Origin of the sequence: Microbacterium canaveralium, from assembly GCF_047238045.1 — a bacterium.
GTDB lineage: Bacteria > Actinomycetota > Actinomycetes > Actinomycetales > Microbacteriaceae > Microbacterium.
Window position 1 is genome coordinate 2,661,281 of the sequence record NZ_JBDFMA010000003.1, and the last position, 55,105, is coordinate 2,716,385.

At 71.0% G+C, this 55,105-nt stretch carries 58 protein-coding genes (2 of these 58 cut by a window edge); 27 read left to right on the top strand and 31 right to left on the bottom strand.

Features of this window, described 5'->3' with window-relative positions; all coding sequences use genetic code 11:
- Both ABC271_RS13790 and ABC271_RS13795 read right to left on the bottom strand, forming a co-directional pair.
- On the bottom strand, positions 1-1,119 hold the 5' portion of the coding sequence (locus ABC271_RS13790) for an AMP-binding protein (RefSeq protein WP_412925406.1). The gene continues 33 nt to the left of window position 1, outside the view; 1,119 of the gene's 1,152 nt are visible here — the first part of the coding sequence; its start codon is at positions 1,117-1,119; its stop codon lies off the left edge, out of view.
- A gap of 28 nt (positions 1,120-1,147) precedes the next feature.
- Complete coding sequence (locus ABC271_RS13795) at positions 1,148-2,050, bottom strand: 1,4-dihydroxy-2-naphthoyl-CoA synthase (protein WP_412925407.1); 903 nt, start codon at positions 2,048-2,050, stop codon at positions 1,148-1,150.
- Between the two features lie 57 nt (positions 2,051-2,107).
- Here ABC271_RS13795 and ABC271_RS13800 point away from each other — a divergent pair, with 57 nt between their 5' ends.
- On the top strand, positions 2,108-2,287 hold the full coding sequence (locus ABC271_RS13800; RefSeq protein WP_412925408.1) for a hypothetical protein: 180 nt from the start codon (positions 2,108-2,110) through the stop codon (positions 2,285-2,287).
- Positions 2,288-2,323: 36 nt separating this feature from the next.
- On the opposite strand, the gene ABC271_RS13805 is transcribed toward ABC271_RS13800, so the two are convergent.
- Positions 2,324-3,121 (bottom strand): LLM class F420-dependent oxidoreductase, encoded by a 798-nt coding sequence (locus ABC271_RS13805; protein ID WP_412925409.1) that lies wholly within the window; start codon positions 3,119-3,121, stop codon positions 2,324-2,326.
- Between the two features lie 93 nt (positions 3,122-3,214).
- On the opposite strand from ABC271_RS13805, the gene ABC271_RS13810 reads away from it, so the two are divergent.
- Positions 3,215-3,394, top strand: coding sequence for a hypothetical protein (locus ABC271_RS13810; RefSeq protein WP_412925410.1), 180 nt, complete (start codon positions 3,215-3,217; stop codon positions 3,392-3,394).
- Between the two features lie 16 nt (positions 3,395-3,410).
- Positions 3,411-4,418, top strand: a complete 1,008-nt coding sequence (locus ABC271_RS13815) for an o-succinylbenzoate synthase (RefSeq protein ID WP_412925411.1) — start codon at positions 3,411-3,413, stop codon at positions 4,416-4,418.
- On the opposite strand, the gene ABC271_RS13820 is transcribed toward ABC271_RS13815, so the two are convergent.
- Positions 4,405-5,031 carry a TetR/AcrR family transcriptional regulator gene (locus ABC271_RS13820; protein WP_412925412.1) on the bottom strand — a complete coding sequence of 209 codons (627 nt, stop codon included), beginning with the start codon at positions 5,029-5,031 and terminating at the stop codon, positions 4,405-4,407. The two genes, ABC271_RS13815 and ABC271_RS13820, sit on opposite strands and share 14 nt — an antisense overlap.
- A gap of 122 nt (positions 5,032-5,153) precedes the next feature.
- Here ABC271_RS13820 and ABC271_RS13825 point away from each other — a divergent pair, with 122 nt between their 5' ends.
- Both ABC271_RS13825 and ABC271_RS13830 read left to right on the top strand, forming a co-directional pair.
- A complete protein-coding gene (locus ABC271_RS13825) occupies positions 5,154-7,955 on the top strand; it encodes an MMPL family transporter (RefSeq protein WP_412925413.1) in 2,802 nt (933 codons plus the stop codon).
- Positions 7,952-10,036 carry a YhgE/Pip domain-containing protein gene (locus tag ABC271_RS13830; RefSeq protein WP_412925414.1) on the top strand — a complete coding sequence of 695 codons (2,085 nt, stop codon included), beginning with the start codon at positions 7,952-7,954 and terminating at the stop codon, positions 10,034-10,036. The genes ABC271_RS13825 and ABC271_RS13830 overlap by 4 nt, the downstream gene beginning before the upstream one ends.
- 375 nt (positions 10,037-10,411) lie before the next feature.
- On the opposite strand, the gene ccsB is transcribed toward ABC271_RS13830, so the two are convergent.
- The 7 genes from ccsB to ABC271_RS13865 all read right to left on the bottom strand — a co-directional run bounded on the left by ccsB (position 10,412) and on the right by ABC271_RS13865 (position 16,469).
- Positions 10,412-11,431 carry a c-type cytochrome biogenesis protein CcsB gene (ccsB, locus tag ABC271_RS13835; RefSeq protein ID WP_412925415.1) on the bottom strand — a complete coding sequence of 340 codons (1,020 nt, stop codon included), beginning with the start codon at positions 11,429-11,431 and terminating at the stop codon, positions 10,412-10,414.
- Between the two features lie 4 nt (positions 11,432-11,435).
- Positions 11,436-13,202 (bottom strand): cytochrome c biogenesis protein ResB, encoded by a 1,767-nt coding sequence (resB, locus tag ABC271_RS13840; RefSeq protein ID WP_412925416.1) that lies wholly within the window; start codon positions 13,200-13,202, stop codon positions 11,436-11,438.
- 13 nt (positions 13,203-13,215) lie between these two features.
- Complete coding sequence (locus ABC271_RS13845; protein WP_412925417.1) at positions 13,216-13,965, bottom strand: cytochrome c biogenesis CcdA family protein; 750 nt, start codon at positions 13,963-13,965, stop codon at positions 13,216-13,218.
- Positions 13,962-14,555, bottom strand: a complete 594-nt coding sequence (locus ABC271_RS13850; protein WP_412925418.1) for a TlpA family protein disulfide reductase — start codon at positions 14,553-14,555, stop codon at positions 13,962-13,964. The genes ABC271_RS13845 and ABC271_RS13850 overlap by 4 nt, the downstream gene beginning before the upstream one ends.
- Positions 14,555-15,199, bottom strand: a complete 645-nt coding sequence (locus tag ABC271_RS13855) for a histidine phosphatase family protein (protein ID WP_412925419.1) — start codon at positions 15,197-15,199, stop codon at positions 14,555-14,557. The genes ABC271_RS13850 and ABC271_RS13855 overlap by 1 nt, the downstream gene beginning before the upstream one ends.
- Positions 15,200-15,286: 87 nt before the next feature.
- Positions 15,287-15,988, bottom strand: a complete 702-nt coding sequence (locus tag ABC271_RS13860; protein WP_412925420.1) for a DedA family protein — start codon at positions 15,986-15,988, stop codon at positions 15,287-15,289.
- An 88-nt stretch (positions 15,989-16,076) separates the two neighbouring features.
- The gene (locus ABC271_RS13865; RefSeq protein WP_412925421.1) at positions 16,077-16,469 is read right to left on the bottom strand and encodes a hypothetical protein; all 393 of its coding nucleotides are present in this window, start codon (positions 16,467-16,469) and stop codon (positions 16,077-16,079) included.
- Between the two features lie 68 nt (positions 16,470-16,537).
- On the opposite strand from ABC271_RS13865, the gene ABC271_RS13870 reads away from it, so the two are divergent.
- The 4 genes from ABC271_RS13870 to ABC271_RS13885 are packed head-to-tail and all read left to right on the top strand — an operon-like array spanning position 16,538 to position 21,195.
- The gene (locus ABC271_RS13870; RefSeq protein ID WP_412925422.1) at positions 16,538-17,293 is read left to right on the top strand and encodes a hypothetical protein; all 756 of its coding nucleotides are present in this window, start codon (positions 16,538-16,540) and stop codon (positions 17,291-17,293) included.
- Complete coding sequence (locus ABC271_RS13875) at positions 17,290-18,546, top strand: adenosylhomocysteinase (RefSeq protein ID WP_412925423.1); 1,257 nt, start codon at positions 17,290-17,292, stop codon at positions 18,544-18,546. The genes ABC271_RS13870 and ABC271_RS13875 overlap by 4 nt, the downstream gene beginning before the upstream one ends.
- Positions 18,543-19,835 carry an amidohydrolase family protein gene (locus tag ABC271_RS13880; RefSeq protein ID WP_412925424.1) on the top strand — a complete coding sequence of 431 codons (1,293 nt, stop codon included), beginning with the start codon at positions 18,543-18,545 and terminating at the stop codon, positions 19,833-19,835. The genes ABC271_RS13875 and ABC271_RS13880 overlap by 4 nt, the downstream gene beginning before the upstream one ends.
- Positions 19,828-21,195 carry an NtaA/DmoA family FMN-dependent monooxygenase gene (locus ABC271_RS13885; protein WP_412925425.1) on the top strand — a complete coding sequence of 456 codons (1,368 nt, stop codon included), beginning with the start codon at positions 19,828-19,830 and terminating at the stop codon, positions 21,193-21,195. Before ABC271_RS13880 ends, ABC271_RS13885 begins: the two co-directional genes overlap by 8 nt.
- 13 nt (positions 21,196-21,208) lie before the next feature.
- On the opposite strand, the gene ABC271_RS13890 is transcribed toward ABC271_RS13885, so the two are convergent.
- Positions 21,209-22,204, bottom strand: a complete 996-nt coding sequence (locus ABC271_RS13890) for a nucleoside hydrolase (protein ID WP_412925426.1) — start codon at positions 22,202-22,204, stop codon at positions 21,209-21,211.
- A gap of 180 nt (positions 22,205-22,384) precedes the next feature.
- Between ABC271_RS13890 and ABC271_RS13895 the strand changes: the two genes are divergently transcribed.
- The 5 genes from ABC271_RS13895 (at position 22,385) to ABC271_RS13915 (ending at position 27,953) form a co-directional block, all read left to right on the top strand.
- Complete coding sequence (locus ABC271_RS13895) at positions 22,385-23,623, top strand: sugar ABC transporter substrate-binding protein (RefSeq protein WP_412925427.1); 1,239 nt, start codon at positions 22,385-22,387, stop codon at positions 23,621-23,623.
- The gene (locus ABC271_RS13900) at positions 23,620-24,567 is read left to right on the top strand and encodes a carbohydrate ABC transporter permease (RefSeq protein WP_412925428.1); all 948 of its coding nucleotides are present in this window, start codon (positions 23,620-23,622) and stop codon (positions 24,565-24,567) included. The genes ABC271_RS13895 and ABC271_RS13900 overlap by 4 nt, the downstream gene beginning before the upstream one ends.
- The gene (locus ABC271_RS13905) at positions 24,564-25,445 is read left to right on the top strand and encodes a carbohydrate ABC transporter permease (protein WP_412925429.1); all 882 of its coding nucleotides are present in this window, start codon (positions 24,564-24,566) and stop codon (positions 25,443-25,445) included. Before ABC271_RS13900 ends, ABC271_RS13905 begins: the two co-directional genes overlap by 4 nt.
- Positions 25,446-25,487: 42 nt before the next feature.
- On the top strand, positions 25,488-26,828 hold the full coding sequence (aspS, locus tag ABC271_RS13910) for an aspartate--tRNA(Asn) ligase (protein ID WP_412925430.1): 1,341 nt from the start codon (positions 25,488-25,490) through the stop codon (positions 26,826-26,828).
- A gap of 72 nt (positions 26,829-26,900) precedes the next feature.
- A complete protein-coding gene (locus ABC271_RS13915; protein ID WP_412925431.1) occupies positions 26,901-27,953 on the top strand; it encodes an ABC transporter ATP-binding protein in 1,053 nt (350 codons plus the stop codon).
- 9 nt (positions 27,954-27,962) lie between these two features.
- Here ABC271_RS13915 and ABC271_RS13920 read toward each other — a convergent pair whose 3' ends face one another.
- The 6 genes from ABC271_RS13920 to ABC271_RS13945 all read right to left on the bottom strand — a co-directional run bounded on the left by ABC271_RS13920 (position 27,963) and on the right by ABC271_RS13945 (position 29,854).
- On the bottom strand, positions 27,963-28,265 hold the full coding sequence (locus ABC271_RS13920) for a Dabb family protein (protein WP_412925432.1): 303 nt from the start codon (positions 28,263-28,265) through the stop codon (positions 27,963-27,965).
- Positions 28,262-28,540 carry a glutaredoxin family protein gene (locus ABC271_RS13925; RefSeq protein ID WP_412925433.1) on the bottom strand — a complete coding sequence of 93 codons (279 nt, stop codon included), beginning with the start codon at positions 28,538-28,540 and terminating at the stop codon, positions 28,262-28,264. Before ABC271_RS13925 ends, ABC271_RS13920 begins: the two co-directional genes overlap by 4 nt.
- A gap of 28 nt (positions 28,541-28,568) precedes the next feature.
- Positions 28,569-28,862, bottom strand: coding sequence for a rhodanese-like domain-containing protein (locus ABC271_RS13930; RefSeq protein ID WP_412925434.1), 294 nt, complete (start codon positions 28,860-28,862; stop codon positions 28,569-28,571).
- 82 nt (positions 28,863-28,944) lie between these two features.
- Positions 28,945-29,043, bottom strand: a complete 99-nt coding sequence (locus tag ABC271_RS13935) for a 30S ribosomal protein bS22 (protein WP_003792170.1) — start codon at positions 29,041-29,043, stop codon at positions 28,945-28,947.
- 83 nt (positions 29,044-29,126) lie between these two features.
- Positions 29,127-29,318 carry a helix-turn-helix domain-containing protein gene (locus ABC271_RS13940; protein WP_412925435.1) on the bottom strand — a complete coding sequence of 64 codons (192 nt, stop codon included), beginning with the start codon at positions 29,316-29,318 and terminating at the stop codon, positions 29,127-29,129.
- A 140-nt stretch (positions 29,319-29,458) separates the two neighbouring features.
- Complete coding sequence (locus ABC271_RS13945) at positions 29,459-29,854, bottom strand: ArsR/SmtB family transcription factor (RefSeq protein ID WP_412925436.1); 396 nt, start codon at positions 29,852-29,854, stop codon at positions 29,459-29,461.
- Between the two features lie 95 nt (positions 29,855-29,949).
- On the opposite strand from ABC271_RS13945, the gene ABC271_RS13950 reads away from it, so the two are divergent.
- Together ABC271_RS13950 and ABC271_RS13955 are read left to right on the top strand one after the other, a co-directional pair.
- Positions 29,950-31,365 (top strand): TrkH family potassium uptake protein, encoded by a 1,416-nt coding sequence (locus ABC271_RS13950; RefSeq protein ID WP_412926171.1) that lies wholly within the window; start codon positions 29,950-29,952, stop codon positions 31,363-31,365.
- Complete coding sequence (locus ABC271_RS13955; RefSeq protein ID WP_022877902.1) at positions 31,358-32,029, top strand: potassium channel family protein; 672 nt, start codon at positions 31,358-31,360, stop codon at positions 32,027-32,029. The genes ABC271_RS13950 and ABC271_RS13955 overlap by 8 nt, the downstream gene beginning before the upstream one ends.
- A 96-nt stretch (positions 32,030-32,125) precedes the next feature.
- On the opposite strand, the gene ABC271_RS13960 is transcribed toward ABC271_RS13955, so the two are convergent.
- Complete coding sequence (locus ABC271_RS13960) at positions 32,126-32,413, bottom strand: DUF1905 domain-containing protein (protein ID WP_412925437.1); 288 nt, start codon at positions 32,411-32,413, stop codon at positions 32,126-32,128.
- Between the two features lies 1 nt (position 32,414).
- Positions 32,415-33,272, bottom strand: coding sequence for a pyrroline-5-carboxylate reductase (gene proC / locus ABC271_RS13965; protein WP_412925438.1), 858 nt, complete (start codon positions 33,270-33,272; stop codon positions 32,415-32,417).
- Positions 33,273-33,372: 100 nt separating this feature from the next.
- Here proC and ABC271_RS13970 point away from each other — a divergent pair, with 100 nt between their 5' ends.
- Positions 33,373-34,485, top strand: a complete 1,113-nt coding sequence (locus tag ABC271_RS13970) for an alpha/beta hydrolase (protein WP_412925439.1) — start codon at positions 33,373-33,375, stop codon at positions 34,483-34,485.
- Positions 34,486-34,494: 9 nt separating this feature from the next.
- A complete protein-coding gene (locus ABC271_RS13975) occupies positions 34,495-35,424 on the top strand; it encodes an LLM class F420-dependent oxidoreductase (RefSeq protein ID WP_412925440.1) in 930 nt (309 codons plus the stop codon).
- A 37-nt stretch (positions 35,425-35,461) separates the two neighbouring features.
- Here ABC271_RS13975 and tadA read toward each other — a convergent pair whose 3' ends face one another.
- Positions 35,462-35,896 carry a tRNA adenosine(34) deaminase TadA gene (gene tadA / locus ABC271_RS13980; protein WP_412926172.1) on the bottom strand — a complete coding sequence of 145 codons (435 nt, stop codon included), beginning with the start codon at positions 35,894-35,896 and terminating at the stop codon, positions 35,462-35,464.
- Between the two features lie 86 nt (positions 35,897-35,982).
- Between tadA and upp the strand changes: the two genes are divergently transcribed.
- A complete protein-coding gene (gene upp / locus ABC271_RS13985) occupies positions 35,983-36,615 on the top strand; it encodes a uracil phosphoribosyltransferase (RefSeq protein ID WP_412925441.1) in 633 nt (210 codons plus the stop codon).
- A gap of 22 nt (positions 36,616-36,637) precedes the next feature.
- On the opposite strand, the gene ABC271_RS13990 is transcribed toward upp, so the two are convergent.
- Entirely contained in the window at positions 36,638-40,174 is a 3,537-nt protein-coding gene (locus tag ABC271_RS13990) for a TM0106 family RecB-like putative nuclease (RefSeq protein WP_412925442.1), read from the bottom strand.
- 111 nt (positions 40,175-40,285) lie between these two features.
- Here ABC271_RS13990 and ABC271_RS13995 point away from each other — a divergent pair, with 111 nt between their 5' ends.
- On the top strand, positions 40,286-42,346 hold the full coding sequence (locus tag ABC271_RS13995; RefSeq protein ID WP_412925443.1) for an NAD(+) synthase: 2,061 nt from the start codon (positions 40,286-40,288) through the stop codon (positions 42,344-42,346).
- A gap of 143 nt (positions 42,347-42,489) precedes the next feature.
- On the opposite strand, the gene ABC271_RS14000 is transcribed toward ABC271_RS13995, so the two are convergent.
- Complete coding sequence (locus ABC271_RS14000) at positions 42,490-42,987, bottom strand: DUF427 domain-containing protein (RefSeq protein ID WP_412925444.1); 498 nt, start codon at positions 42,985-42,987, stop codon at positions 42,490-42,492.
- 103 nt (positions 42,988-43,090) lie between these two features.
- Between ABC271_RS14000 and ABC271_RS14005 the strand changes: the two genes are divergently transcribed.
- The 4 genes from ABC271_RS14005 (at position 43,091) to ABC271_RS14020 (ending at position 45,117) form a co-directional block, all read left to right on the top strand.
- Positions 43,091-43,288, top strand: a complete 198-nt coding sequence (locus tag ABC271_RS14005; protein ID WP_412925445.1) for a hypothetical protein — start codon at positions 43,091-43,093, stop codon at positions 43,286-43,288.
- Positions 43,285-43,434 (top strand): hypothetical protein, encoded by a 150-nt coding sequence (locus ABC271_RS14010; RefSeq protein ID WP_412925446.1) that lies wholly within the window; start codon positions 43,285-43,287, stop codon positions 43,432-43,434. Before ABC271_RS14005 ends, ABC271_RS14010 begins: the two co-directional genes overlap by 4 nt.
- A 73-nt stretch (positions 43,435-43,507) precedes the next feature.
- Positions 43,508-44,452, top strand: a complete 945-nt coding sequence (locus ABC271_RS14015; protein WP_412925447.1) for an aldo/keto reductase — start codon at positions 43,508-43,510, stop codon at positions 44,450-44,452.
- A 107-nt stretch (positions 44,453-44,559) separates the two neighbouring features.
- Positions 44,560-45,117 carry a phosphorylase family protein gene (locus ABC271_RS14020; protein WP_412925448.1) on the top strand — a complete coding sequence of 186 codons (558 nt, stop codon included), beginning with the start codon at positions 44,560-44,562 and terminating at the stop codon, positions 45,115-45,117.
- A gap of 26 nt (positions 45,118-45,143) precedes the next feature.
- Here the strand turns inward: ABC271_RS14020 and ABC271_RS14025 are convergent, their stop codons facing one another.
- From ABC271_RS14025 to ABC271_RS14055, 7 genes are all read right to left on the bottom strand, one after another.
- A complete protein-coding gene (locus ABC271_RS14025; RefSeq protein WP_412925449.1) occupies positions 45,144-46,631 on the bottom strand; it encodes an MFS transporter in 1,488 nt (495 codons plus the stop codon).
- 54 nt (positions 46,632-46,685) lie between these two features.
- Positions 46,686-46,868 (bottom strand): hypothetical protein, encoded by a 183-nt coding sequence (locus ABC271_RS14030; RefSeq protein WP_412925450.1) that lies wholly within the window; start codon positions 46,866-46,868, stop codon positions 46,686-46,688.
- Positions 46,869-46,877: 9 nt separating this feature from the next.
- Positions 46,878-49,934 (bottom strand): AAA family ATPase, encoded by a 3,057-nt coding sequence (locus ABC271_RS14035; RefSeq protein ID WP_412925451.1) that lies wholly within the window; start codon positions 49,932-49,934, stop codon positions 46,878-46,880.
- On the bottom strand, positions 49,931-51,085 hold the full coding sequence (locus ABC271_RS14040) for an exonuclease SbcCD subunit D (RefSeq protein ID WP_412925452.1): 1,155 nt from the start codon (positions 51,083-51,085) through the stop codon (positions 49,931-49,933). The genes ABC271_RS14035 and ABC271_RS14040 overlap by 4 nt, the downstream gene beginning before the upstream one ends.
- Positions 51,086-51,187: 102 nt before the next feature.
- Positions 51,188-51,505 carry a hypothetical protein gene (locus ABC271_RS14045; protein ID WP_412925453.1) on the bottom strand — a complete coding sequence of 106 codons (318 nt, stop codon included), beginning with the start codon at positions 51,503-51,505 and terminating at the stop codon, positions 51,188-51,190.
- Between the two features lie 2 nt (positions 51,506-51,507).
- The gene (locus ABC271_RS14050) at positions 51,508-51,717 is read right to left on the bottom strand and encodes a hypothetical protein (RefSeq protein ID WP_412925454.1); all 210 of its coding nucleotides are present in this window, start codon (positions 51,715-51,717) and stop codon (positions 51,508-51,510) included.
- Positions 51,718-51,808: 91 nt separating this feature from the next.
- A complete protein-coding gene (locus tag ABC271_RS14055) occupies positions 51,809-52,102 on the bottom strand; it encodes a GNAT family N-acetyltransferase (RefSeq protein WP_412925455.1) in 294 nt (97 codons plus the stop codon).
- Between the two features lie 428 nt (positions 52,103-52,530).
- Between ABC271_RS14055 and ABC271_RS14060 the strand changes: the two genes are divergently transcribed.
- From ABC271_RS14060 to ABC271_RS14070, 3 genes are read left to right on the top strand one after another with little or no spacing between them, the layout of a single operon-like run.
- A complete protein-coding gene (locus tag ABC271_RS14060; RefSeq protein ID WP_412925456.1) occupies positions 52,531-53,268 on the top strand; it encodes a winged helix-turn-helix domain-containing protein in 738 nt (245 codons plus the stop codon).
- Between the two features lie 55 nt (positions 53,269-53,323).
- Positions 53,324-54,307, top strand: coding sequence for a DNA-3-methyladenine glycosylase family protein (locus tag ABC271_RS14065; protein ID WP_412925457.1), 984 nt, complete (start codon positions 53,324-53,326; stop codon positions 54,305-54,307).
- A 52-nt stretch (positions 54,308-54,359) separates the two neighbouring features.
- Complete coding sequence (locus ABC271_RS14070; RefSeq protein ID WP_412925458.1) at positions 54,360-54,581, top strand: hypothetical protein; 222 nt, start codon at positions 54,360-54,362, stop codon at positions 54,579-54,581.
- A gap of 30 nt (positions 54,582-54,611) precedes the next feature.
- On the opposite strand, the gene ABC271_RS14075 is transcribed toward ABC271_RS14070, so the two are convergent.
- Positions 54,612-55,105, bottom strand: partial view of a GNAT family N-acetyltransferase gene (locus ABC271_RS14075; RefSeq protein ID WP_412925459.1) — the 3' portion only. The gene runs 478 nt beyond the window's last position; 494 of the gene's 972 nt are visible here — the last part of the coding sequence; its start codon lies beyond the right edge, outside the window; the stop codon is at positions 54,612-54,614.

Sequence of the window (55,105 nt, forward strand, 5' to 3'; positions counted from 1 at the left end):
GGCGGCGCGATCGGGCTTGCCGGATGCCAGGAGCGGAAGCGCCTCGAGGAAGACGAGGCGGGAGGGACGCGCCACGGGACCGACCGCCGTGGCGACCGCTGCGCGGACGCGATCCAGCGTCTCCCGCTCGTCCATGCCCGCGGCCTCGGGCGCGACGACGACGGACCCTTCGCCCCAGCGAGCGTCCGCCACGGGGATGACCACGGCGGACTCCAGGCCCGGAAGCCCGCGCACCGCGGCCTCGACGCGGTCCAGCGAGACGTTGACGCCTCCCGAGACGATCACGTTGTCGAGCCGCCCGGTGATCCGCAGCACTCCGTCGGCGAGGTCGCCACCGTCACCGGTGCGGTACCACCGGGTTCCCGCGGCATCCGAGGGAAAGACCTCGGCCGTGCGGTCCGGGTCACCGAGGTAGCCGTCGGCGAGCGTGGGCCCGGAGATGCGCACTTCGCCCGCCACGATCGCGAGGTCCACCCCGTCCAGCGCGACTCCGTCGTACACGCAGCCGCCGCTGGTCTCGGTGGAGCCGTACGTGCGCACGATTCGCGCTCCCGCTGCCTCGGCACGCTCGCGGAGGGCGACGGGGAGGGCTTGTCCGCCGATGAGGATGCGCTCGAACGACCGCAGCGCCCGGGCGATGTCCGGGTCGTTCTCGGCCGCGTCGAGCAGCCGGTGCAGCTGTGCCGGGACGAGCGATGTGTACGTGGGGACCCGCGTCCCGTTCTCGTGCGACGCCATCCCGAGAGCCGCGGCGGCGAAAGGCTCCGGCCGGAACGGTCCGGCCAGGATCGCCGGCTCGCGCCCGGCGACGAGGGCCCGGACCAGCACCTGCACGCCGGCGACATACGTCGCGGGCACCGCCAGCAGCCACGCCCCCTCGCCGATCCGGGCGGCGGTGGCGAACGCACTCGCGATGAGGGCGTTGCGTCCGATCGCCACGGACTTCGGCACCCCCGTCGAGCCCGACGTCGTGATCACCGCCGCCGTCCCCGCCGGGACCTCGGCGGGCAGCCCGTCGCCCGCCCCGAGCGCGACCGCCGGCCCGGCCCCGAGGACCGCGTGGCGCAGCGCCCGCAGCACATCGCGCGGATCGTCGGATGCCACCGGCTCGAGCCTCACGTCAGCTCCGTCCCGCGGCATCCGGAGATCAGTAGTGCCACGGGACGCCCGACCAGTCGGGGTCGCGCTTCTCGAGGAACGAATCGCGCCCCTCGGCCGCCTCGTCGGTGCCGTACGCGAGTCGCGTCGCCTCCCCCGCGAAGAGCTGCTGGCCGACGAGCCCGTCGTCGACGGCGTTGAACGCGAACTTCAGCATGCGGATCGCCGTCGGCGACTTCGTCAGGATGGTGCGGGCCATCGACAGTGCCTCACGCTCGAGGTCGACGTGGGGCACGACGCGGTTCACGGCGCCCATCTCGTAGGCGCGCTGCGCCGAGTACTCCTCGGCGAGGAAGAAGACCTCGCGCGCGAACTTCTGCCCGATCTGGCGCGCGAAATAGGCCGAACCGTACCCGGCGTCGAAAGACCCCACGTCGGCATCCGTCTGCTTGAAGCGACCGTGCTCGGCGCTCGCGATCGACAGGTCGCACACGACGTTGAGCGAATGACCGCCGCCCGCCGCCCACCCCGGGACCACGGCGATGACGACCTTCGGCATGAATCGGATGAGGCGCTGCACCTCCAGGATGTGGAGGCGCCCCGCTCGGCCGTGGTCGGCGACGGCCGACTCGTCATCGGAGTACTTGTACCCGTCACGGCCGCGGATGCGCTGATCTCCGCCGGAGCAGAACGCCCATCCCCCGTCCTTCGGGCTCGGCCCGTTGCCGGTGAGGAGCACGACGCCGATGCGATGATCCTGCCGCGCGATGTCGAGGGCCCGGTACAGCTCGTCGACGGTGTGGGGCCGGAAGGCGTTGCGCACCTCGGGACGGTCGAACGCGATCCGCGCGACCCGACCGTCGTGCGTGACGTGCGCCGTGATGTCGGTGTAGTCCTCGGCGCCGGGCGCCAGGGTCCACTCAGCGGGGTCGAAGATGTCGGAAACGCTCACCCGATCAGCCTAGGACGCGGGGGTGTAACCTGGTCGATCCCGACGATCGGAGTCATCATGACGAAGAAGGTGTCGATGTTCGGCCGGATCCGCGAGTACTTTCTCGGGGCCCCGCGCCACGACGAGTCCGAGGATGCCCGGCGCTCGATGAACCACCAGAGCGATGCCGCTTATTACCAGGGCGAGGCCGTGAAGAACTGGACGGGCACGTCCGGCGGGGCGCAGTTCAAACCCTGAGAACGGCGCCCCGACACAAGCGGGGCGCCGTCACTGTCAGGCGTTCTTCGAGTCGCGCCAGGCCAGCCAGCGCTCGATGATCGAGTAGTCCCAGTCCGGACCGGAGAATCCGAGCGTGAAGAGACGCGTTCCCGCGCCGTACAGCGCGTCGGCGACCGTCTCGTCACGGTCCTTCAGCTCGTTCGAGACGATGAGGCCGGAAAGGTCGCGGCCCTCGGTCTCGGCCCAGCGCTCGATGACGCCGAACTTGTGGGGCAGTTCGTCGGGCGTGACGAAGCTGTGCCAGATGTCGGCGTGACGAGCGACGATGCGCAACGTCTTCTGCTCGCCCTTGCCGCCGATCATGACCGGGATCTTGCGCGTCGGCGCCGGGTTCAGCTTGCCCCACCGCTCGACGATCCGGTCGAGGTCGCTCGCGAGGGCGTTCAGACGCGAGCCCGCCGTGCCGAAGTCGTACCCGTACTCGTCGTAATCGCGCTGGAACCAGCCCGAGCCCGTACCCAGGATGAAGCGGCCCGTGTCACTGCCCTTCTTGCTGATGTGGTCGACCGTGCGGGCCATGTCGGCCTGAAGGTCGGCGTTGCGGTAGCTGTTGCAGTTGACGAGCGCGCCGAACTCCACGCGCTCGGTCTGCTCGGCCCACGCGGAGAGCATCGTCCACGACTCGAAGTGCTCACCGTCGGGGTCGCCGTAGAGCGGGAAGAAGTGATCCCAGTTGAACAGGATGTCGACGCCCATCTCTTCCAAACGGAAGACGGCGTCGCGGATGTCGGAGTACTGCACGTGCTGCGGCTGAATCTGGACGCCGAGCCGGACCGGGGTGTCGAAAAGCATGGCGTCAGCCTATGCCCGGCCCCCGACACCGGGAGGGGTGGACGCACGTCGGCCGGGCACGTAGCGTGGAGGACCCGGACGATCGGAGTCATCATGACGAAGAAAGTGTCGATCCTGACGCGAGTGCGCGAGTTCCTTCTCGGTACGCGTCGAACGCACGAGCAGGCCGAGGCCGCCCAGAAATCGCTCGATTCCCAGAAGGACCTCTCTTCCTACACCGTCGAGCGTCAGACGTCCTGGTTCGGGACTTTCGGCGGCGGCGGCCCGCGCTGAGCGACATGATGAGGGCATGAGCACCGTCGCCCTCCCGTCCCTCACCGACGTCCTCGCCACGGCCCGTGTCGTCGCGCTTCCTCTGGCCACACGTTTCCGAGGAATCCGCACGCGCGAAGCCGTCGTGTTCGAGGGCCCGGAGGGGTGGACGGAGTTCTCGCCCTTCGTCGAGTACGCCGACGCCGAGGCGGCGACCTGGCTCGCGGCGGCCCTCGACTTCGGGTGGCATCCCACCCCTCCACCGGTTCGCGCGACCGTGGCGGTCAACGCCACCGTGCCCGCGGTGGCGGCCGCCGAGGTGGACGGGGTCCTCGCCCGGTACGACGGATGCCGGACGGCCAAGGTCAAGGTCGCGGAGGCCGGGCAGGTGCTCGCGGACGATGTGGCGCGGGTCCGCGCGGTCCGCGCGGCGATGGGTCCCGAGGGCCGCGTGCGCGTGGACGCGAACGGCGGCTGGAACGTCGACGAGGCCGAACGCGCCGTGCACGCCCTCGCCGAGTTCGACCTCGAGTACGTCGAGCAGCCGTGCGCCGAGGTCGAGGAGCTGGCGGAGCTGCGTGAACGCATCGACTACCTGGACATCCCCATCGCCGCCGATGAGAGCGTCCGCAAGGCGGAGGACCCGCTGCGCGTGGCCCGCGCGGGTGCGGCCGACCTCCTCGTGATCAAGGCGCAGCCGCTCGGCGGCGTGCGCGCGGCTCTCGCGATCGTGAGCGAGGCGGGTCTGCCGGCGGTGGTGTCCAGCGCGCTGGACACATCGGTCGGGCTGTCCATGGGCCTCGCTCTCGCGGCGGCACTCCCCGACCTCGAATACGACTGCGGGCTCGGCACGGCGGCGCTGTTCACCGAGGACGTCGTCGCATCGCCCCTGCGTGCCAGCGCCGGATCCCTGCGCCTGGAGCGGGCGACCCCCACGACCGCGACCCTCGACCGGGTCGAGGCCCCCGCCGAGCGGAGCGACTGGTGGTTGCAGCGCCTGACGCGGTGCTACCGGGTGCTGGAGGCGGACCTCACTCGAGGATGAGTGTCATGAGGTGCGAGAGCCGCGCGGCGAGCTCCGGCTGAGCGGCCCGAGGGTCGCGGCCGCCGATGAGCGCATACTCGGTGGCCGAAACCCACATCGACAGAAGCATCTCGGTGGCCGCCTCGGGGGAAACCCGCAGCCTCAGCCCTCGGGCCTCGGCGACGTCGCGCACGAGCTGTGAGACGTTCTCGGACAGCCCGCGATCCAGTGCGAGATATGCCACGGCGAAATCCGCGTTGCGCAGTGCCTGCGTGCGGATCTCCGCGTTCAGCAGGACGTCGAGACGATCCTGGGCGGCGATCTCGAGCACCTGCTGGACGAGATTGCGCACCTCGGTGCCCGGCTCGAGTCCATCCGCTTCCAGCGAGGCGATGCGCTCCCGCAGCGTCGTCAGGGTGGTCTCTGCGGACCGTTGGCACAGCGCGAGGAACAGCTCCTCCTTGGAACCGAAGTTGGAGTAGAACGCCCCGCGGGTGAACCCGGCGCGCTCGCAGATGGCCTCGACCGACGAAGCGTCGATCCCTTCCTCGGCGAACATCTGGGCCGCGGCATCCAACAGCCGGGTGCGCGTGTTCTCGCGTCGTCGCGACGGCGCCGGTGCCGTGTCGGTCATGCCGTGCTCCTCGTGCTTCACGGACGAGACTCAGCTTGAAGGCCCCATCCCGTGACACGATACATTGTTGTATCCGATACGGTGCTGTATCGATCAAGCCGCCGACCTCGGGAGCAGCCACCGTGTCCACATTCCTGTACACCCTGGGTCGCTGGTCGTTCCGTCACCCGTGGCGCGTCCTGTCGGCCTGGCTGCTGATCCTGGTGCTCGCCGGCGGCGGCGTCGCGCTGTTCGCCAAGGGAACCGACAACACCTTCGCGATCCCCGGCACCGAGTCGCAGGCCGGGCTCGAGATGCTCTCCCGCACTTTCCCCCAGGTGAGCGGTGCCGGTGCCGACATCGTCGTCGTCTCCGCCGACGGGGCGAGCGTGCGCGATCAGCCGTACCAGGATGCCATCGGCACCACGATCGCCGACATCGAGAAGCTCGACTTCGTCGAGGCCGTGACCAACCCCTTCGACGAGCGCATCTCGGGCGGGGTGTCCGACGACGACCGCGCCGCGATCATCCGCATCCAGTTCTCCGGCGAGGCGACCGAGGTTCCCACCGCCACGGAGGACAGCCTGCGGGAGGACACGACCTCCCTGGCCGCCGACCTGCCGTCGGGGTCGCAGGCGGTCCTGGGCGGTCAGCTCTTCGCGACCGAGATCCCGGGCGCGAGCCTCACCGAGGCGCTCGGCGTGGTCATCGCCGCGATCGTGCTCATGCTCACGTTCCGTTCGTTCCTGGTTGCCGGGATGCCGCTGGCCACCGCGATCCTCGGCGTCGCCCTCTCCGTCGCGCTGATCTTCGTCGCCACCGGATTCGCGACGGTCTCGTCGACGACGCCGCTGCTGGCCGTCATGCTCGGTCTCGCGGTCGGCATCGACTACGCCCTCTTCATCGTGTCGCGACATCAGGACCAAGTGCGCGGCGGAATGGATCCCGAGGAATCCGCGGCCCGCGCAACGGGGACGGCCGGCTCGGCCGTCGTGTTCGCCGGCATCACGGTACTCATCGCGCTCATCGGCCTGAGCTTCGCCGGCATCCCGTTCCTGACCACGATGGGCGTCGCCGCGTCGGTGGCCGTCGCGATCGCCGTCTGCATCGGGCTGACGCTGACGCCCGCGTTCCTCGGTTTCGCCAAGGGCCGGGTCGTCGGCTGGCGCCGGAAGAAGGCGGTCACGGCCGAGAAGCGGTCGCACGGCCCCGCCGCCCGGTGGGTGGGTCTGGTGACTCGGCATCCCGTCGTCACGTCGGTGTCGATCGTCGCGGTGCTCGGCGTGGCCGCCATCCCGGCCGGAAGCCTCGCCCTCACCCTTCCGACCGCCGGGCAGCTGCCCCCGGGCAACGAGGCGCGCACGGCCTACGAGCTGACCGACGAATACTTCGGCCCCGGGGCGAACGGCCCGCTCATCATGACCGGCACCATCGTCACGTCGAACGACCCGCTGACGCTCATGACCGACATCGGCGACGAGGTGGCCAAGATCCCCGGCGTCGCGAAGATCGCCCTCGCGACCCCGAACCAGACCGCCGACACCGGCATCGTGCAGATCGTGCCCGAGACCGGCCCCGAGGATCCCCGCACCGCGGACCTCGTACGCGAGCTCCGTGCCGCCGAGGACCGCCTCTACGACCAGTTCGGCGTGCGCCTGCTGGTCACCGGATACACGGCGGTGACGATCGACATCTCCGACCAGCTGGGTGCGGCGCTGCTGCCGTTCGGGATCTTCGTCGTCGGCCTGTCCCTGATCCTGCTGATGATCGTCTTCCGCTCGATCTGGGTTCCGCTGACCGCCGCCGGCGGATACCTGCTGTCGGTCGCCTCGTCGTTCGGAGTCGTGGCGGCGGTGTTCGAGTGGGGCTGGTTCGCCGACGCCCTGCACGTGGCCAAGGTCGGTCCGATCATCAGCTTCATGCCGATCGTGGTGATGGGCGTGCTGTTCGGTCTCGCGATGGACTATCAGGTCTTCCTCGTCTCGCGCATGCGCGAGGACTACGTACACGCCGACCGCGAGGGCCGCACGCCGCGCGAGGTCGCCCTGGGCGCGGTGCGCAGCGGTTTCATGGGGTCGGCCCGCGTCGTCGTGGCCGCCGCCGTGATCATGTTCTCGGTCTTCGTCGCGTTCGTCCCCGAGGGCGATTCGAGCCTGAAGCCGATCGCGCTGGGCCTCGCCGTCGGTGTCGCCGTCGACGCGTTCCTCGTACGCATGACCCTGGTCCCCGCGGTGCTCGCGCTCCTCGGGGCGAAGGCCTGGTGGATGCCACGCTGGCTCGATCGTCTGCTGCCCCAACTCGACGTCGAGGGCGAGGCCGTGGAGAGGGAGCTCGGTCTCGCGGACTGGCCGACCGGGGCCGCCGTCGCGGTCGCTGCGGACGATCTGCGCACCGCCACGCGATCCGACGACGACGTGCCGGCGTTCGCCGACGTGCACATCCGACTCGCCTACGGGGGAACGCTGCTCGTGACCGGCGAGACCCGTGTGACGCGCCCGCTGCTGCTGGCACTGGCCGGCCGGCTCCCCGCCGTCCAAGGACGCCTGCGTGTGGACGGCCTGCTGCTGCCCGAACGGGCCGCCGCGGTGCGCTCACGTGTCGGAATCGCGTTGCTCGATGACGCCGAGTCCGCGGTCGAGGAGGTGACCCGCGCGATCGGTGGTCGCTCCCGCCTCGCCGTGCTGTGCGACGTCGACCGGCTCGACACCGACGCCCGCGCCGACATCGCCGAGGCCCTGCGGCGCGCCGCGGTCGACGCGCGCGAGCGCAGCGACGACGCCGACTCCGCCTTCACCCTGGTCGTGTCGGCGCGCGACGAGCGCCGCGCGCTCGCCCTGCTCGCCGACGCCCATCGCCCCGACGTGACCTCGCTCGCGTTGCCGTCTCCGCACCGGCCCCGTCCGGCTCACGAGTCCTTCACCGATCTCTCCGAGGTGTTCGCATGACCGTCCCCGTCGAGCGCTCCCGCTCGCGCCGCCCCGTGACCTGGCTCACCCTCATCGGCGTTCTCCTGCTTCCCGCCGTGATCGGTGGCATCCTGGTCGGCGCGCTGTACAACCCCACCGATCGGCTCGACAACATCACCGCCGCGATCGTCAACGACGACAAGGCCGTCGAGCTCAACGGTCAACTCGTCCCCCTCGGGCGCCAGCTCACCGGTGGGCTGGTGAAGGGCGCCGACGACCAACCCAGCAACATCGACTGGGTCATCTCCAACGATGAGGACGCCGCGTCCGGCCTCGAGGACGGGACCTACACCGCCGTCGTGACGATCCCGGAGAACTTCACGTCCGCGGCGCTGTCCACGCGCCCGGGCGAGACACCGGAACGCGCCACGATCGGCGTGCAGACCGCCCCCGACGCGCGCGTCGTGGACGGCGCGATCACCGCGCAATTGGCATCCACCGCGTCCTCGGTGTTCGGCACCGAATTGTCGTCGCAGTACCTCACCAACGTCTTCCTCGGCTTCACGACCCTGGGTCAGCAGTTGGGCACCGCCGCCAGCGGCGCTCACCAGCTCGCCGACGGTGCGGGGCAGGCGGCGACCGGGGCGACGGGATTGAAGGACGGTCTCGGTCAGCTCTCCGACGGCTCCGCGCAGCTCGCGACCGGAGCGCAGCAGCTCGCCGCCGGGGCGACACCCCTCGCCGACGGCGCATCGAAGGTCGCCGGTGGCGCGACGTCCCTGGCCGGCGGCACGCGAGAAGCAGCAACGGGTGTCGGCGATCTCGCGGGGGGCGCGAACGCGATCGCCGACGGCAACCAGAGGCTCGCGGACGAGATCAACGGGATCGCCGACCAGATCCCGCCGGAGTTCGCGCAGGTCGCCACCGATCTGTCGCAGGCCGCGCCGCAGGTGAACGACGCCCTCGTCAAGGCCGCCGCGGCCCTGCAGCAGGCCGCCGACGACTGCACCGGCACGCCGGAGCAGTGCGACGCCCTCCGCAAGGCCGCCGACGATGCGAACGCCGCCCTCCCCCAGGCCACCGCCACGGTGACCAAGATCGGGCAGCTCGCCGGTGACGCCGCGAAGCTCCCCGCCGGCATCCGCACGATCGCCGAGGCCAATCAGCAGCTCGCCGATGGTGCCCGCGGACTCGCCGGGGGTGCCACCAAGGCCGCCACCGGCCTCAGTACGATCGCGGGTGGCATCGACGGCGTCGCCGGTGGTGCGAGCCAGGTCGCTTCGGGTGTTCAGCAGTTCGGTGCGGGCGCGGCGGGTCTCAGCTCGGGCGCCGCGCAAGTGGCATCCGGTGCGTCCAGTGCCGAGGACGGTGCCGGGCAGCTCGCGGACGGCGTGCAGCAGGTCGCTACCGGAACGTCGTCGCTCGCCGACGGACTCGACACCGCCGTCCAGCAGATCCCGACCTACACCGACGCGCAGGCGCAGAGCCTCGCCGACATCGTCGCCGACCCGGTGTCCGCCACCGGCGTGAGCGACTCGCTGTTCGGCATCGCGGCGGTTCCGCTGCTGGCGATGGCCGTGCTGTGGTTCGGCGGTGTGGCGTCGTTCGTCGCGTTCCAGGCCGTGTCGGCCCGGGCGCTCACGAGCCGACGCGCGTCGGGGCTCGTCGCGCTGCGCGGGTTCGCCCCGGCGGCCATCGTGGGTGCGGTGCAGGGTCTCCTCGTTGCGGGCGTCGTGCAGGTGGCATCCCAATACGACTGGGGCGACTGGGCGCTGTTCGCGCTGGTCTGCATCGCCGCGGGCGTCGCCTTCGCCGCGGTGAACCAGGCTCTCGTCGCCGTCTTCGGTGGCGCAGGGCGCTGGATCGCCGCGATCGTGGGCGCGCTGGCCGTGGCCGCCAACATCGTCTCGACGGTGCCGCCGGTTCTCGCGGGCCTCTCGTCGCTCCTGCCGACGTCGCCGGCATACTCCGCGATGCTCGGTGCCCTCGCGTCGTCGGGCGGAGTCGGCGCCGGGATCGTGGGGCTCGCCGTGTGGGCCGTCCTGGCGCTGATCGCGACGACGCTCGTCGTGGTCCGCCGCCGCACCGCGTCCCTCCGCACCGCGGCTCAGCCCGCGTAGCCGGGCGCGGTCGCGACCGGATGCCGCGACACCGGCCGAACTCCTGAGTTTCCGGCCGCGCAGCCGCCCGGCGCGCGCCTGCGGCCCCACCAACCCCCGTTTCTCAGGAGTTCGGCCCGCGGCCACGGCCGCGAGCCCGCCGCGCCGCCGCCGCCGTCAGGAGTCGGTACGGCCGCAGCGGTCAACGACCGGATGCCGCGTCACGTGCCGAACTCCTGAGATTCCGGCCGTGCAGCCGCCCGGCGCGCGCCTGCGGCCCCACCAACCCCCGTTTCTCAGGAGTTCGGCCCGTGGCCACGGGTGGAAACGCCACGTGCCCCGCAGCCCAGACTCCCCGCGGCCGCAGACGCGGCTCGTGCCGGGGAGCAGCGGGCGTCAGGTCGTCAGGCCGGAGTAGGCGTGCAGGCCCTTGAAGAAGACGTTGACGATCGTGAAGTTGAACAGCACCGCGGCGAAACCGATGATCGACAGCCACGCCGAACGGGTGCCGCGCCAGCCGCGCGTCGCGCGGGCGTGGATGTACCCGGCGTAGAGCACCCAGATCACGAAGGTCCACACCTCCTTGGTGTCGAAACCCCAGAAGCGGCCCCACGCGTCATTGGCCCAGATCGAGCCGGCGATGAGCGTGAACGTCCAGAAGATGAACCCGACGATCGCGAAGCGGTACGCCAGCGATTCCAGCGCGTCGGCGGTCGGAAGCGTCTGCAGGAAGCTGCGGCGGGGGGCAGCGGCATCCGGCGAGGCAGCGGCGACAGCCAGCTTGCGCTCCCGACGGGTCTGGAGCAGCTGCATCACCGAGAGACCGAAGGCCAGGGCGAACAGGGCCGTTGCCAGCGACGCGACGAACACGTGGATGACGAGCCACACCGACTTCAGCGGGTCGGCGAGCGGCACGACCTCGACGTGGAACGCCAGCGTCGCCCCGCCGAGCAGCACGACGGCCAGCCCGGTGATGAGCGAGCCGAGGAACCGCAGGTCGAACCGCGTGAGGACGACGAGGTACACCGCGACGACCAGCAGCACACCGGTCAGCGCGAACTCGTACATGTTCGACCACGGCACGCGACCGGCCGCGACGCCGCGCAGAACGGTGCCGGCCAGGTGGAACAGGAAGCCGAGGGAGACCAGGGCGGTGCCCATGCGTGCCCACAGGTAACGCGGCTTGGTGGAGGAGGTCCCGGATGCCGATGACCGCGGCGGCGCGGCGATGACGCCGCCGCCCCCGGCGGTAACGAGCTCGCGCGCGACGACCTCGTCTTTGGCCTTGATCGCGAGGTCGGAGCGGCGGGCGAGGTCGATCGCATAGGCGATGAACGCCAGCACGTAGATCGCGACGGCCGTCCATACGAGGAGGAGGGAGATCTCGTCGAGCAGGAGGGGGTCGGTTCCGGGCATGGTGTCAGTCTACTTTTCCGGTGTCAGGGCGGCTCTGGTCGTTCGGAGCCGAACGGGAGGAGAGGTCGGGGTCGTCCGTCGCCGCGGCCTCGGCGGGAGCCGCGTCCCCGAGAAGGGGGCGGTGCCGTTCGACGACCTGGTCGACGGCGGCGGCGAGAGTGGGGTCTTCGCCACGGGCGAGGCCGGCGTACTCCACGCGGACGGTGTCACCGTGCGGTGTCGCCTTCACCCACATGCGGCGGCGCGGCACGAAGAGCGCAGCCAGAAGACCGAGCGTGGCGAGAGCGGCGAAACCGAGCACCCAGGGCCCCGCGAGGTCGCGGTGGATCGACAGCGAGGCGAAACGCTTGACCGAGCCCGCGTACCCGGTCGCGCCGGCGGGAGCCTCGTTCTCGAACGTGATGGTGCCGAGTCCGTTCGGCAGATCCTGCGTCTCGCCGGGCATGAGGCGCAGCGCGGGGTTCCCGCTGTCGCCGCCGGCGATCTGAGTCATCCCGGTCGGGTCGAGGGTGTACACCGAGCGCGGCGTGCCGTTGTCGATCCCCAGGTCTCCGGCGTACACGCGAAGCGTCAGGACGGGGTACTCCAGGTCGCCGTAGGTCGAGGTGAGGGCGCCCGAGGTCAGGGTGTCCATCGTCGGGTAGAAGAACCCGATGAGCCCCAGCTGCTGCGGCATCCCGTCGGCGACCTTGATCACACCGAGCGAGGTCATGTTGGCATCCTGCGGGAGGAAGGCCACCGAGTCGTGGAACACCTCCACGCCCTGCGCGTTGCGGATCGTCACGGTCGGGGCGTAGCCGTTGCCGAGCAGGTAGACGCGGTCGCCCTGCACGTCGAGCGGGTGGTTCACGCGCACCTGGCCCTCGTGCGTCTGGCCGTCGGGCGTGAGGGTGGTCACGTTCGCGGCGAAATCTCCGGCCTGTCCCGAGCCCGGCTGCCCCGGCGGCACGTAGGAGACGTCGAAGCGGTCCAGCGTCATGGAGTACGGCGCGAGGGCGTCGGGGTCGACGAATCGGCCGGGATTGAACGAGGAGTAGTCGAGCAGGCTGTTCGTGAACGCCTGGCCCTCGACGAGCACGCGCTGCCCGGTGTAGGTGAATCCCCCGCCGGCCCCCACGGCGATGAGCACGCCGACCAGCGCCGCGTGGAACACGAGGTTGCCGGTCTCGCGCAGGTAGCCGCGCTCCGCCGAGGCCGAGAACGAGCCGCGCCCGTCGTACCGGGCGACGCGGTAGCCGCTCTTGCGTAGCTGGGCGCCGGCGCTGTCGACCGCCGCGGCGGCGACGGAGGCGGCATCCTGCCCCTCGGGCACCGACACCGTCACCGACCGGTGGTCGTCCAGGCGCTCGAGCCGTGCGGGCGTGCGCGGGGGCTGCGAGCGCAACGCCTTCCAGTGGTGCTTCGTGCGCGGGAGGACGCACCCGATCAGCGAGATGAACAGCAGGATGTATATCGCCGAGAACCACGGCGACGTGTACACGTCGAAGAGGCTGAGCTTGTCGAGTACCGGCGCGAGGTCGGGGTTGTCGGTGAAGTACTGCGTGACACCGTTCGGGTCGGCGCCGCGCTGCGGCACGATCGACCCGGGCACCGCCGCGATCGCGAGGAGGAGCAGCAGGACGAGGGCCGTGCGCATGCTCGTCAGCTGCCGCCACCCCCAGCGCAGCCACCCCACGAAGCCCAGGCGCGGCGACGTGATGTCGTCACCCGACGGCGCGGCGGAGTCGGCGTGGTCGGACGGCCGCAGCACACCGTCGGTCGGTTCGATCACGGTCTTTCCTCGGTCAGAGCGGGAGCTGGACACGGCCGATCACCCCCTGCAGGGTCGACATCCACGCGCCCCAGACCCCGGTCACCATCAGCAGGCCGAGCACGATCAACAGGGCGCCGCCGATGAGGTTGACGACGCGGATGTGGCGGCGGACGAACGCCACCGAACGCGTCGCCCAGCCGAAGCCGAGGGCGAGGAGCAGGAACGGGATGCCGAGCCCCAGCGAGTACGCCAAACCGAGAAGGGCGGCCCGCCCCGGGTCGCCCAGGTTGTACGACACCGAGAGGATCGCCGTCAGGGTCGGGCCGATGCAGGGCGTCCAACCGACGCCGAGCGCGATGCCCAGCAGCGGCGCCCCGATGAGTCCGAGGTTGCTGCGGGCCTGGAAGCGCACCGTCCGCTGCGCGAGCCCGAAGACCCCGATGAAGACGAGCCCGAGCAGGATGATGACCACGCCCATGACGCGCGTGATCGTGTCGGCGTACCGGACGAAGAACTGCCCGGCCGTCCCCCCGAGAACGTTGACCGCCATGAACACGAGGGTGAAGCCCGCGATGAACAGCAGTGTTCCCAAGACCAGACGGGAGCGACCCGGGGCGGATGCCGATCCCCCGCGCGGCGCGACCGCGCCCCCGATGAAGCCGAGGTACCCCGGCACGAGCGGCAGCACGCACGGGGAGAGGAACGAGATCAGCCCCGCCGCGAGGGCGACGGGGAGGGCGAGCCACAGTGCTCCGTCGAAGACGAGAGCTCCCGGGTTCACGCGCTCTCCGCGAGCACGGTGCGCACCATCGCTTCGAGGATGGATGCCTCGGGCAACTCGCCGATGACACGCGCGGCGACGCGGCCCTCGCGGTCGAGGACGAGGGTCGTGGGCGTGGCGTTGATCGACGTCTTGTCGGCGAAGGCGAGCTTGAGCTCGGCGTCGCTCACAGCCATCGCGCTCGAGTAGGACACGTTGTTGTCGCGCGCGAAGGAGAGCGCCGTGGCGGGCTGGTCGTACGTGTTGATGCCGAGGAACGCCACGTCCTGGCCCTGGAACGACTGATAGGCCTGCTCGAGGCGCGGCGCCTCGATGATGCACGGACCGCACGTGGCGTACCAGAAGTTCACGACGAGGACCTTGCCGGCGTAGTCGGCGCTGGAGACGGCCGAGCCGTTGTCGAGCGTGCCCGCGAAGTCGACGGGTTCGCCCCGGTTCTCGGGGGCGATCTCCTTCGTCTGGAAGCCGTTGGCCGCGATGTACCCCTTGTTGTCGCCCGCGCGGTACTGCTCGGCGAGCGGGTCGGCGCTGCACGCGGCGAGGCCCACCAGGAGCGCGAGCGCGGCTGTGGCGGAGAGGATTCGGCGCATCACACGGCTCCTACGTCGACGGCTCCGGCCGTCGCGGCCGGCTCGGCGTACGCCACCTCGACCCAGCGGGAGGAACCGGCGGCGCCGTCTCGCCGCTCGAAGCTCGTCACGCTCGACAGCGCACAGCGGCGCTTGCGGGGGTCGTGGCGGGTGGGCTGCTGGGAGAGGGCGAGGTGCGTGACCCAGATGGGCAGCTGGTGGGACACGACGACGACATCGCCGGAGGGCACTCGGTCCCAGGCGTCGTTCATCGCCTCGGTCATGCGCGCGACGATCCGCTCGTACGGCTCGCCCCAGCTGGGCACGGCCGGGCGCGACAGATGGCGCCAGTTCAGCGGGTTCGCGAGCGCCTGCTTCATCCGCCGACCCTCGAACACGTTCGTCGGCTCGATGACGCGGTCGTCGATGAACGGCTCGATGCCGAATGTCTGGACGAAGGGTTCCGCGGACTCACGCGTGCGCTGCAGGGGCGAGACGACGAGCGCGCCGATCGGACGCTCGAGTTCGTGCACGTACTGCGCGGCTTGCCGTGCCATGCGGCGGCCGTCGACGCTGAGTCCGAATCCGGGGAGCCGACCGTAGAGCACGCGGCGCGGGTTGTGGACTTCCCCGTGGCGCACGAGATGGAGGCGGTCGGCGGGCACGGCATCCAGTCTATGGGCGGGTCTTGTGGGCCGGCTGAGCGAGCAGCCCCGTTGGTTCGACGCCGTCCTACCTCCGGATGCCGGTCCTCAGACCTCGCGGCGGGAGGCGAGCAGCGACCGGACTCGCGCGTACAGGAACCACGCGATGCCCACTGCGACCCCCGCGATCACGACGTACTGCAGGATGTCGGCGTACTGCTCGATGACGTGCCAGTTCTCACCGAGCAGGTACCCGGCCAGCACGAAGATCGTGTTCCAGATCAGGCTGCCCGCCGCGGTCAGCAGACCGAACCGCCACAGCGGCATCTTCGCCACCCCCGCCGGGATCGAGATGAGGCTGCGGAAGATCGGCACCATGCGCCCGAAGAACACCGCCTTGCCCCCGTGCCGCTCGAACCACGCGACGGTGCGGTCGACATCCTCGGGGTGGAGCAGCGGGATTCTCGCGGCGATGGCGCGCAGTCGTGCGGCTCCGAGCCACCGCCCCAGGCCGTAGAGGGCGAACGCGCCCACGACGGATCCGAGCGTGGTCCACAGCAGCGCCTCGAACAGGGTGAACGAGCCCCGGCTGGCGGTGAGACCCGCCATCGGCAGAACGACCTCGCTCGGCAGCGGGGGGAACAGATTCTCCAGCGCGATCGCGACCCCCGCGCCGATGGGACCGATGATCTCCATGAGCGAGACCGTCCAGTCGGCCAGCGACGTGAGCCACGACTGGTCGCCGGATGTGTCGGCGGACGCGCCGCGCAGGGACGGCGTACCGCCCAGGGTGAGGGTGCTGTCGGTCATCGGGTGCCTTCGCGCTCGGTGATCGGCCGCCCGTCCGGACGCCCGCCCGAAGCTTAGAGCCGTCGCCTCCGCGAGACCTGGGAACGGGTCAGGATGCCGAGATCCCGGCGCTCACGATCGCGGCGGCGACGAACCACAAGGCGGCCATGAGGACGATGCCCGCCAGCGGCACCCAGAAGGTGATGCGATGCCGCACGAGCCGGACGATCGCGGCCACCACGGCGACCAGCAGAACGCCCCACGGGGCGATGACGGCGAACCAGAGGCCGAAGTTCATCAGGCTTTCATCGCAGGCGACCGCCCCGCAGGCATCCGACGCGAACGTCAGGAAGAACCCGGCGTACGAGCACGCGAGCGCGGCGAGCGGGAGCAGCACGAGCAGGACGATCGTGAGCGCGAGATCCCATCCCCGTCGCGCGGGGCGCGGAGGCTGCTCGGGCCGCAGCATCCGGTACGACTCCGGGGGGAGGGAAAAGGTCACGGGCGACATCCTAGAGATGCGGCGTCATTGATTCGCGTCGAACGCCCTCCTCGTCCTACGTTCGAGCCGTGTCGTCCTCCTCGTCCACCGCCCCCGCCGGGCTGGGCGGCGTGTTCCCGGTCGCGCGGTCGTTCCTCGACGCGCGACCGGTCGAACCCGTCGTCCTCCCCTACGGCGGCGCGCTCCCCGCCCTGCCCACCTCCGTGCGCGCCGACCTCCGCGCGACCGCCAACGTCGATGTCGTGCACGACCCCGCGGCGCCGGACCCGCTCGCGTGGCGCGCCTTCGGCATCCTGTACGCGCAGGTGCGCGCCGAGCAGGTCGTGCTCGCCCTGTCGGCCCGCACGAACCTCACGCTCGCCGGGAGCACCGTGCGCATCGTCGGCGACGGTCCGCTCGCCGCGACACTCACGACGGTGTTGCGCCGCCTCGGGGCGGCTGTGGTGCGGGCCACGGACGATCCGGTCGAGCGGCTCGCCGCGCGGCTCGACGGCGTCCGCGTCGAGGCTGTCGTCGCGGCGAGCGCCGCGCCCCTCACGATCCTCACGGGCACCGGTCACGACGGCATCCTGCCGACGGACGCCCCCGGGCTCGTCGCGGATGCCGCTCCGCGGCCCGTGGATGCCACGGCACTGCCGTCCCCGCGCCCGCACGTGCGCGCGACCGCGAACGGATCCCTCGTGGAGATGCCCTCCCCCCTCCCGGTCGACGGAGAACGCCCGACGGCCGCGCAGCTCCATCTCGCTGACGCTCTCACCGCGGCACTGCTCGCCCGCACCCGCGTCGATGGAGACGACGCGTTCGCCACGGCGGTGACCCCGTGAGCGGCCGCATCGCCGACCCGTCGCTGTGGCGCGCGGGGCACGACCGTATCGAGTGGGCTCGCGCGCACATGCCCGTGACGACCGCGCTCGCCGACCGCCTGACCCGCGAGGGCACCGTCGCGGGGGTGCGCATCGGCGTCTCCGACGTGCTCGAGCCGAAGACGGCCACGATCGCCCTCGCGCTCGCCGAGGCCGGTGCCGAGGTGACGGTGACCTCCGCCGGCCGCAACACCGACGACGCGGTGGCGGCGGCGCTGGCGCACGCGGGCATCCCGGTCTACGCCCGCGCGGACGCCGACCGTGTCGAGGACCGCGCGAATGCCCTCGCTCTGCTGGACCACCGGCCGCACGTGATCGTGGACGACGGCGCATCGACCATCCGCCTCGCGCATCTCGAGCGACCCGATGTCGTCGCCGACATGCGCGGAGCCACGGAGCAGACCACCTCGGGCGTGCGACCCCTGCGCCGCATGGAGGCCGAGGGGGCGCTGCGCATCCCCGTCGTCGCCGCGAACGACGCCCGGTCCAAGTCGCTGTTCGACAACATGCACGGCACGGGCCAGTCGGTCGTGTTCGCCGTCGCCGATGTCGCCAACCGCTCCTTCCGTGGCGCGACCGTCGCGGTCGTCGGGTTCGGACGTGTCGGCACCGGGATCGCCCAGCACGCCGCGGCCCTCGGCGCGCGCGTCGTCGTGACCGAGACCGACCCGGTCGCCGCGCTGCAAGCCGCGTTCGCGGGGTTCGAGGTGCGCACCCTCGCCGAGGCCGTACGGTTCGCCGACATCGTCATCTCCGCGACCGGCATCCGTCACACGATCGACGTCGCCCATCTCGACGCGCTGCGCACCGGCGCCGTCGTGGCGGTCGGCGGCGGCGTCGGCCAGGAGATCGCCCTGGACGCCGCGCGCGCGGCGGGGGCCGTCGAGACCTCGCGCACCGGTGCGGTCTCCGTGCTCCGGATGCCGAGCGGAGCCGAGGTCCGCGTGCTGGACGACGGCAACTGCCTCAACGTCAGCGCCGCCGAGGGGAATCCGGTGGAGATCATGGACCTCTCCTTCGGGGTCCAGCTCGCCTCGGTGGCACACGTGCTCGCGACCCCCGACCTCGCGCCGGGCGTCCACGAGCTGCCCCGAGCCGCGGACGACGAGGTGGCGGCCATCGCCCTCGCCTCGTTCGGGGGAACGCTGGATGCCCCGTCGGCGGCGCAGCAGGCGTTCCTGGCGGCGTGGAACCCCGAGGAGGGCGAGGAGTGACGGTCGTCGTCCACCGCGCTCCCGTCGTCCTGTCCCCCGGCTCCGCACCGCTCGCGGACGGGGCCGTGGCCGTGGCCGACGGCCGCATCGTGGCCATGGGTCCCGTGGACGCGGTGGTCACCGACGCCGGCCCGGACACCGACCTGCGCGAGTGGGACGGCGTGCTCACGCCCGGGCTCATCAACGCGCACACGCACCTGCAGTACAGCGACATGGCCGCCGTCGGACTCGCCGAGCACGACGGCTTCGAGGCGTGGATGAGCGCCTTCATGGAGCTGTACCCCGTCCCGCGCGACTGGGGTGCCTCCGCAGCCGCCGGCGCCGCGCTGGCTCTGCGCTCGGGCACGACGGCGGTCGCGGAGATCGTCACCGACGCGGCGGCCGGTTCGGCGGTTCACGACGCGGGGCTCCACGGCATCGCGTTCTGGGAGGTCCTCGGCTGGACCGAACGCACGTGGACCGAAACCGGCGAGCGCACCGTGCGTGCCGAGCTCGCGGCGCTCCCCACCCCGCCGGCGACCGGCCTGTCGCCGCACGCGATCTACTCGCTCGACACCGCGGTCCTCCGCGACCTGGCGCGCCTGGCGCAGCAGCTCGGGGTGCGCCAGCACATCCACGCCGCGGAGTCCGCCTGGGAGGACGCGTACGTCCGCTCCGGCACGGGCGACCTCGCCGAGCGCTGGCGCGCGAACGGCCGTGGCGAGTTCGCGCTCCTGCGCGACGGCGGCGTGGGCACGGGTGTCATCCGGTACCTGGACGACCTCGGTGCCCTGACCCCGACGACGCACCTCGCGCACGGGATCTACGTGGACGCCGACGACCGGGCACTTCTGCGCGAGCGCGGGGTCAGCGTGGCCCTGTGTCCCCGTTCGAACGCCGTGATCGGCCTCGACCCGGCCCCGGTCGCGGCGTACCTCCGCGAGGGCAACGCGATCGCCGTCGGCACCGACTCCCTGTCGTCCTCCCCCAGCCTGTCGCCGTGGCAGGACGTCGCGGCGCTGCACGACATCGCGCGCGCCCAGGGGTACGCCGACGACGACCTCCACGCCCGCCTGTTCGCCGCGGCGACCTCCGGCGGGGCGCACGCCCTCGGCCTGGACGACACCGGCGTGCTCCGCGTCGGAGCCCGCGCCGATCTCGCAGTCTTCCCGGTCGCCTCGACCGCGCCGCGGGATGCGCTCGCCGAGCTCGTCGAGGCGGGTCCCGCCGAGGCATCCCTCACCGTCGTCGGCGGACGCACCCGCTGGACGACCTTCCCCGAGCACGAACGGACCACCGCGCATGTCTGACCCCCGCCCCCTGCTTTTCGGCCTGTACGAGCAGGCCTGCGTCGGCAACGGATCATCGGCGGCGAGCCTGTGGACCCACCCCGCCGACGACCGACTGTCGGCCACGTCGTTGCGGTACTGGGTCGACCAGGCTCAGCGCGTCGAGGACGCGGGCATGGACCTGTTCTTCTTCGGCGACGTGCTCGGGCTCTACGACACCTACCGGGGCGGGGCCGAGACCGCGATCCGGCACGGCGTCGAGATCCCCGCCCTCGACCCGATGCTGCACATCCCGGCCCTGGCCGCGGTCACCGACCGCATCGCCTTCGGCACCACGGTGTCGACGACGTACGAGCACCCCTTCGCCCACGCCCGACGCTTCTCGACGCTCGACCACCTCACGGGCGGACGCATCGGCTGGAACGTCGTGACTTCCTACCTCCCGGGCGCGGCGGCCAACTTCGGGCTCGACGTCATGGCGCACGACAGCCGCTACGACCGCGCCGACGAGTTCCTCGACGTCGCGTACGCCCTGTGGGAGCGCAGCTGGGACGACGACGCGTTCGTCGGCGACAAGGCATCCGGGGTGTTCGCCGACCCCGCGAAGGTGCACCGCATCGACCACGTCGGCGAGCACTTCCGGGTCGCCGGTCCCCACCTGGTCACCCCGTCGCCGCAGCGCACCCCCGTCATCATCCAGGCCGGGTGGTCGCCGCGCGGCCGCGAGTTCGCCGCGCGGCACGCCGAGCTGATCTTCGTCGGCGACTCCGACCCCGTGGCCGTGCGCGAGGGACTCGCCGGCATCCGTCGCCGCGCGAAGGAGCTGGGGCGGGATGCCTCGCAGATCCGGGCCGTGGTCGGGATGAACCTCGTCGTGGCACCGACCGCGATCGGCGTGCAGGAGAAGATCGACTCCCTCCAGGCCCACTACGCCGCGGAGGCGCAGCTGGCCGCGTACGCCGGTTGGGGCGGCATCGACTTCTCGCAGTACGCCGACGACGAGCCGCTGGTCAAGCGCGCCACGAACGCCACGCAGACGAAGGAGACGCGCGGCGACGCCCCGGTGCTCACCGCGGGAGACGTCCGTCGCCAGTTCTCGAGAGTCACGGCGTTCGCGGACGACCGTTTCCTCGGCACCCCCGACGACGTCGCCGATGCGATCGACGCATTCGTCGACGAGTCCGGCGTCGACGGGTTCCTCCTGCATCCGTTCCTGTCGCCGGGGTCGGTCGACGACTTCGCCGAGCTGCTGGTGCCGGCGCTGCGCGAGCGCGGGCTCTACGGCGGGTTCCCGCAGGACGGCACGTTCCGCTCGCGCCTCCGCGACGACCGGCGCGACCGTCTCGGCGACGACCACCCGGCGCGCGCCGCACGTCACTGACGGCCGCGGCGGGTCAGCCTCGCGGTGCCGGTCCCGTCGAAAGCGCGTGCACGAACCGGCGCAGGAACTCGGTGCCGTCGAACGCGGTCACCGCGCGGATCGTCGGCCCCTCGGGAGTCCCCCACGCGAGCGGAAGACCGTCGTGGGTGAGGGCGATACGCGTCGCGAGCGAACCACCGTACGGCGTGAAGTCGACGGGGCCCTCGATCCAGTTCGTCACGATCTCCGGCCGGTGCAGGATCACGGTGGCGAGTCCGTCGTGGGCGGACGAGATCCGGCGGCCCCACTTGTACTGGTAGAAGTCGTTGTACGCGTCGAGCACCTCCCCGGCGAACGTCGCCCACGGCGTTCCGACGCCGCGCAGAACCGCGAGGACATGCTCGTCCAGGATCGCCGTGGCCGTGACGTTCACGCCCACCATGACGACGTTGCCCGCGTTGCGCGCCCCGAACACGATCTCGGCGGCGCGGCGGTCGTTCGCCGTGTTGGCATCCGTCAGCGTCGCTCCGCCCGGCGCGGGGTACGGTCCCGCGCCGCCCATGATCACGACCGAGCGGAACTTCAGGAACAGGTCGGGGTCACGCTCGAGAGCCCGGGCGATGTTGGTGAGGGGCCCGAGAGGGTGCAGATCGATCTCGCCGGGGTGCTCCGCGGCGATGCGCACGATGGCATCCACCGCGCTCTCCTCCTCCACGCGCAGCTCGGCGCGCTCGAAGCGGTCGCCGAGGCCGTCCGTGCCGTGCACGAAATCGGCGATGGATGCCTCTCCCTCGATCGGGGCCGCCTCGCCGAGGTGCACCGGGATGTCCTCGCGCCCGGCCAACCGCAGCACCGTGCGCACGTTCCGCGCGGAGTCGTGGACGGGCGTGTTGCCGTAGATCGTCGTGATCGCCTCGATCTCGACGTCGGGCTGAGCCAGCAGGTACATCAGCGAGTGAGCGTCGTCGAGACCGGTGTCGGTGTCCACCAGGACGCGACGGACGGAGGGAGCGGAAGAAGGGGATGCCATGCTCTCACCCTGCCCGGTCGCCGACGTCGACACGTCGCGGTGTTACACCGCGTGACACGCTGGTTCCCTGTTCGTCACATGAACACTTCAAAGTGAGACAGGACGCGGGCTGCCCAGACCCGTGCCCCCACAGCACATGTCGACCGGCGCCTCCGGCGTCGTCGGGAAACGGACACACTCATGGCATCCACGGCTCAGCGACTGCGTCGCGTCGCCCTGCCCGCGGCGGGCCTCACCGCCGCCCTCGCCCTCACCGCCTGCTCCGGCGGCCAGGCGGCTCCCGTCGCCACCGACGGTTTCGACGGCGTCTCTCTCACGGTGTGGAACAGCATCGACTTCGAGCCCTACCAGGGCCTGCAGAAGCAGTACTTCGAATCGTGCGCCGCCGACCTCGGCATCACGGTCGACGTTCAGACCCAGTCGGGCGACTACACCACGAAGCTGCTGCAGGCCGCCGGGGCCAAGGCCCTCCCGGACGTCGCCCTCCTCTCCACCGACACGCAGCTCCCCCAGCTCGCCTCGCAGGGCGTGCTGGCCGACCTGAGCCAGTACGACGTCACCACCGACGGGCTGGCCGACAGCGTGGCCGACCTCGGAACGTACGACGGCACGCTCTACGGCCTCCCGGTGCAGGTCGAGGACTACGCGATCTTCTACAACAAGGCCGCTTTCGCCGCGGCCGGTGTGGCCGAGACCGCGCCGAAGACGTTCGACGACCTCGCCACGCTCGCCGCTTCCCTCACCACCCCGACGCAGAAGGGCATCGTCCTCCCCGGCATCGCCGGCGACGGATCGACCCCGGTCTACTTCCTGCCCTTCCTCCTCTCCGCCGGTGGCGACCCCGCCGACCCCACGGGCGCCGGGGCGGTCGACGCCGTCGATCTCTACAAGAAGCTCGTGGACAACGGCTCCCTCTCCTCCGAGTTCGTCAACTGGGGCTGGGACTCGATCGACCAGTGGACCTCGGGGGCTGCGGCCCTCACCGTCTCGGGACCGTGGAACCTCGTCGACACCTCGATCCCGTTCGAGTGGGGGACGTTCCCGTTCCCGACGGCCACGTCCGGTGAGTCGCCGAAGGTGAACCTCCTGGGCTACGTCTACGGCGTCGCGGCGAACGCCGATGCCAAGAAGGAAGCCGCTGCCGCCGCGCTCGTGAAGTGCCGGGCCTCCGAGGAGAACCAGATCGACACCGCGGTGCAGGGCGGCTACATCCCCGCGCTGACCAGTGCGCAGGACGCGTTCGTGGAGAAGGTGCCCTCGGCCGCTCCGTTCGTGGAGTCGGTCGACGGTGCCTACAACTCCGCACAGCTGGGTACCGAATGGAACACCCTGCAGCAGCAGTACGTCGACGCCATCCAGGGCGCGACCGTGGGCGGTCAGACGGCACAGGCCGCGCTGGAGCAGGCCAGCGGCAAGTGACGGCGGACACGCTGACGACGACCGGCCGGCCGGGGGCTCGCACCCCCGGCCGGTTCCGGCGTTCACTGGCGGCGCGTCAGCGCGGTGAGCTGTGGGGGTTCCTCACCCCGGCGATCGTGTTCTTCGTCGTCTTCTTCCTCTTCCCCCTGGGCTACGGCGTGTACATGAGCACGACGAACTTCACCACCGGGACCTTCATCACCGGCCGTGCTCCGTTCGTGGGGACAGCGAACTTCGAGGCGATCCTCTCCGAGCCGGTCACCTTCCGCGCCCTCGCGAACACCCTCACGATCACGATCGTCTCGGTCGTCGTCGAGCTCGTCCTGGGTCTCGCTCTCGCGCTGCTGTTCGCCCGACGCTTTCCCGGCAGCCGGTGGCTGCCCACCCTCATCCTCCTGCCGTGGCTGCTTCCCGCGGTCGTCGTCGCCACCGTCTGGAAGTCGCTGTTGGCGGGCGACGGCCCGATCAACGACGTACTCGCCTCGCTCGGACTCCCCTCCCAGCCGTGGTTGGCCAACCCCGCCACGGCCCTTCCGGCGGTCATCGTCGTCGCGGTCTGGGCGAGCCTGCCGTATTGGGCCACGATCCTCGGCGCCGCGCTCAAGCAGGTCCCCGCGGAACAGCTCGAGGCCGCACAGCTAGACGGCGCCGGAGCCTGGCGCCGGCTCCTCTCCATCGTGATCCCCACGATCTGGCCGGTGATCTCCGTGCTCGTGGTCATGAGCGTCGTCTACACGCTGCTCATCGTCGACCTGGTCCTGGTCCTCACCGCCGGTGGCCCCGCGAACAGCACCGTGACCCTCGGGCTCCTGTCGTACCGGCAGGCTTTCCAGCAGTTCCAGTTCGGACTCGGCGGGGCGTACGGCATGCTGCTGCTGGGCATCAGCATCCTGTTCGCGATCGTCTACACCGTGATGTCCCTACGCCGGGAGCGTGACGAATGACCGCCACCCTGCCGTCCACCCCCGCCGTCGTGGCCACCGAACCCGCCCCCACCGCCGCGCCCGTGCGCCGTCGCCGGCGGGGCTGGACGTGGACCGTGGTCACCGTCATCGTCCTGGCGGTCTACCTCTTCCCGGTCTACTGGATGGTCTCGGCCTCGCTGCAACCCTCCGCCAACTCCGCCGACACCGCGTGGTTCCCGACCTCACCCGGCCTCGGCGGCTACGAAAAGGCACTGGATGACGCGGGCCTCGGTGGACTGCGGGTGTCGATCCTCGTCTCGCTCGGATCCGTGCTCGTGACGCTCCTGGTCGCGATTCCGGCCGCCTACGCGCTGAGCCGTCTCCGCTCGCGGGCCGTGAGCATCGCCCTGATCCTGTTGCTGCTCGCGCAGATGATCCCCAGCGTCGTCCTCGCGACGTCGTTCTACGCGATGTTCAACTCCTGGGGTCTGCTCAACACCTTCATCGGCCTGATCCTCGCCAACTCCACCGCGGGCGTGCCGTTCGCGGTCATCGTGATGCGGGCGTTCATGCTCCGCCTGGACACCGAGGTGATCGAGGCCGCGACCGTCGATGGGCTGGGTGCCCTCGGCACGCTGTGGCGCATCGTCGTTCCGTTGTCGCGGAACGCCATCGTGACGGCCGGAGTGTTCGCCTTCCTCTTCAGCTGGGGCGACCTCCTGTTCGGCCTGACCCTGGTGAACCGCAACGAGATGTACCCCATGTCGGTGCTGATCCTCGCGCTGTCGAACTCCAACCTGAACACCTGGGCCGCCACCATGGCCGCCTCGCTCATCGCGAGCGTGCCCGCCCTTGTTGTCATCCTCGCCGCCCAGCGGCACGTCAAGGCGGGTCTGACCGCGGGCTCCGGCCGCTGACGCGCAAGGCCGAGCCCGTGCCCGCACGTAGACTGGCTTCTCGTGAGTGAACGCGTTCTGGTGCAGCAGCTGAAATCCCTCCCCGCGGGCCCCGTCTCGGTGTCCGGATGGGTCGAGACCGTGCGCGATCAGAAGAAGGTGCAGTTCGTCGTCCTCCGCGACGAGACCGGCGCGGTGCAGCTGGTCAACCCGGCGACCCGTCCGTCCGAGGAGGCCGGGGAACAGGATGCCGCGGCCCTCGCCCTTACCGAGACCGTCGGCGGGCTCGCCAACGGCACGTTCCTCACCGTCCACGGTGAGCTCAAGCACGACGAGCGCGTGAAGCTCGGCGGCGTCGAGATCAAGATCGGCGAGCTCGAGATCGCCGCGGCGGCCCACCCCGAGACCCCGATCGCCGCCGACAGCGGTCTCGACAAGCGCATGGACTGGCGCTTCCTCGACCTGCGCCAGCGCCGCAACAACCTGATCTTCCGGGTCCAGACGACCCTCGAGCACGCGATGCGCACGTACTGGGTCGAGCGCGACTACATCGAGATCCACACCCCGAAGCTCATGTCGAGCCCGTCCGAGTCGCGCGCCGAGCTCTTCCAGCTCGACTACTTCGGCGACCAGACCGCCTACCTCGCCCAGAGCCCGCAGCACTTCAAGCAGATGGCGCAGGCCGCCGGTTTCGGCAAGGTCTTCGAGATCGCGGATGCCTTCCGGGCCGACCCGAGCTTCACGAGCCGCCACGCGACCGAGTTCACCTCGATCGACGCCGAGATCAGCTGGATCGACTCGCACGAGGACGTCGCGCGGATGCAGGAGGAACTCCTCGCGTTCGCGTTCACGGCGGTGAAAGAGAAGCACGGCGCCGAGATCGAGGAGCTGTTCGGCCTCGAGGTGACCGTTCCCGCGCTGCCCTTCCCCCGGCTGACGCTCACCCAGGCCCGCGAGGTCGTCGCGGCGAGCGGGTACGAGAACCCCCGTGCCGACGGCGATCTCGACCCCGAGAGCGAGCGGCGCGTCGCGGCGTACGTCAAGGAGACGTTCGACCACGACTTCGTCTTCGTCACCGAGTATTTCGCCGGGATCCGGCCGTTCTACCACATGCGCGATCCCGAGACCGGCCTCACGAAGAGCTACGACCTCCTCTACCGCGGCACCGAGATCACGACGGGCGCGCAGCGCGAGCACCGCATCGAAAAGCTCGAGGAGCAGGCGATCGAGAAGGGACTCGACCCCGCGGGCCTCGAGCACTACCTCGACTTCTTCCGCTACGGGGTGCCCCCGCACGGCGGATTCGGCATGGGGCTGGCCCGCTTGCTGATGCTGCTGCTCGGTGAGTCCTCGATCCGCGAGGTGACCTACCTCTTCCGCGGACCGACGCGTCTGGCCCCCTGAGTTCCCCCTCCCGACCCCCGAGGTTCACTCCCCGGGTCGGGTGTGGTCATTGCGCGCGCGTACCGTTTCGGCATGGTCGTCGACAGCGCCGCGTTGACCGTCCCCGCGGACGGCTCTTCCGGCGCGGGTTGGAGCATTCGGCTCGTCGGGGTGGGACGCACACGTGCGGGCAAGCGGATCGTCGACGACGTCGATCTCGACCTGGCACCCGGCACCATCCTGGCGATCGTCGGAGCGTCCGGGTGCGGGGCGACGACTCTCGCGCGCATCATCGCCGGGAGCGAGCGCGCGGACACGGGCGAAGTGCGAATCGACGGACGCCCGCGGCCGGAAGCACCGCGCCTCGCCTCGGTCTTCTCCGACGCCGCCCCCCGTTTCGGACGGGTACGCGACGCCGTCCGTTCCCGCAGCCGTCACCCCCGCGCCGCGGAGGAGCAGGACCGCCTCCTGTCTCTCGTCGAACTCCGCGACCCGAACGCCTCGGTGCGACGCCTCTCCCGCGGCGACCGTCAACGATTGACGATCGCGCGGGCACTGGCGACCGAATCGCCGGCGCTCGTCCTCGACGACGCGCTCAGCGCCCTGCACACGTCCGCTCGTGAAAGGCTGCGCGACGCGGTCGAGCGCGAGCTGCGCCGTCGCGGGACGACCACCGTCTGGGTCACCCGCGACACCGCCGAAGCCATCGCGGTGGCGGATCGCATCGTCGTCCTCGATCGCGGACGCATCGCCGCCGACGGGACGCCCGAGCAGGTCTACGCCCGCGCAGCCGAACCGGCCGTCGCCGCCGTGCTCGGGCCGGTGAGCACGGTTCCGGGCATCGTCGAGGGTACCGTCGTGGACGTGTGGGGCCAGCACCTGCCGCTCGCCGCGACCGCGCACGACGGGCACTGCGAGGTCCTCATCCGGCCCGAGAACGTCGTCCTCGTGGGTCCGGACACCCCGGGTATGAACGCGATCGTGGAGGAGAGCAGATTCCTCGGCCACGTGCGGCGTTCGCTCGTGCGCACGGATGACGGGAGCCTCGTCCACGTCGATCACGGGGCGGACATGCGGCTCACCGACCACGCGCGCGTACGCATCGCCCTTGCGCCGCTACCGGTGACGACGCGACCGCTGAGCTGACGGCCGGAATCAGCCCGGGAAGTCGATGCTCGCGCGCTCGGCGACCACCGAGCGGACGAACGCCGCCACCTCCTGGTGCGCGGGGTGCACCTGATAGCGTTCGAGCGCTTCCACGTCGGCGAACTCGCTCACGAGCGCCACGTCCCAGTTCGCCTGCGGATAGGCGACGTTCCGGCCCACCTCGAGGTGCTCGATCTCCGTGATCTCGCCCCGCAGCGACAGCAGCTGCTGTTCGATCTGCTCCGCGTGCAGCGCACGCGTGTCGGCGTCGTCCGCCGCGAGCTTCCAGAGAACGATGTGACGGATGCTCACCGGGAGGCTCCTTCGTGGTCGGCCGCGAGGATCGCAGCACGAAGGCGGTCGGCGGAGAGGCGCCAGTGCGCGTGCAACTCCCCGTCGATGAGGACGACCGGGATCTTCTCCCACCACCGTTCGTACAGGGCGGCATCCTCGGTAATCGAGGCCTGGTCGATGACCACGCGATCCGCGACGTCGACGGGAAGTTCGGCCACGACAGTCTCGACGATCTGCTCTGCGACGTCGCAGAGATGACAGTCGGGCTTACCGATGAGCGTGAGGGTCGTCACGCCCCCATCCTAGAAGAGCGCGTCGGCGTCAGGATTCGACGTCGTACCCCGAGGCGATCCACTCGCCCGTGCCGCCCTCGACGTTCGTGGCGTCGTGGCCGCGCGCCGTCAGGGCTTCGACGACCCGCGCGGAGCGGCCGCCGGCCTGGCAGATCACGTCAAAGGCCCCATCGGGAAGCTGGTCCAGGTTCTCGCCGAGCGTCGACATCGGGAGGTTCACGGCACCGGGGACGTGGCCCGCGGCGAACTCGTCGACCTCGCGCACGTCGATCAAGGGACGGTCGCGTCCGTCGTGCAGGTCGTGGACCGAGATGGACTGCATTCTTGCTCCTCGCAGGACCGAGTGGTCATATGCCCCATACACGAAGCGCCCGTCGGATGACAGGCGCTCGGTGGTGGTCGCGTTACTTCTTGTTGCGACGCTGGTGACGAGTCTTGCGAAGCAGCTTGCGGTGCTTCTTCTTCGCCATGCGCTTACGGCGCTTCTTGATGACAGAACCCACGGAAAACCTCACTAAGTCGGGGTCTGGGTGCCGATGTCGGCGCCCGGGAACGGGTAGGCGTTGGAAAAAGGCCTCGGATCAGTCTAGCCGACGTCGGCCACCGGGCGCTGCACGACCTCCGCGACGGCGGACTCGGGCACCCGGTAGCTCCGGCCGAAGCGGACGGCGGGCAGTTCGCCCGCGTGCACGAGCCGGTAGACGGTCATCTTCGAGACGCGCATGAGTTCGGCGACCTCGGCGACCGTCAGGAAACGCACGTCGGGCAGCTCCGCCATCGATCACCCTTCGCCGCGGGTGACCTTCACCCTCTGATGTGGGTCACACTCTAGGGTCTGGCCGGGACGGCTGTAAACCTATGGGGCTTCTGTGACTCGTGTGTGTATCAGATGCCACGCGCCCGCGGCTGCGCCCTGCGTCAGCGGCCCGGCAGCTTGCGGAAGGCCGACGCGACGGAGTGCTTCACCGAGGCGGCCGCGCGTCCGACCACTTCGGCCGCGTGGACGGCGGATTCCGGCAGCGCCGGCTCGTTCTCGACGTCGACGGAGAAGAACGGGACGAGCCAGTCGTCGACCTCGTCCAGCGGGGCCACCGCGAGGCTGTAGTACCGGTGCTGCCCCTCCTCGCGCACCGACACCAACTCGGCCTCGCGCAGCACCTTGAGGTGCTTGGAGATGGTCGGCTGGCTCACGCCCAGGGAATGCACGATCTGCGAGACGCTCGTCCCCCGCTCGCCGCCGGTGGCGCGATCCAGGAGCAGCTGAAGGATGTCGCGACGCGTGCCGTCAGCGATCACGTCGAAGATGTCCGCCATGGCATTAGGTTAGCCGCGACCCCGGCCGAGTACCATGATTCGGGTTCCACCCCCGAAGGGAGCGACGCATGGCGGCGACGCCCGAAGAGGTGAGTATGGCGATGCGCGCACGGCGCATCGCGTTCCGGGCATGGGACGGACTCCGCGATCTGACCACGGCATCCCCCGCCCGTTTCGCCGTTCTGGTCTTCGTGATCCTGATCGCGCTCTTCACCGCGCTGTTCTCGCTGCCGGCCGCCGCCGCCGACGGCCAGCGCACCCCGCTCGCCGACGCGCTGTTCACCGCGGTGTCGACGATCTGCGTCACGGGCCTGTCGACGGTGAACATGTACAGCCACTGGTCGCCGTTCGGGCACATCATCACGTATCTCGGCGTGAACGTCGGAGCCCTGGGCGTCCTGACCCTCGCCTCGATCCTGGGTCTGGTCATCTCCAAGCGCCTGGGCCTGCGCGCGAAACTCATCGCCGCGGGCGACAGCAACCCGCTCCGCGCCCACGGCGGTCCGGTCAACGAGGGTCAGACCATCCGCCTCGGCGAGGTCGGCCAGTTGCTGCGCACCGTCGCCCTGTCGACCCTCGTCATCGAGGCAGGTCTCGCCGTCCTCATCTACCCGTCGCTCATCATCGGGGGGATCGATCCGATCGTGGCCCTGTGGGAGGCGCCGTACTACGCGGCCATGGCGTTCACGAACACCGGCTTCGTCCCCAACGCGGACGGACTCCTCCCGTTCGCGCGGGATTACTACCTGCTCACGGTTCTCATGATCGGGGTGTTCCTCGGTTCGATCGGCTTCCCGGTGATCTTCACGCTGTGGCGGCACTGGTGGCGGTTCCGCCTCTGGTCGCTGCACGCCAAGCTCACGATCATCACGACGGTCGTCCTCTTCGTCGCCGGAGCCGGCGTCATTCTGCTGCTGGAATACGACAACCCCCTGACCTTCGGCAGCATGGACGCGTGGGACACCACCTTCCAGGCGTTCTTCCTGTCCGCGATGACGCGATCGGGCGGATTCTCCGTCGTGAACATCGGCGACCTCAACGGCGCCACGCTCGTCGTGGGCTCGATGCTCATGTTCGTCGGCGGCGGCTCGGCATCCACGGCCGGCGGAATCAAGGTCACCACCCTCGCCGTCCTGGCCCTCGCCGTCTGGTCCGAAGCCAAGGGACGGCCCGCGGTGGAGGCGTTCGGCCGTCGGATCCCGAGCGACGTGCAGCGCGTCGCGCTCTCGGTGGTGGCGTGGGGCGCGACGATCGTGGCGCTGTCGACGGTGACCATCAGCCGGATCACCGACGCGCCGATCGAGTACGTCCTCTTCGACGTCATCTCCGGTTTCGCCACCGTGGGACTTTCGACCGGGCTCACCGCGGAACTCCCCGACCCCGCCGTCTACGTGCTGGCTGTGACGATGTTCATGGGGCGCATTGGTACTGTGACACTCGCCGCGGCCGTCGCGGCATCCTCCCGCTCGCAGCTGTACGCGCTGCCCGTTGAAAGGCCGATCGTTGGTTGAACGGATCCGCAGCGACGCGCCCGTCCTCGTCATCGGGCTGGGGCGCTTCGGCGCGGCGTGCGCCGGCGAGCTGGACCGCCTCGACCGCGAAGTGCTCGCCGTCGACGGCAACCTCGACCTCGTGCAGAAGTGGTCCGAGCGCGTCACCCACGCAGTTCAGGCCGATGCGCGCAACATCGATGCCCTGCGACAGATCGGCGCGCAGGACTTCCAGGTGGCGGTCGTCGCCGTGGGCTCCCTCATCGAGGCATCCGTCCTCATCACCGCGAACCTCGTCGACCTGAAGGTGCCGCAGATCTGGGCGAAGGCCGTGTCGCAGTCGCACGGCAAGATCCTCGCGCGCGTGGGCGCCAACCACGTCATCTACCCCGAGGCCGAGGCCGGCGAGCGCGTCGCGCACCTCGTCAGCGGACGCATGCTGGACTTCATCCGCTTCGACGACGACTTCGTGCTCGCGAAGATGTACCCGCCGAAGCTCGTTCGCGGCGTGGGCCTGAACGAGTCGGGCGTCCGCACGAAGTACAACGTGACGGTGGTCGGCGTGAAGAGCCCGGGCCGCCCGTTCCGCTACGCCGAGGCGAACACCGTCGTCACGAACCACGACCTGATCATCGTCTCGGGGACGAACAGCGACATCGAGCGGTTCGCGGCACTCGACCGCTGACGGGCTTCCCCTCCGCGATAAACGCTCTCCGCCCCGAGAAACGCGCTCTGAGAGCGTTTCCCGGTGCAGGAAGCGTTTATCACCGGGGGAAGCGTGTCACGCGTCGATCTCCAGCTCGACGGTGACCACGTCGTCGACGCCGAGGTGCTCGGCATCCTGGAGCGCCTTCTTGATCGGCACGACGTAGGCCCCGTCCTTCGGCCAGAGCGCCGTGGTCACGCGGGTCGCCCCGATCGTGACGGCGGCGGGGATCATCCCCCAGCCGTACGTCACCACCGGCGCGACCTCGGATATGGCTGCGGCCTCGGCGGGCGGCACGGTGACGAAGTGGAACGGCGCGGGTCCGCGCCAGTACCAGATCACTCCCTCGAATCGCAGCCGCATGTCACGCCCCGGCGGCGAGTTCCTTCGCGCGAGCGAGCGCGGCCTCGGCGGCGTCGGTGAAGACGTCGTCGAGATGCGCGTCCTGCAGCACGGCGACCGCGCGCTCCGTCGTGCCCTTGGGGCTGGTGACGCGGCGGCGCAGCTCGGCCGGATCGACATCGGAGGATGCCAGCAGTGCCGTCGCGCCGATGAAGGTCTGCTCGGCCAGGAGGCGCGCGGCGGCGTCGTCGAAGCCCATGCGGACGGCGGCCTTCGTGAACTCCTCGATCAGGAGGAAGACGTAGGCGGGACCCGAGCCGGAGATGGTGGACAGGGCGTCGATCTGGGACTCGGGAATCTCGACGACGTGGCCGACCGTCTCGAACAGGGCGCGAACAAGCGCCACGTCGTCGGCGGTCGCGGCGGCGCCGGCCGCGAGACCGGTGACGCCTTTGCCCACGAGCGAGGGGGTGTTCGGCATGGAGCGCAGCGTCGCGACGCCGTCGCCGAGGTGTCGCGCGAACGTCTCCAAGGTCACCCCCGCCGCAAGGCTCACCACGACGGCGCCCGGACGAAGGTGCGGCGCGATCTCGTCAAGCAGGTCGGGCACCATGGCGGGCTTGACGCCGATGAAGATGACCTCGGCGGATGCCGCGGCGGTGGCGTTGCCCTCCGGGTCGGCGTCGAGGGCGACGCTCGTCACGCCCTCCAGCTCGGCGAGCTCGGATGCCTTCGCGACCGAGCGGTTGGTCGCGATCACTCCTCCGCCCGCTCCCCCGCCCGTGAGGCCGGCCGCGACGAGGCCGCGGAGGATCGCCCCTCCCATGGAACCGGCGCCGAGGAACGCGAGTGGGGGCAGGGAGGGGGTGGCATCCGTCATGCACGCAAGTCTACGAACCCTGAGTGCGGCGGAAAGGGGCGCGCGTTAGAGTCGGAGCGCGCCCGTAGCGGAGCGGACGCGAGCGACACGGAGGACCCTTATGACTCTCTTCGACGGCATCACCTCGCGCCTGGTCGAGACCGGTCGGCTGAGCGTCAACGTGCTCGAGCGTTCGGCCGACGATCCGGCAACAGCCCCCGAACGGACCGTCGTGTTCGTCCACGGAAACGTCTCGTCCTCGCTGTTCTGGCAGGAGATCATGCAGGACCTGCCGAGCGAGCTGCGGGTCCTCGCCGTCGATCTCCGCGGCTTCGGGGGAACCGAGCACGCGCCGATCGACGCGACCCGCGGGGTGCGGGACTTCAGCGACGACCTGTACGCCGCGCTCACCGCCCTCGGCATCCCGACCGCGCATCTGGTGGGCTGGTCGATGGGCGGGGGCGTCGTGATGCAGTACGCCCTCGATCACCCGGTCCTGTCGCTCACTCTTCAGGCGCCGGTGTCGCCCTACGGCTTCGGCGGCACGCGCCGCGACGGGTCGCGGCTCACCGACGACGACGCCGGTGTCGGCGCAGGAGGCGCGAACCCCGACTTCGTGCAGCGCCTCATCGACCACGACACGACCGACTCCGCGCCCACCTCCCCGCGTTCGGTGTTCCGCTCCGGCTACGTCGCCCCCGGATACACGAGCGACCACGAAGACGTCTGGGTCGAGTCGATGCTCACGACCTCCACGGCCGGTGGCAATTACCCCGGCGACTTCGTGCCGTCGCCGAACTGGCCCGGCTTCGCCGCCGGGACCATCGGCGTGCTCAACACCATGGCGCCCAAGCACTTCGATGTCTCGAACATCGTCGACCTCGCGGAGAAGCCGCCGATCCTCTGGATCCACGGGACCGCGGACGCCATCGTGTCGGATGCCTCGTTCTACGACTTCAACCACCTCGGCGCCCTCGGCATCGTCCCGGACTGGCCGGGGGACGAAATCGCACCCGCCCAACCGATGGTGTCGCAGACGCGTGACGTGCTGGACGCGTACGCCGCCGCGGGCGGCGAGGTCACCGAGATCGCCATCGACGGTGCCGGGCACGCCCCCCATCTCGAGCGACCGGCGCAGTTCCGTCAGGCCCTGCTGACGGTGATCGGCTACGTGGGACGTCCGGCCGACCCCGCGCCGCCCACCGAGGCGATCATCCTGCGTTCGGCCGACTGAGAGGTCCCCGTGGAGTACTGCCTGTTCACCGAGCCCCAGCAGGGCTTCTCCTACGACGACCAGCTCGCGTTCGCCCGCTCCGCCGAGACCCACGGGCTGGACGGGTTCTTCCGCTCCGACCACTACCTGCGAATGGGCGAGGGCGACGCGCTCCCCGGGCCCACCGACGCCTGGACGACCCTCGCCGGCCTCGCCCGCGAGACATCCCGCATCCGACTCGGCACACTCGTCTCCTCGGTCACCTACCGCGTTCCCGGCATCCTCGCGATCCAGGTCGCGCAAGTGGATGCCATGTCGGGCGGTCGAGTCGAGCTGGGCCTGGGCACGGGGTGGTTCGAGCGGGAGCATGCCGCGTACGGCATCCCGTTCCCCCCACGCCGTTTCGACCTGCTCGAGGAGCAGCTCGCGATCGTCACGGGCCTGTGGTCGACCCCGGTCGGTGACACGTTCTCGTTCGACGGACAGCACTACCGCCTGGATGCCGCGCCCGCCCTGCCCAAGCCCGTCCAGTCGCCGGTGCCGGTCATCGTCGGTGGCGGCGGTCCGAAGCGGACCCCCGCGCTCGCCGCTCGCTTCGCCACCGAGTTCAACATCGGATTCGTTCCGGAGGACGTCATCGCCGAGAAGTTCGCGGTCGTGCGGGCCGCCTGCGAGGAGGCCGGCCGCGACCCCGCGAGCCTGAAGCTCTCGGTCGCACTTCCGACGATCGTCGGGGCGGACGACGGGGCGATCGAACGCCGCACCGCGGCCATCGGCCAGTCGCGCGCCCAGTTCGACAACGGCGCCAATCTCATCGGACGGCCCGAGGAGATCGCGGCGAAGGTCGAACGCCTGCAGGAGCTGGGCGCGGAACGCGTCTACTTCCAGCTCCTCGACCTGCGCGACGTCGATCAGGCCGACGAGATCGGCGCGGACCTGCTGCCGCTGCTTCCACGCTGACCCGGGTTGGTCGCGGCCGCGCCCGCGCCGTCGCGGATCAGTCGCGGCGGTGTTCGAAGAAGTCGCGCAGCAGGGCGGATGCCGCGTCCTCGGCGACCCCGCCGACGACCTCCACGCGGTGGGGCAGACGCCGGTCGCGGAGGACGTCGTACAGGGATCCGGCGGCGCCCGCCTTGGCATCCCACGATCCGAACACCACGCGCGGCACGCGCGCCTGCAGCACCGCGCCCGCGCACATGACGCAGGGCTCGAGGGTGACGACGAGCGTGCACGCGGCCAGATGCCACGTCCCGAGGTGCGCGGCGGCTGCGCGCAGCGCGACGACCTCGGCGTGCGCGGTCGGGTCGTTCGTGATCTCACGGAGGTTGCGGCCCTCGCCGATCACGCGGCCCTCCGTGTCGAGCACGACCGCACCCACGGGCACGTCCCCGTGCGCGGCGGCGTCGCCCGCCAGCGCGAGCGCACGGCGCATCGCGGCGAGATCGGCGGCGGTGGGGGTCACGGTGCTCCGGAAAGACAGGGGCGGAACGAGGGGGTCGAGCGGCTAGCCTTGAGCCTATGCGTGTCCACGTCGCCGACCACCCTCTCATCACCCACAAGCTCACGGTGCTGCGCGACCGGCAGACCTCGTCGCCGGTGTTCCGTCAGCTGACCGAGGAGCTCGTGACGCTGCTGGCCTACGAGGCCACCCGCAACGTGCGCGTCGACCCGATCGAGATCCAGACGCCGGTCACGACGACGCAGGGCGTCCGGATCAGCGAGCCGCGTCCGATCGTCGTGCCGATCCTGCGCGCGGGCCTGGGCATGCTCGAGGGCATGGTCAAGCTCCTGCCGACCGCCGAGGTCGGGTTCCTCGGGATGGTCCGCGACGAGGAGACGCTGCAGCCCTCGACCTACGCCGAGCGCCTCCCCGACGACCTCAGCGACCGCCAGTGCTTCGTGCTCGACCCGATGCTCGCCACCGGCGGCTCGCTCGGCGCGGCCATCAAATTCCTCTTCAACCGCGGCGCGCAGGACGTGACGGCGATCTGCCTGCTCGGCGCCCCCGAAGGTGTCGCGGCGATCGAGAAGCAGGTCGAGGGACACGACGTCACGCTCGTCCTCGGCGCGCTCGACGAGCGCCTCAACGAGAAGGGCTACATCGTGCCCGGGCTCGGCGACGCGGGCGACCGCCTCTACGGCACGGCCTGACCCGCGGCTTTCCCCTCGCGGGTCAGCGCGCGTCGGCGACGAGGCGGGCGAAGGCGCTGAGGCGGGCGACACCCTCGGGCGTGCGCGGGAGGTCGTCGAGGAGCGCGGGCGAATACACGACGTACGCGACCTGCATCGCCCGGGAGATCGCGACGTTGATGCGGTTGCGCAGGAGCAGGAACTCCAACCCTCGCGGAGCCTCCCGGCCGGATGACGCGGCGAGGGTGAGAATCGCCACGACGGCCTCCTTGCCCTGGAACCGGTCGACGGTGCCCACCGGCACCTCGGGGTAACCGGCCGCCGCGAGAGCCTCCTCGACCGCCACCTGCTGGGCGTTGTAGGGCGTGATCACGATCACGTCGTCGGCACGGAGCGGTCGCGACGGATGCATCACCGCGCTGTCTCGGGCACCACCCTCGGCGCCGGACCACTCACGTCCGACGAGGTCGGCGACCAGGGCGACCACGGCATCGGCCTCCTCGCTCGAGGCCGTCGCGTTGCCGTGGTGTCGGACAGGAACGGCGTGGAGTCCCGGTTCGACGCCGACGAGCGAGCGCTGCGCCGTCGACGGGTGAGCGGCGAGGCGTCCCTCGTACGACAGTCGCGAAACGGGGCCCGCGACGGCCGGATGCATGCGACGGGTGCGCGCGAGGAAGTAACCGAACTCGGGCGGGACGACCTCGGCCCCGTCGATCACCCACCCCAGCGCAGAGGTGTCGACGGGCTCGGGGTGGGTGCCCTGGCTGACCTGCGGCAGCTGCTGCGGGTCACCGAGCAGCAGCAGGCGCGGGGAGGCGAGGGACACGGCGATCGTCGAGGCGAGCGAGAACTGCCCCGCCTCGTCGATCACGAGCAGATCGAGACTGCCGCGCGGGATGCGCGCCTCGTGGCTGAAGTCCCAGGCCGTGCCCCCGACGACGAAGCCGTGCGCGGCATTCTCGGCCGCGAAAGCCGGAACACCGTTCTTCGGCAGCACCGTGAAGGAATGGTCCACGCTCGGGTCTTTCGGCGCCTTGCCCACACGGCTGGCGGGAACGCCGGCGGCGATGACCCGGTCGAGCATGTGCTCGACGGTCGCGTGGGACTGCGCCACGACCCCGACCCGGTACCCCCGTTCGGCCACGAGGCGCGCGATGACGCGGGAGCCGACGTAGGTCTTGCCCGTCCCCGGGGGACCCTGGACCGCGAGGTAGCTGCGATCGAGGTCGGCCACGATGCGGGCGATCGCGGTGACCTCGTCGTCTCCGGCGCCCCCGTCGATCGAGGTCACCGCGGCGAGCGCGCCCGACCGCGTGCGCGGTGGGCGCCGACGAAGGATGTCGGCCGCGGGACCGTCCGGGAGTTTCGGCGCGGCGGCGAGGACGGCGTCGGCCCACGCGTCGATCGCCTTCTGCTGGTTGCCGGCGCGCGGCGGAGCCGGCGGCGTGAGCGCGAGCGGGAGCGTGTCCCACGTCATCCCGTCGACCGCCACCTCTTCGATGACGGCTCCGTCCTCGAGAACCTCGCGGACAGTGACGCGGCGGGCTCCGTGGATCCAGCGCGGCCGGACGTCGAGCGGGAACGGCGCCGGCAGGTCGTAGACCGCGAAGGGCTCGGCATCCACGGTCAGTCGACTGCCGGGCGCGACCTCACCGTGCACCTCGACGAGACGCCGCTCCGCGCCGCGGCCCGACTCCGCGATGTGCCAGTCGGCGACGACGCGCGAGCGGGCCGCGTCCACGACGACGACGTCGCGGGTGTCTTCCCAGATCGACACCGGCTCGCGCAGGCGCAGGAAGTGCGTCGCCCAGTACGTCTTCTCTTCGCGGGGGTAGTAGTCGATCGCGGCGGCTGCGAGACGCAGGGCCGTCGCGTCGGGCTCGAGGGCCTCGGCCGCCCAGCGCTGCAACGCGGTCGCCCGCGGGGACGGCTCGTACGCCTGCTCGTCGGGCTCGGCACCCCGCGCGGGCATCGCCCCGCCCTCGCGCGCGCGATCGACCAGCCAGTCGCGCAGGCGCCGGGTGGAGACGCAGTCGTACCGGTTGTAGTCGGCGAGGTCGTCGAGCACGCGTTGGGCCGCCTCGACGTCACCGTCGACGGCGAGGGCACGAGCCTCGACGTACTTCACGATCGAGTCATCGCCACGCTGGACGTCGCTCGTGCGCACCTCCGCGCCCATGTACAGCGGCTCGAGTTTCTTGATCGAATACGACCGGGATCCGACGCGCAGCGCACGCCGGACGACCGGGTACAGATCGACGAAGACACCGTCGCGGAGCAACCGGTCGACGTCGGCCTCGCGGACGCCGTAGCGCGCGGCCATCGTCAGCAGGTGCGTGGGCTCGTACGGCGCGTAGTGGTAGATGTGCATGTCGGGGAACTGCTCCCGGCGCACGGCCACCATGTCGAGGAAACGCTCCAGCGCGGCACGCTCTTCGTCGAAGGTATGGGCCCAGAGGGCTCCGTAGCGTTCGCGCGAGTCCACCCAGCCGAACAGGTAGTCGATGCCCCAGTGCTCCCGGTCGCCCTCGGTGTAGAGCGGGTCACCCTCGAAATCGAAGAAGAGATCGCCGTGATCCGGCCGAGGAAGAACGCCGAGGGCCTTGGGCGCCACCACTTCGTAGGTCGGGACGACGTGCTCGCCGCCGGCGCCGTCACCGGCGGGACTCTCGAGCTGCAGTCGCGCCTGCGTCCGCAGGGAGGCGAAGGTGTCGGCGCTCATGCCCGCGGGGGCGGACGTCGCCGCCGCGAGGGCGTCGATCGTCTCGATTCCGCCCGCCCGCAGACGCTCGCGCTGCACGGGGCGCATGCCCGCGACGAGAAGCAGGTCGCGGTGCGCGACCACCTCGATCTCGCAGGTCGGGCAGCGCCCGCAGGCGAGCACCGCGAGGTCGCCGCGCGGGTCGCCCCACGGCACCGAGGGACCCGCGATGCCCAGCTCGACGCGCCGGTCGGCGATGAGGGCGCGCAGGCGCGCGCGACGCAGGGAGAACACCGGCAGGAGGTCGTCGACCCGGTGGGTGCTCGTGGCCCCGTCACCGAGCAGGAGCTGCACCTCGCCCGAGCGCGGAACGCCCAACCGGTCGAGCTGGTCGACGTACGCAGCGAGCTGCATGAGGGCGGTGACGCGCGCGCGACGCGCGAGCTTGGTGTCCTGCACGATCCACGGTCGTGTGCCGCCGTCGCCCGCGTCGGGTTCGCGGACGAGGAAGTCGGCGAATCCGACGAACTCGTCGGTCGAGAACGCCGCCTGGTAGACGACCTCGGCCGAGGGGTCTGAGAGCGCCTCACCCGTCAGCCGTACCGCCTCGGCCAACGCCTCGGCGTCGGAGGACCGGGCGGCCGGAATCTCTCGAACGGCCGCGCCGAACTGACGGCGGTACTCGTCGAGCACGCGCAACTCGTGCGCGGTTCCGAGCGCCGCGGCGCGCTCGAGAGTGGCATCCTCGGGATCGGGTACCGCCTCGATGCGGCCGATCTTCGCGTCGATCGCCCGCAGCCACGCGAACTCGCATTCGGCTGCCGCTTTGAGGTCGCTGGCGCTCCAGACGATCCGGGCCTCTTGCTCGATGTACCGCATGATCCCCCACGCTAATCGGGGCCGCCGACATCGGCGGTCCCGCCTCCCCCGGTCGCCGGCTCCGCAGGGGCGGTCCGCCACGGTGCCGGCCCCACCTGACAGACTGGGACGGTGATCACCGAGCTGCCGTTCGAGAACGTCTACCGGCACGGTTTCGCGCGCGTGGCGGCGTGCACGATCCCCGTCGCCGTCGCCGACCCCGCCTCCAACGCGGAAGCGGTGCTGGCCTCGGCGCGGGAATGCGACGCCGACGGGGTCGCGATCGCCGTGTTCCCCGAGCTGTGTCTGACGGGCTACGCGATCGACGACCTCGTGATGCAGGATCCTGTTCTGGATGCCGCGGAGGCGGCCGTGGCGCGGATCGTCGCGGCATCCGTCGACCTCCTCCCCGTGCTGCTCGTCGGCGCGCCCCTGCGTCACCGCAATCGCCTCTACAACTGCGCCGTGGTCGTCCACCGCGGGCGGATCCTCGGTGTGGCCCCCAAGTCGTACCTGCCCACGTATCGGGAGTTCTACGAGAGCCGCTGGTACGCCCGCGGCGACGACCAGGCGGGTCAGCACATCACCGTCGCGGGCGAGACGGTCCCGTTCGGGCCGGACCTGCTGTTCGAGGCCGCGGACGTGCCCGGGCTGACGCTGCACGTCGAGATCTGCGAAGACGTCTGGGTACCGATCCCCCCGTCCTCGCCCGCAGCCCTGGCCGGGGCCACCGTGCTCGCCAACCTCTCCGGCAGCCCCATCACGATCGCGCGTGCCGACGACCGCGCCCTGCTGGTGCAGTCGCAGTCGATGCGGTGTCTCGCCGCGTATGTCTACGCCGCCGCGGGCCAGGGCGAGTCGACCAATGACCTGTCCTGGGACGGTCAGACGATGATCTACGAGGGCGGCCAGGCCCTGGCGACCACCGAGCGGTTCCCTGACGGGCCCCGCCGCAGCGTCGCCGACGTCGACCTCGATCGCCTGCGTCAGGATCGGCTGCGTCAGGGCACGTTCGACGACAACCGCCGCTCGACAGCGACCCCGTTCCGCACGGTGTCGTTCGAGCTCGCTCCCCCGTCCGGCGACCTGGGCCTGCTCCGCCCCATCGACCGATTCCCCTTCGTGCCCGACGACCCCGCTCGGCTGGCCCAGGACTGCTACGAGGCATTCAACATCCAGGTCTCGGGGCTCGTCCAGCGGCTCGAGGCGATCGGCCGACCCCGCCCCGTCCTCGGAGTGAGTGGCGGACTCGACTCCACGCACGCCCTGCTCGTCATCGCCCGCGCGATGGACCGCATGGGTCGGCCGCGCAGCGACATCCTGACGTACACCCTCCCGGGGTTCGCGACGAGCGAGAAGACCAAGCGCAACGCGATCGCCCTCGCCGAGGCGATCGGCGCGACGATCGAGGAGATCGACATCCGTCCCGCGGCATCCGAGATGCTCTCCCGTATGGGTCACCCGTTCGCCGCCGGAGAGCCGGTGCACGACGTCACGTTCGAGAACGTCCAGGCGGGGCTGCGCACCGACTACCTCTTCCGCCTGGCGAATCAGAACAACGGCATCGTCATCGGCACCGGCGATCTGTCCGAGATCGCGCTGGGCTGGTCGACGTACGGCGTCGGCGACCAGATGAGCCACTACTCCGTCAACCCGGGCGTGCCGAAGACCCTGATCCAGCACGTCATCCGATGGGTCATCTCCGCGGGTGAGCTCAGCGCCGCCACCGTCGAGGTGCTTCGGGCGGTGCTCGACACCGAGATCAGCCCCGAGCTGGTGCCGGCGGGCCAAGACGGGAAGATGCAGTCCACGGAAGACCGGATCGGTCCGTACAACCTGCACGACTTCACGCTCTACCACGTGCTCCGGTTCGGCTTCCGGCCGTCGAAGATCGCGTTCCTCGCGGCGAAGGCCTGGGAGAACCCGGATGCCGGGGCCTGGCCCGCGGGCTACCCCGAGGGCGCGCGGCCGTCCTACGACCTCGTCACGGTCGCCCGGTGGATGGAGGTCTTCCTCAACCGCTTCTTCGGCTTCGCACAGTTCAAGCGCACCGCGATCCCCAACGGACCCAAGGTGTCCCCTGCGGGGTCGCTGTCACCGCGCGGCGACTGGCGCGCCCCGTCGGACGGCAATGCCCGCGCGTGGCTCGCCGAGTTGCACGCAGCCGTGCCCGAGGCGTTCGCGCGCGACTGAGCGCGCACGCTGCGCGGCGGCGCGAGCCTGCGCGGTGGTGCAACCCCTCGCGGTGACGCGAGCCTGCGCGGTGGCGCCGGCCTGCGCGGTGGTGCGAGCCTGCGCGGTGGTGCCGGCCTGCGCGCGCCCGGGAGTCGAGCGCGTCACCAGCCCATCGAGCCGGGGACGCCCTTGAACGGCCCCGCGAGATCGTCCGTCACCCATCCGCCGTAGAAGCCGCCGGGTTGGGGCCGCACCGTCTCGCCCGCGACGACGCACCGGTCCATCGGGCCGGCGTACACGGCGACGCGGTCGGCGAGCACCTCGTAGCCCGGCAGGGGGTTGGGGTAATTCCACGCGGCCCGCTCGGCAAGAGCGCCACCTCCCCCGTGCACGTCGAAGTAGCGCGCGCCGCCCTTGAACTCGCAGAAGGACGCGCCCTGACCGAGCGTCAGCGCCTCGGCGAATGCCGAGATCGGCACGTAGTACACCGGCGGATGGCTCGTCTCGAGCACGCGGACGACGTCGTCGGTGTCGACGATCCGGATGCCGCCGAAGTCGATCTGCACGCGCTTCGGGACGCGTTCCACGCGCGGCGGACGCGGATAGTCCCACACCGATTCCTGGCCGGGTCGGACGGGGTCGGGAACGGGTCGCGCCATGCGTCCACGGTACGCCGCACCGACGGCTCCGGGGTCCGTCGTGATCGAAGCGTGGCTCGGACACTCGCGACGGTTGGGTAGCCTGGGAGCAGGAGGGGCACGAGTGAGCGGCGAACACGGCACCGGCATCAGTCGGCGGTACCGCGTCTACCAGGTGGGCGGGATCGTCGTCGGCGTGCTGTTCCTGGGGCTCGGCGTCGCCGCGCTCCTCGCGGGCGGCGGCCCCGTCATCGCCGCCATCGCCGGAATCGGAGGCCTCGCCGTGATCATCGTGTCGATCGTGACGATGGTGCGCTCGTGACCGCGCCCGACGATGGCGGCCCCGGCGAGAAGCCCCGGAAGTACCCGCGCGGTCAGGTCGTGATCTGGATCGCGGTGTCGGCGGTGGGTTTGTGGCTGCTGGGCAGCGGACTCATCGGCATCCTGTCCGGCGGCTCGGGAAACTGACGGCGCGCCGGGGAATTCCCCGCGGGCCGAGCCGTTGACCCGAAGGCATCCATTTCTCGAACGGAAGGCCATCATGACGCGCATCGGTCGTAGCGACCTCGACATCCGCCCCCTCTCGCTGGGTGGCAACGTCTTCGGCTGGACCGCCGACCGAGACACCTCGTTCGCCGTGCTCGATGCCTTCCACGCCGGGGGCGGCAACTTCGTCGACACCGCCGACGGCTACAGTGCGTGGGTGCCGGGCAACTCGGGCGGCGAGAGCGAGACACTCATCGGCGAGTGGCTCGCGAGCCGGAAGCCCGCGAACGTCGTCGTGGCGACCAAGGTGAGCACGCACCCCGACTTCCGCGGGCTGTCCGCCGCCAACATCCGGGCCGCCGCGGAGGCCTCGCTGACCCGCCTGGGCGTCGACGCGATCGACCTCTACTACGCGCACTTCGACGACCCCGAGACCCCGCTGGAGGAGACCGTCGGAGCGTTCGCCGACCTGGTCTCCGACGGACTGGTGCGCTACGTCGCCGTGTCGAACTACACCGCCGCACGCATCCGCGAGTGGATCTCGCTCGCCGAGGCCGCCGGGGCCGACCTTCCCGTCGCCGTCCAGCCGCACTACAACCTCGTGCACCGCACCGCCGTGGAAAGCGAGATCGTGCCGGTCGCCGAGGAGTTCGGGCTCTCGCTCGTCCCGTACTACGCCCTGGCGAGTGGCTTCCTCACGGGCAAGTACCGGACCACGGATGCCTCGGGCGATTCGCCCCGCGCGGGCGGGGCCGCGAAGCTCGCCACTCCAGCGGGCCTGGCCGTCATCGACGCGCTCGAGGAGATCGGTCGCGCGCACGGCGCCTCAATCGCCACCACCGCGCTCGCGTGGCTGCGCGCTCAGCCGACCGTCGTCGCCCCCCTCGCGAGCGCGTCCCGGCCGGAACAGGTCGCGGACCTCGTCGCGAGCATGTCGCTCGAGTTGTCGGCCGAGGAGCTCGAGCGCCTCGACGGGGTGTCGGCCGCGGCACAGGACTGACGCGGCGCGGGTCGCCCATCGCCCACGGGATCGGGCATCGCCGCGCGGTCCCGGTCCCGCGGTCGAGGGTGTCATCGCGCGGGCCGGCGGTCGGCGAGAATGGTGGGGTGAAGCTCCTCGTCGCCGCCCACGCCTCCGAATTCGTCGCTTTCGAGCCCGACATCCCGGGATTCGATCGACTCCTCACGGGTGTCGGCAAGATCCCCGCCGCGTACGCACTCACGCGCGCACTGTGCGAGGGAACGTACGACGAGATCGTCGTCGTCGGTACCGCGGGTGCCATCGACCCCGAGCTGGAGGGCGGCATCTACGACATCTCCGCCACGATCCAGCACGACGTGAAGGGCTTGGACGGAACCTTCGGCGAGCACGTTTGGCTGCCGGCCCGCGTCGACATCGCACCCGAAGGCGTCGTCATCGCCACCGGCGACCATTTCGTCGATGACGCCGACGCGGTGGCCCTCATCCGCGGGCTCGACGCCCGCATGGTCGACATGGAGTCCTACGCGCTCGCCTGGGTGGCGCAGCAGTTCGACGTGCCGATCCGCATCCTGCGCGCCGTCTCCGACCGCGCCCAGGACGGCGCGACGGAGCTGTGGGACGACGTCGTCGAACGCTGCAGCCACGAACTGCGCGCGAAGTTCCGCGAGCTCTACGGGGTCTGAGCCCGTGGCTCGCGCGGCCTCGCGCGTTACGGGGTCTGCGAGCCGTGGCGGGCGCGACCGGCCAGGTCGGCGACGCCGACGATGAGCGCGAGCCCGAGGAAGACGCCGACGGCGATCATGCCCGTGGCGTACGCGTCGTGGAAGACGACGAGCGTGTCGCGGTCACCCTGCTCGCGGTACACCGTGGCGTAGAACAGCGCCAGGGCGATCGCCGTGCCGACGGCCGTGCCGATGCGCTGCCCGAGCTGCCCGACCGATCCCGCGACTCCACCGCTTGAGACGGGGATGTCCGCCAGGGTGAGCGTCTGGTTCGGCGAGATGACGAGTCCTCCGGCGAAACCGCCGAACACCATGACGGCCGCCATCGCCCACGGGGTCCACGCGGCCGGAGTCGTCAGTGCCACCACGGCGAGAGCTCCCGCTGTCGCGACCATGCCGAGGATGCCGACCACCACGAGTGGTCGACCGAGCCGGGTGACGAGGTTGCCACCGACCCATGAGCTTCCCGCCGACGCCACGGCGAAGCCGATCGTCACCATCCCGGCGAAGACAGGTTCGAGCCCGAGGCCGCCCTGGAGGAACAGCGTGCCGAGCAGGAACATCGCGGGCACCGCCGAGAAGTAGGCGGTCGAGATCAGCACGCCGTTCCGGTACGAGCTGAGCGCGAAGATCGACAGCGGCATGAGGGGTATCCGCCCGCGATCGGCGTAGTGACGCTCCCAGAAGACGAACGCGGCGGCGAACACGGCGGACACCACGAGGAGCCACCAGCGGCGCGGGTCGTCGTCGGGCGAGCCGGTGGTGAACAGGAACGGCCACATCAGCGCGATGATCGTCAGGCCGAACAGCAGGACGCCGACGGGATCGAGGTCGAGCGCGCGGTGCGACTTGGTGCGGGTGTTCGGGAGGAGCCACGCGGCGAGCACGATCACGATCGCGACGAGCGGGATGTTGATCCAGAAGATGAGCCGCCAGCCGTCGGTCGGACCGCCGAGCGCGATGAGCAGACCGCCGAGCGTCGGGCCGAGAGCCGTGGCGATGCCGATGGTGGCGCCGAACAGACCGAAGGCGCGCCCGCGCTCCTTGCCCTGGAACAGCTGCTGCACGAGTCCGAGCACCTGGGGCATCTGGATGCCGGCGGCCACACCCTGCAGCAGGCGAGCGGTGAGCAGGACACCCGTGTTGGGGGCGAGGGCGCAGGCAAGGCTCATGACCAGGAAGAGGGAGAGTCCGACGAGGAACAGCACCCGCCGCGAACGCAGGTCGCCGAGACGGCCGGCGGGGACGAGAACGAGACCGAAGGTGAGGATGTACCCGGACACGACGAGCTGCAGCTCGGTGGGGCCCGCGTGCAACGCCGCCTCGATCGAGGGCAGGGCGACGTTGACCTTGGTGAGATCGAGGATCGTCAGCGCGGCGACCGAGACGGCGATCCAGTACGCGCGCCAGCGATGGCGCGGGGAGAGCTGGATGTCCTGTGTCGGCGGGTGGGGGGACGAGGATTCGTGAGACATCGGTTGTCACGCTACTCGCGTGCACGACCCGGCGGGCGGGCTTGCGGACGCGCGTCAGTCGACGTCGCGCCGCGCGAAGACGGCGCGAAGGATCACGAACACGACGACGGCGACCACCGCGACGACCACGAGGCGGAAGACGAACGCGATGAGCGAGAACAGGATGTTCACGACGATCCATGCGATGACGATGGCCGCGACGACCCCGAGAATCGTCCACAGCGTGCTCTTGCGCATGGTCACAGCCTAGGCGAGCGCACCCACGGCGTCTTGCCGGATGACGCTCGGCCCCCTCGGTGTGGCCGTGACCCTCACCTGCGCCGGAAGCTGGTCCTTCATCGAGGCGACGTGACTGATCACGCCCACCGTGCGCCCACCCTGACGGAGCTCGTCGAGCGTCCGCATCGCCAGGTCGAGCGTCTCGTCGTCGAGTGAGCCGAAACCCTCGTCGATGAAGAGGGTGTCGAGCCGGATGCCGCCCGTCCGCGCCGTGACCACCTCGGCCAGACCCAATGCGAGCGCGAGGGACGCGAGGAAGGTCTCGCCGCCCGACAGGGACTGCGGCGGCCGGGACTGGCCGGTGAACGCGTCCATGATCTCGAGCCCCAGTCCGCTCGCTGCGCCACGCGCGGCCAGCGCGTCGGTGTGCTGCAGTCGGTAGCGCCCCGCGGACATGTGATCGAGCCGGAGGTTCGCGGCATCCACGATCTCTTCCAGCTCCGCGGCGAGCACGAACGTCTCGAGCGTCATCCGCCGGGTGTTCGGGGCTCGCCCGGCGACGGTGTCGGCCAGACGCGCGACGACCGCGTGGGCATCGGACAGCCGCGCGACGGCGGCGCTGCCGGCGTCGGCACGCTCGGCGAGGTCGCGCACGTGCACCGCCGCTACGGAGACGGCAGCATGCGCGGCGGCGGCGGACTCGACGGCCGTACGGGCTTCGAGGACCGCCGCGGAGACCGGACCGAGATCGACCGGCTCGTCGGGCGCCCCCACGAGATGGAGCTCGAGCTCGAGGAGACGGCGTCGGGTGGCGGCGAGGGCGGCATCGTGATCGGCGACGGCAGTCTCGAGGCGTCGGCGTTCAGCCGAGTCGCGCAGGGCCGCGCGGATCGCCGCTTCGTCGGCGAACTCGCTGTCGATGAGCAGCTCGTCGAACGCCGCGCGCGCCTCCGCGACGGCACGCACGCGCGTCTCGTGATCGGCGCGCGCCGCGACCACCGCCCGCACCGCGTCGCGCCGCGCTGCGAGGTCGCGGCGGCGTTCACGGACGGTGGGGAACGTCGCGCGAGCCTCGGCCAGCGCGGCGCGCAACGTCTCGGCGCGCTGCAGATGCAGCGCGAGGTCTTGACGCGCATCCGCGAGCTCGCGGTCGAGTCGCTCGCGCTCCAGGGCGTCGGCCTTCTCGCTCTGGACCAGAGCGGCCCGCTCAGCGGCGAGGCGCTCGTGCTCGATCGCATCGGCGTGCGCTCGGGCGAGAGCGTCGTCGATTCGGCCGAGCCGCTCGTGCAGCTCGGCGACCGTCTCTCCCCCGGCCCGCGCCGCCGCGAGCGCGTAGGCATCGCGCGTGATGCGCGCGGCATCGGCGGCGAGGCGGTCCTTCTCGGTCGCGGAGTTCTTGCGGTCCTCCGCCGCCGTCACCTCGGCGTCGGTGACCGGATCGTCGGTGCCGACCGCGGGGGCGGGGTGCTCCGTGGACCCGCAGACGGCACACGGTTCGCCGTCGACGAGCGCGTGAGCGAGTTCTCCCGCCGCTCCCGCGAGCCGTCGCCGCAACAGACTGCTCCAGGATGCGACGGCGCGCTGCAGCTCATCGGCCCGCACGAGCGCGGCCATATCGGCCGTGTCGCGCTCCTCGGCGAGACGCTCGGCCTCGACCGCCGCCTCGTGGCGTCGGGCGGCCTCGGCCCGCTCCGCGCGCGCGAGGTCGCGCCGCGTCGTCGCGTCGGACAGGGCCGCCAACCGTTCGTCGAGGGCGTCGCGGACCGACGGAATCTCGGCCAGCCGACCCACGATCTCATCCACCCGGCGCGCCGCATCGTCGACCCGCGCCCGCCGGGCTGCGACCTCGGTCTCGACCTCCGCGAGGTCGTTCTCGAGCACGAGCGCCTCGTCCACTCGTGCCAGCAGCGCCGTGAGATCGTCGTCGCGCGCGGTCAGCGCGGCGAGGGACTCCACACCCGTCTCGCCGCAACGCTCCGCGACGGTCACGGCGGCGCGCCACGCAGCCTCCGCAGCGGGCAGCGCGCGTTCCGCGCGGCCGACGGCATCGAGCGGCGCGCGGAGCGCCTCGGCCGTGGCCGCCACCCCGAGCTCGGCGCGCACGGCGTCGATTCGCTCGGTGTCGGATTCGAGATCCGACAGCTGCGCTCGCGCGGCACGACGTTCGACCTGCCGACCGTGCAGCGCGGTCGCCTCGCGCTCGGCGGCGAGGGCGGCATCCAGCCCGCGCTTCGCGGCCTCCCGTTCGTGAGCGGCCGCCTCGACCCGGTATTCCATCCGCTCGACGGCGCGGATGACGGCCGTGAGCCGGTCGTGGATCGTCGCCGGGGGGCCGTCCGCGGCGCCCTCACCGGGGGTATCGGCCGGTGCCGCGTGCGGTCCGGGTGCGTCGTCGGAGGCGCGCGCCGCGTCGAAGGCGGCGATCATGCGCTCGGCCTCGTCGAGCAACGTGGACACCTCGGTGCCCCCCGCCGCGAGGCGCTCGAGTGCGCTCTTTCGCCGGCCGTCGAGGGCAACGGCATACTGCTCGAAGGTGCGCGTACCGAAGAGCGTCCGCAGCAGAGCCTGTCGCTCGTCGTTCTTGGCGAGAAGGAACCGCGCGAAGCGGTTCTGCGCGAGCAGGATCACCTGGAGGAACTGCTGCTGGGTGAGCCCGAGGATCTCGTCGAGCCGCGCGGCCACATCGACCGGTCGCGCTGCCACGCCCGTCCATCCGGCGGGCTCGAGCACCTCGAGGCTCGCCCTGTGCGGCTCCTTCGTCGTCCCCGTGCCGCTGCGCTTGGGTCGCTCGTACTCGGGCGACCTCGTCACCCGCCACCGGCGTCCCTCGGCGCTGAACTCGACCGTCACGCTGGTGGGGTCGTCGAGTCCGCAGTGGTCGCTGCGCAGCCGGCGTTCGGCTCCGTCGTAGCGGGGAACGCCGCCGTACAGCCCGTAGCAGACACCGTCGAGAACGCTCGACTTCCCCGCACCGGTGCGGCCGGCGATCAAGAAGATGCCGTCGTCGGCGAACGCGTCGAAGTCAACGACCTGACGCTCGAGGAAGGGGCCGAAACCCTCGAGCTCGAGGCGGTGCAGCTTCATGAGCGCGCCTCCACCACCGCGCGCGCGTCGAGCACCTCGCGGAGGAGTTCGCGCTCGGCCTCCGAGGCACCCTCGCCCTCGCGGACGTGCACGAGGAACGCATCGATGATCTCGGTGTCGTCGCGCGCCGCGCGAACGCGACGGGCATATCCGAGTCCGTCGTCCTTCCGCGTCGCGGCCGGGAGATGGGCGACCGTGGCGCACCACGGGAACCGCGCCTGGAGGCGTCGCATCGGATCGACCTGCGGAGTGGCATCGGTGTACTCGGCCCGCACCCAGTGATCGACGAACGTGTCGAGAGCGCCGTCTTCGAGCAGGTCGTCGAACGGCGCCCGCAGGGTGATCAGCGGACGAGGTACGGGCAGGTCGACCCACTCGACGGATGCCAGACCCGCGGCATCCAGGTCGACGAGCCACGAGCCGCGCGGCTTGCCTGCCTCGCCGAAGCTGTAGTGCAAGGGTGCGCCCGCGTAGCGCACGCGGTCGGAGAGCTGCTGGCGACCGTGGATGTGACCGAGAGCGACGTAATCGGGCCCGTCGAACACGGGCAGCGGCACGTTGTCGAGTCCGCCCTGACGGATCTCGCGCTCGACGCCCGGGGTCGCCTCGACACCGGCGGCGAAGCAGTGCGCGATCGCGACCGAGCGGCCGCCACGCAGCGCCCGGTCGCGGCGAACGAGGTCCATCGCGTGCCCGATCGTCTGCGCCTGGCTGCGGAGTTCCACCCCCTCCCAGAGGTGCCGCACGATCGCGGGCTCGAGGTAGGGGATGCCGTAGAAGTGCACGGGACCGTGCGCATCGTCGATCGTCACCGGTTCGCCGACGGTGAGGGGGTCGGTGACGACGGTGATCTCTTCGCGCAGGAGCGCAGACTGGAACCCCAGTCGCGCGGCGGAGTCGTGGTTGCCGGAGGTCACGATGACCCGTGCCCCCGCGTCGGCGAGGGCGACGAGGGTCCGAGTCAGCAGCGGGTAGCACGCGGCGGACGGTGCGGCGGAATCGAACACGTCACCGGCGACGACCACCACGTCGACGTCGCGCTGACGCACCTGCTCGACCAGGACGTCGAGCACCCCGGCGAGGGCGTCGAGCGTCGAGTGGCCGTGGAACGACCTCCCGATGTGCCAATCAGAGGTGTGCAGGATCCGCATGCAGACACGGTACGTCGGGCCTCCGACATCGGTGCTCAGCCTGCGCGCGGGTCGCTCGCACCCACCCCGGCGACGTTCCCGGACTCGACGGAGACGACGAGGTCAGCCGCCGGCGACCTCCGCCGCGAGCGCGCGGATACGGTCGTCGCCGAGGTCGAGCCCGACATCGCTGAAGCGCTGGCGCAGCACGTCCGCGATCCGCTCCTGAGGCGCGTCTCCGACGTCCGCTCGCGTCTGCGCGACGACACCGGCGATGCGCGCGGCGTCGTCGGTGGGGTGAGTGTCCATAGCGGGCTCGGATTGCTCGTCCGGCCGCGACACCTTGCGGTCCTCGTGCACCGCACCGCCGACCGAATCCGCGGGCGAGGCACCGCCTTCCGCGGGGTCCGAGGGTTCGGGGCTTCGTGTGTCGTCGGTCATGGTCACTCCTCCGTGCTCATGTCGGGGTCGATGCCCTGGCTCGCCGCATCGCCCTCGATGGGGTCGGAGGGCTCGGCGTCTTTGAGACGCGGGGAGCCCTTCGCGTGGGCGTTCTGTTCCGACGTCTCGCCGTCGGCGACGTCGCCGCTCTCCCAGCCGCCGGGCGGGTCGGCGTCGATGACGCCGTCGGGAAGGTCGCGTTCCTCGGTCATGACAACCCCTCTCATCGAGCCCCAGCTTGGTCGCCGCTGAGGGCGGACCCGCGGGGGTTGACGGGGGAAAGGGGCGCGGGTAGCGAACCGGTCAGCTGCGCGCGTGCAGGAGATTCGCCCGCTCGGGGTGGGCTTCGAACCACTCGCCCACGTACCAGCACACGGGGAGGATCTCGCGGTCCCCGGCCTGCGCGATGGCATCCACCGCCCTCTCGACGACCACCGCGGCGTAGCCGTGTCCGCGGAACGTGGGGATCGTGAACGCCCGGGTGAGGGCCATCGTGCGCCCGTCGTCGCGATAGTCGAGAACGGACACCAGGTCGTCGCCGTCGTGCAGGGTGTAGCGCGAGGCGTCCCGGTCATCGGCGAAGCGCAGGTCGGTCATGGGAATACGGTACGCCGGTGCGGACCCGTCGGCGCTGAGAGCGCATACTGCTCGGTCATCAGTCGGCTTTGGCCCGGAATTCGAGCAGGATGCCACATTTCCGAACGTCATCATTTGACGTCGACGGACACGATGGGTCATAATCGCCCCCATGACTGTCAACGCGCTTGCTCTGTCCGCCCGGGAGGCGAACGGAACTGCCGGCATGATGATGCCCGGCCGCGTTGTCATGTGTTGTCGAATGTGCCGCTAACAGCGACCCTCGCCCTGACGATCTCGTGCTTCTGAACGCCGACGTCGTCACCCGGTCGTCCGCGGTACGCGTCGATCACGCGCCCGGACACCGCGCTCCGGCCCCTCGGCCACACACCTCCCGTCGAACCCCGCCCCTCTGACGCCCGGGTTCACCACTGAAGGACACCTTCCTCATGTCGATCTCCGCCGTTCTCGACCGCCCCGCCGCTTCCACCACCCGCCCGCAGCCTGCCGGACGCGTCGCCCCCGCGCAGCCCGCGGCCTCGGCCACCCCCGCCGCTCCTCCGGCTCGACCCGCCCTTCCCGCCGGGACGTCGCCGCGGGGCTTCGCTCTCTACGTCGGCATCGACGAGTCCAAGGCCGCCGAAGCCGGCGTCAGCCTCGGCACCCTCGTCGAGGCCCTTCGCCGTACCCTCAGCGAACTCGCTCCCGCCGCCGAAACGTACGCCACGGTCGCCCTCGCCCCCGCCGGCGCCGGCGGCCGCGACGTGGACGTCGTGCGTCTCGCCCTGCACGAGCCCTCGGCGGTCGCCCGCACCAAGGAGGAGCCCGCCGAAGAGGACCGCGCTCCGCGCGGTGTCATCGTCGACATCTCCCGCAAGCGCGTCCTCATCGACGGCGAGTCCGCGGCCTTCACGTTCAAGGAGTTCGAGCTGCTGCAGTACCTCGTGCTTCGCGAGGGCCGCACGATCGAACGCACCGAACTGGTGTCCTCGCTCTGGGAGGGCACGACCGACGACGAGGCTCCCGGCGAGCGCACGATCGATGTGCACGTGCGTCGCCTCCGCGCCAAGCTCGGCGTCTACGAGGACATCGTCCGCACCGTTCGCGGCGTGGGCTATCGGTTCGACCGTCACGCCGACGTGTCGATCCGCTACGGCCACGGCACACCTTCGCCCGACCGCTTCTGACACGCGCCCCCGCGTCTCCGGCCGGCATGTCGTGGGGGCGACGTAGGGTGTCGGCATGAGGTCGACCCGCGAGCGCACACACCCGCGTGATGCGCGCTCGTCGCTCACGGCGCCGCTCCGCGCCGAGTACCGTCCGCGGACTCGCGTCGACGTCGAACGCACGATCGCCGCGCAGCGCCACGGACGAAACGACCCGACATTCGCGGCCACGGGTTCCCTCCGCGGCGGGGGCGTCGTTTGGCGAGCCAGCCGCACGCCGACGGGGGTTGCCACCCTCGCGCTCCGCAGCGCCGCCGACGGCACGGTCCACGCCGCCGCGTGGGGGCCGGGCGCCGAGTGGGCGCTCGACCAACTGCCCGCGCTGTGCGGAGCGCTCGACGACCCCGAGGGTTTCGACGCGTCACGGCATCCGTCGGTCCACGAATGGCACCGCCGTCATCCCGATCTGCGGATCGGACGCACCGATCTGGTGTTCGACGCCCTGGTCAGCGCGATCATGGAGCAGAAGGTCACGGGGCTCCAGGCCTTCTCCGCCTGGCGGAGCATCGTGACCTGGTACGGGGAGCGCGCTCCGGGCCCGACCCCCCATCCGATGTTCGCTCCCCCCGATCTCGAGGGGTGGCGGCATGTCCCCTCATGGAGCTGGCACCGGGCGGGGCTCGAACCACCGCAGTCACGCACGATCGTCGAGGCCGCACGCCGCGGAGCGTCCATCGTGCAGGCTGCCGCCGGGGCGGCCGACGGCGAGGCGCGCGATCGTGTCTTCATCAGCCTGCGCGGAGTGGGCGTGTGGACGAGCGCGGAGACGCGCATCCGGGCCTTCGGTGATCCGGATGCCGTGAGCATCGGCGACTACCACCTCGCGCATCAGGTGGGGTACGCCCTGACGGGCCACCGCACGGACGACGACGGCATGCTGGAGCTCCTCGAACCCTTCGCCGGTCACCGCCAGCGCGTCATCCGCCTCATCTACGCGGGCGCGAGCCTCGAACCGCGGCGCGGCCCCCGAATGCACCCCGAGGACCACCGCGATCGCTGAGGGGCAAGAGACCGGTCCCCACGCGGGTCGGCCCCACCCTAGGCTGGGGCGCATGACGCAAACCGGAACAGGGTGGCCCCGCGGACGCACCTACTGGCTGCTGGGCTCGGTCGTCCTGTTCGCCGCGGGTGTGCTGTTCGGACTGGTGTTCCAGAACGTCTGGCTCGGGTTGATCCTCGCCACGGTGGTCTCGCTCGGCTGGCTCATCGCCTTCGAGTCCAGTCGTGGACGCAACGTCGGCGTCAACGACCCCGACAACGGCGTCGAACTCTGACGGCCCGAGGCGCCGGCCGGCTCGAGCCGATCACGACGCCCGCTCCGACACGAACAGCGCGCACGTCGTGCCGTAGTAGTCGTCCGTGAGCCCGACGGCGCGCATCCCGAGGCGGGTCGCGACCGATTGCGACGCAGCGTTGTCGGGGTGGGTCACGGCGACGACGCGCGAGATGCCGGTCGCGTGGGCGAGCTCGAGAACGGCGGCGGCGGACTCGGTCGCGTACCCGCTCCCGGCGGCATCCGGATGGAAGTGCCAGCCGATCTCGATGTCCTCGGGGCGATCGGCACCGACGCCGTCCGACCAGGGGATCGGCTTCAGCAGGATCACCCCGAGTCGCGTGCCGTCCGGGGCCGTGGCCGCCCGGACACCGAGCACACCGTCGGCGCGCGCGGCCCACCTCTCCAGAAGGGCATCGACCTCTTCGGCATCCGTCATCACGCTCCCGTCGCCGATGTAGCGACGCACCTCGGGTCGCCGGTACAGGTCGAAGAGGAATGCGCGGTCGTCGGCCGAGCGCGTCC

Bases quoted from the DNA above. Each gene is read 5' to 3' on its own strand.
- ABC271_RS13915 (WP_412925431.1), top strand. From the start codon at position 26,901: ATGGTCGTCGACAGCGCCGCGTTGACCGTCCCCGCGGACGGCTCTTCC.
- ABC271_RS14000 (WP_412925444.1), bottom strand. From the start codon at position 42,987: ATGGCGCGACCCGTTCCCGACCCCGTCCGACCCGGCCAGGAATCGGTG.
- ABC271_RS14065 (WP_412925457.1), top strand. From the start codon at position 53,324: ATGAGGTCGACCCGCGAGCGCACACACCCGCGTGATGCGCGCTCGTCG.
- ABC271_RS13905 (WP_412925429.1), top strand. From the start codon at position 24,564: ATGACCGCCACCCTGCCGTCCACCCCCGCCGTCGTGGCCACCGAACCC.
- ABC271_RS13945 (WP_412925436.1), bottom strand. From the start codon at position 29,854: ATGGCGGACATCTTCGACGTGATCGCTGACGGCACGCGTCGCGACATC.
- ABC271_RS14050 (WP_412925454.1), bottom strand. From the start codon at position 51,717: ATGACCGAGGAACGCGACCTTCCCGACGGCGTCATCGACGCCGACCCG.
- ABC271_RS13805 (WP_412925409.1), bottom strand. From the start codon at position 3,121: ATGCTTTTCGACACCCCGGTCCGGCTCGGCGTCCAGATTCAGCCGCAG.
- ABC271_RS13850 (WP_412925418.1), bottom strand. From the start codon at position 14,555: ATGCGCCGAATCCTCTCCGCCACAGCCGCGCTCGCGCTCCTGGTGGGC.
- tadA (WP_412926172.1), bottom strand. From the start codon at position 35,896: ATGCGCCGTGCGCTCGCGCTGGCGGGCGACGCCGCCGCGCACGGGGAC.
- ABC271_RS14015 (WP_412925447.1), top strand. From the start codon at position 43,508: ATGACGCGCATCGGTCGTAGCGACCTCGACATCCGCCCCCTCTCGCTG.
- ABC271_RS13960 (WP_412925437.1), bottom strand. From the start codon at position 32,413: ATGCGGCTGCGATTCGAGGGAGTGATCTGGTACTGGCGCGGACCCGCG.
- ABC271_RS13830 (WP_412925414.1), top strand. From the start codon at position 7,952: ATGACCGTCCCCGTCGAGCGCTCCCGCTCGCGCCGCCCCGTGACCTGG.
- ABC271_RS14060 (WP_412925456.1), top strand. From the start codon at position 52,531: ATGTCGATCTCCGCCGTTCTCGACCGCCCCGCCGCTTCCACCACCCGC.
- proC (WP_412925438.1), bottom strand. From the start codon at position 33,272: ATGACGGATGCCACCCCCTCCCTGCCCCCACTCGCGTTCCTCGGCGCC.
- ABC271_RS14035 (WP_412925451.1), bottom strand. From the start codon at position 49,934: ATGAAGCTGCACCGCCTCGAGCTCGAGGGTTTCGGCCCCTTCCTCGAG.
- ABC271_RS14045 (WP_412925453.1), bottom strand. From the start codon at position 51,505: ATGACCGACGACACACGAAGCCCCGAACCCTCGGACCCCGCGGAAGGC.
- ABC271_RS13820 (WP_412925412.1), bottom strand. From the start codon at position 5,031: ATGACCGACACGGCACCGGCGCCGTCGCGACGACGCGAGAACACGCGC.
- ABC271_RS13800 (WP_412925408.1), top strand. From the start codon at position 2,108: ATGACGAAGAAGGTGTCGATGTTCGGCCGGATCCGCGAGTACTTTCTC.
- ABC271_RS13885 (WP_412925425.1), top strand. From the start codon at position 19,828: ATGTCTGACCCCCGCCCCCTGCTTTTCGGCCTGTACGAGCAGGCCTGC.
- ABC271_RS13990 (WP_412925442.1), bottom strand. From the start codon at position 40,174: ATGCGGTACATCGAGCAAGAGGCCCGGATCGTCTGGAGCGCCAGCGAC.
- ABC271_RS13940 (WP_412925435.1), bottom strand. From the start codon at position 29,318: ATGGCGGAGCTGCCCGACGTGCGTTTCCTGACGGTCGCCGAGGTCGCC.
- ABC271_RS13930 (WP_412925434.1), bottom strand. From the start codon at position 28,862: ATGCAGTCCATCTCGGTCCACGACCTGCACGACGGACGCGACCGTCCC.
- ABC271_RS13860 (WP_412925420.1), bottom strand. From the start codon at position 15,988: ATGACCGACAGCACCCTCACCCTGGGCGGTACGCCGTCCCTGCGCGGC.
- ABC271_RS14070 (WP_412925458.1), top strand. From the start codon at position 54,360: ATGACGCAAACCGGAACAGGGTGGCCCCGCGGACGCACCTACTGGCTG.
- ABC271_RS14030 (WP_412925450.1), bottom strand. From the start codon at position 46,868: ATGCGCAAGAGCACGCTGTGGACGATTCTCGGGGTCGTCGCGGCCATC.
- ABC271_RS14055 (WP_412925455.1), bottom strand. From the start codon at position 52,102: ATGACCGACCTGCGCTTCGCCGATGACCGGGACGCCTCGCGCTACACC.
- ABC271_RS14040 (WP_412925452.1), bottom strand. From the start codon at position 51,085: ATGCGGATCCTGCACACCTCTGATTGGCACATCGGGAGGTCGTTCCAC.
- ABC271_RS13895 (WP_412925427.1), top strand. From the start codon at position 22,385: ATGGCATCCACGGCTCAGCGACTGCGTCGCGTCGCCCTGCCCGCGGCG.
- ccsB (WP_412925415.1), bottom strand. From the start codon at position 11,431: ATGCCCGGAACCGACCCCCTCCTGCTCGACGAGATCTCCCTCCTCCTC.
- upp (WP_412925441.1), top strand. From the start codon at position 35,983: ATGCGTGTCCACGTCGCCGACCACCCTCTCATCACCCACAAGCTCACG.
- ABC271_RS13970 (WP_412925439.1), top strand. From the start codon at position 33,373: ATGACTCTCTTCGACGGCATCACCTCGCGCCTGGTCGAGACCGGTCGG.
- ABC271_RS13950 (WP_412926171.1), top strand. From the start codon at position 29,950: ATGGCGATGCGCGCACGGCGCATCGCGTTCCGGGCATGGGACGGACTC.
- ABC271_RS13890 (WP_412925426.1), bottom strand. From the start codon at position 22,204: ATGGCATCCCCTTCTTCCGCTCCCTCCGTCCGTCGCGTCCTGGTGGAC.
- ABC271_RS13810 (WP_412925410.1), top strand. From the start codon at position 3,215: ATGACGAAGAAAGTGTCGATCCTGACGCGAGTGCGCGAGTTCCTTCTC.
- ABC271_RS13815 (WP_412925411.1), top strand. From the start codon at position 3,411: ATGAGCACCGTCGCCCTCCCGTCCCTCACCGACGTCCTCGCCACGGCC.
- ABC271_RS14025 (WP_412925449.1), bottom strand. From the start codon at position 46,631: ATGTCTCACGAATCCTCGTCCCCCCACCCGCCGACACAGGACATCCAG.